Here is a 57,502-nt window from a genome sequence, read left to right as displayed (position 1 = left end):
TCACGGCGCCAGGCGGAATTGGCGAAGTGTTGCAAAGCCTGTTGCTGAGCGTGGTCGACAATCCGGTCAGTGCGCTGATGAACGCCAATTTCATCGGCATCCTGGCGTGGGCCATCGGCATGGGCATTGCCATCCGCCACGCCGGAAACACCACTCGCGAAGTGCTGGGCGATCTGTCCAATGGCGTGACCGTGATCGTGCGTCTGGTAATCCGCTTTGCCCCGCTGGGCATCTTCGGCCTGGTGGCCTCGACCCTCGCCACCTCTGGCTTCGGCGCCCTGATCGGCTACGCGCACCTGCTGGTCGTACTGCTGGGCTGCATGCTGTTCGTGGCACTGGTGATGAACCCGCTCATCGTATTCTGGAAACTGCGCCGCAACCCGTACCCGCTGGTGCTGACCTGCCTGCGCGAAAGCGGCATTACCGCATTCTTCACCCGCAGTTCGGCGGCGAACATTCCGGTCAACCTGGAATTGAGCAAGCGCCTGGGCCTGCACGAAGACACCTACTCGGTATCGATCCCGCTGGGCGCTACCATCAACATGGCGGGTGCTGCGATCACCATCACCGTGCTGACCCTGGCGGCCGTGCACACCCTGGGCATCACCGTGGACATTCCCACCGCGATCCTGCTGAGCGTGGTCGCGGCGATCTGCGCCTGCGGCGCTTCGGGTGTGGCCGGCGGTTCGCTGTTGCTGATTCCGCTGGCGTGCAGCCTGTTCGGCATCCCGAGCGAAATCGCCATGCAGGTGGTGGCGGTCGGTTTCATCATCGGCGTGTTGCAGGACTCGGCGGAAACCGCGCTGAACTCCTCCACCGATGTGCTGTTTACCGCGGCGGCTTGCCTGGGTGAAGAGCAGAAAGCCGAGCGTCTGGCCTGACCCCACCGCCCCATGTGGGAGCGGGCTTGCTCGCGAAGGCGGCATGGCAGGCAACATCAATTTTGAATGTGCCGGCCTCTTCGCGAGCAAGCCCGCTCCCACAGGATTTGTGGTGTAGCTGAAGAATGCGTGCACATGAAAAAGCCCCCGCAACCTGAGGTTGCGGGGGCTTTTTTGTACCTGGGCGGTTTAGAACGCGCCCATGTAGTCGCGCTTGCCCACTTCCACGCCGTTGTGGCGCAGCAGTGCATAAGTGGTGGTGACGTGGAAGAAGAACTGCGGCAGGCCGTAGGTCAGCAGATAGGACTGGCCGCTGAAGCGCTTCTCTTTCGGCGTGCCCGGACGGGTGACGATCTCGATGCCTTCCTTGCCGTTGATCTGCGCAGGCGTGAACTCGCCGATGTAAGCCAGAACTTTGCTCAGCAGCGCTTGCAGTTCGGCGAAAGTGGTTTCGGTGTCGTCGTACTTCGGCACTTCAACTTCAGCCAGACGGGAAGAAACGCCCTTGGCGAAATCAACGGCGATCTGTACCTGGCGCACCAGCGGGAACATGTCCGGGAACAGGCGCGCTTGCAGGAAGGCGTTAGGGTCGATGTTTTTTTCGGCGGCGTGCGCCTCGGCCTTTTTCAGTACATCGCTCAAGGCGTTGAGCATTTGCTGGAAAACAGGCACGGAAGCGTCGTACAGGGAAATGGTCATGGCAGGTCTCGTGTGGAGGAACGTGGGTCATGTGCATCTGTAGGAGCGAGCTTGCTCGCGATGGACGTTAACGAAAACGCGTCCTGTCTGGATGAACGCGTTGCACCTGAGTCCATCGCGAGCAAGCTCGCTCCTACAGGGGATCGGTTTTGGATCGTGGGCCGATTATAGCCATGCCGCCCTCCAGAGACCGGTCTTTTTCAGCTGCCGTACACTTTGGCCGCCGGGACCGCTTGCGTCAGCAGTTGCGCGACGGCATCGCCCATCTCGCCAACCGCCCAGCGGCCCTGGCGATCCAGTTGCGGGCCAGGGCGCCAGCCATCGGCGATCGACAACTTGCCGCCCTCGACTTCAAACATCTGTCCGGTCACCTCGGCGGACGCCTCGGAACCCAGCCACACCACCAGCGGCGCGACGTTTTCCGGGGCGAAGTAATCGAAGCCCGCTTCAGGCTTTTTCATGGTGTCGGCGAACACTTGCTCGGTCATCCCGGTACGCGCGGCCGGCGCCAGGGCGTTGGCGGTGATCCCGTAACGACGCAGTTCAGCCGCCTGCACCAGCGTCAGCGAGGCAATACCGCCCTTGGCCGCCGCATAGTTGGACTGTCCAATGGAACCCTGCAAACCGGCTCCGGAACTGGTGTTGATGATCCGCGCATCAACCTTGGCACCGCCCTTGGCCTGCTCACGCCAGTACTTCACGGCGTGGCTGGAAATGCAGAAGTGGCCCTTGAGGTGCACCGCCACCACGGCGTCCCAGTCGGATTCGCCGAGGCTGGCGAACATGCGGTCGCGGCAGATGCCGGCGTTGTTGACCACCACGTTCAGGTCGCCAAAGGTTTCGATGGCCTGGTGCATGATCAACCCCGCCGAGTCATAACGGGTAATGTCGTCACTGTTGGCCACGGCACTGCCGCCCTGGCCGAGGATGTCGCCGACCACGGCCAGGGCTGCTTCGCGGTTGATGTCGTTGACCAGCACTTTCGCGCCTTCGGCGGCGAAGGCCAGCGCATAGGCGCGGCCCAGACCGCCACCGGCGCCGGTGATGATCACCACGCGGTTTTCACAGATACTCATGCGGGTACTCCTTCAAATTCATCACTAATCGACACAATCCCCTGTGGGAGCGGCGTCACCCTTACTGACTGGTTAGAACGTACTGCCCGCACCCAGCGCCGAATTGCCGTCGAACAGCACCGCGCGAATCCGCCCTTTGTGATGGCCGCGATCGCCCCAGACCTTGTCCAGCGCCCAGGCGCGTTTCATTAACAGATGCAAGTCGACCTCCCAGGTGTAACCCATGGCGCCGTGGGCCTGGATGGTGTTCTTCGCGGCGAGCAGGGCCGCTTCCGCGGTTGCCAGTTTGGCGTGGGACACCAGCACGTCCTGCCCCGGTTGCTGCTCGGCCAGCGCATAAGCGGCGCGGTATAGCGGACCTTTGGCGAACTCAATCTGCACTGCGACGTTGGCCATCAAGTGCTTGACGGCCTGGAACGAGCCCACCTGTTTGCCGAACTGCTTGCGCTCAAAGGTGTAATCCACCGCCAGGTCGACCATGCGTTTGGCCAGCCCGAGCAATTGCGCGGCACTGGCGAGGGCACCACGATTGAAGGCGGCCGCCCACAGGCGTCGGCCCTGCTCACCGCTGGCAACGCAGGTAGCGGGGGTAGGCGTCCACTCGACCTGGAACAGTTGACGGCTCGGGTCGACCGACTCGTTGCGGGTCAGGCGTACGGCCTCACGCTCCAAGGCGTGCACTTCGTCGCCATTGGCCAGCAACAGCAGATCGGCGACATGGGCATCGCTGACCAGCGGATTACCTGGCTCGGAAACCGCGAGACGCGCGCGGCTCTCGGCAACTCGCGAGAGCCATTTTTGTTTGAGTGGCGCGTGTTGCTCATCGAGGGCGGCGAGCAACGGCACGCCGTTCAGTTGCAAGAAGCCAAGATCGAGCAGCAATTGCTGATCGGGGTGCAGTCACTGCGTAACCAATTGCTGGAACACGCACAGGCGAAGGTGACCCAGGAACAGGCGCGCAGCGCTGAGCGCGAACAACGTCTGGTGGAGCAATAACTCGCTGCGCAAGAGGAGCTGCGGGAACATGCTCCACTCCCACTTTTTCGCTACAGGCTTTATTAAGCCTTTGTCACTTACAAAAACATGCTTAATAAAACTTGAGGACGCCAATAAAATTGCTCACCACCTTCAGACTTATACATGCCTACACTGGCTAGCTAGACAATTCGCTTATCCACTCAATTTTGCAATTTTGCGTGAAAATTCAGCCTCAAGAGAAAAAAAACCAGAAAAAAGGAAATTACCCACTAAGGCATTGCTTCCCTTTATCCTCGGTCCAAATCCTAGTGAAAAGCCATGGTCATGGAAGGGGTCTGAGTGTGTCCCTAGCGCAAATTAAACCAGTTCGGCACGCTCGAACTCATCGCAACACAGCTCGCATACCGCTTGCAGGCCTTGGCGCTGGCCGACTCGGGCGGCACCGAAATCTGCACGATCAACACCAGCAAACACAGGATCAGCAAGGGAACGTAATAGGCAAGAAGACTTTTTATTTTCATTGTCAGTGCTCTCATGACCTTTGAATCGGGCTTGCGTGACTGCCAGTACATCCAGGGTGGCAGTGCCCTTGCGAACGGCGCCTTCGAGTGACCATTGCTGGTCTCTCGAAGGCACCCTGCTGCTCTATCAGCGCTCGTCGACCGTCACGAACTCGCGACGTTCGGCCATGAATGCAGGCACGTCGTCCTCATTGGTGAAGAACTGCTCGTACCACTCGCGCAGCTGGTAGACCGGGCCATCGGTTTCTGCCAGAACCGGCTTGTCGATACGGATCTTGTGCTTCCAGATCACCACGTCCTGGTAGAACGAGTCGCGGTTGCCCTGGACATAGGCCCTGGCCACTTCCTGGTTCTGCTCTTCGGTCCAGCCCGGCACGCGCTTGACCATGCAACCAAAACGCAGGTCGAAGCTGTTCGGCGTCACCGGCACATGGCTGTTGAGCAAAATGGCGTGGATGCGCACATCGCCGAACATCGAGCTGATGTGCGTGAAGTGAGTGGCCGGCCCGTAGTAGGCCGATGGCGCGATCAGGTCGCCGCCAAGGCGCTCGGAGTCGCCATGGAAAATCTGATGGCCGATGTGGCCTTCGAAGACGTTGGCGAAATATTTGGTCGGCGTACCGTGCACCGGCCCGAAGTGCTGGGCATCCACCAGGTTATCGACCAACTCCCGCGGGTTGGTTTCGATGTGCATGGTGTCGATGTTCCAGTCGTGTACCCAGTCCGGATCGTCCATCTCGGGCAGGTGCGGAATGACCACGCCCTCTTTTGGCGGACGGCCTTCGGGGTTGTTCCAGACAAACAGCAGGTTATTTTCCTCGCAGGTCAACCAGCTGCGGGTCTTGGCCTTGGGTGGGATGCGCTTGCAGTAGGGGATCTCCACGCACTTGCCGCCGGTGTCGTACTTCCAGTGGTGGAACGGGCACACCAGCCTGTCGTTCTCGATGGTGCCCTGGGACAGGTCGGCGCCCATGTGCGGGCAATAGGCGTCCAGAATGCTGATGGTGCCCTGGCTGTCGGCAAAGGCCACCAGACGGACGCCAAACACTTCCAGGGTATGGGGCTTGCCATCACGGTAATCGCTGGCATTGCCCAGGCAGTGCCAGCCGCGTGCGTAACGGTGGGTACGCTGGGCGTTCTCGATGTTGATTTCAGCGAGTTTGGTCATTGTTATTGTTCCTCGAATGCAGACTTCGGGGCAGGCCATGCCCCTAAGAAATACAGGGTGATCCCATGGCGAACATCATTGAGTAGTCGCGCAAGGAGAACATCCTTCAGTTGGACTAGATCAAATGCGACCGGCTCTCAATCGGCGCCCATGACACAACGGGCGCCGTGCTTGCCGGTTACTGGCCGAAGCGCCGGGCGGCTTCCGGGCCGAAGTCCCGGGGACTGAAACCGGGTTTGTTCAACAGGTAGCCGTTACGCTGCTCGTTGATCAGGTTGAACGCCAGGTAGCTGCCGGCATTGAGGTCGTAGTACAGGCCGACGCCCGCCTGCTGACGCTGGCTTTCGTAGGCGTAGAAGTAGTTGACCATCGAGGTGCGCCACAGCTCGCCACGGTTGTCGTAGTTGTCGGCGAGCATCGGGAACCAGGTGTCTTCGTCGACATACAACTTGCGTTTGCCATACAGGTGGCGATAGCCCGGCTTGAGGGTGCCTTCCAGCTCCCAGACGCGATGGAGCTCATAACGCATGGCCTCGGGATTGATGTGGCCAGGGGTCAACAGGTCGGCGTATTTGAGATTGGCCGCATGCAGGCGATAGGTGTTGTAGGGGATGTACATCTCGCGCTTGCCGACGATCTTCCAGTCGTAGCGCTGGCCGGAGCCGTTGAACAGGCGCACTTCGTCCACGGTGATCGATCCACCGCTGCCCGGGAAGGACATGTCGAAGCCATAGCCCGGGGATTGACGCACGCGGCGGGTGCCCGGATCGTAACGCCAGGCCTGGCGCGGTTCGGTCTTGTCGTTCCAGAACTCGGTGCCGGTATTGATCTCGCCCTTGTCTCGTTGCGGCAGCAGGGTTTCGTTGAGATAGAACGACGAGTTGCCGCTGGTTTCACCAATCTTGCCCGGCTCCAGTGATGGCGCCAGGTTGCGCGAATGCACGCGGCCCCAGTTGATGTTGCCGTCCTTGAGTACATAGGCGTTGTCGGAGACATACTCCTCGGTCCAGGCGCGCAAGGTAAAAGTCGAGGCGTTCTTCAACAGTTCCAGACCGCTGCGCGGCACCGGGAAAGGTGTGCCGCCGGTTTTGCCGACCACCCCTTCGCCGTCATCCACCAGACGCGCGACGCTGGCGTTCTCGCGAGTGGCCTGGCAGACCGCGTCGTTGTAACGGAAATCCCGATGCGAGGGATAGACTGGCATTTTGTAGGTGCCCGGGTACAGCTTGAACAGGGCTTTCTGGCCATCGGACAGGTAGGCGCTGTATTGCGCGATGTTCTGCCCGGTGATCACGAACAGCGGTTTTTCGTCCGGGTACGGATCCACCGGGTGGTTGCCTGTGCCCTTGAAATCAATGTGGGGCGGTGCCCCCAGCCACTTGCCGCTGAATGCTGGAATGCTGCCGTCGGCATTGCCGGCCTTTTCTGCGCCCAGGCACGTCAAGTCGTTGCCCAGTCGCGGGATGTCCTCCGGTGCGGCATCCACCGTGCCGATGGCACAGCATCCCAACAACAACATCAACGCCCAGCCAGGGGACTGATTACTGCCGGTCATTTTTATTCTCCTTGGATTCGACAACGGTTGCCCAGTATCGACAGGCCAGGAACCCGGCAGCATCGTCCGCACGGACTAACGCATTTTTGCGCAGACCCTCATCAAAGCCGGGCCCCCGCTGGCTGCGGCGCACCCAGCGCCACCACGCTGTTGAGCATGATCCGCACTAGTTCGGTCTGACGCCGCACGCCGGTCTTGGAAAAAATCGAACGCAGGTGTGCACGCGCGGTATTGCGCCGGATATTGAGCAGTTCCGAGGCTTCCTCCAGCGACAGGCCGTTGGCCAGTTCCAGGGCCAGCGCGGTTTCCGCCGGGGTCAGGTTGTACAGCTGCGAAGTCAGCACCGTGCTCACCAGCGACTTGCTCACCGCATCGCGCACATACACCACCACCGTGGGCTTGCCGTTACCTTCGAGCAAATCCCGGGAGGGAATCAACTCCACCACAACCCCCAGGCTGACCTGCCCTGAAGGACGGGAAATCGACGTCGCCTCGGCCACCTGCACACCCTTGCCGGCGCCCTGCCGGGCACGCTGGAAGGCATTGCGCACCAGACGCGTCAACTCGCGATTGTCACTGGGGTACGTCGCCTCCAGCCGACCGCCCACCACCTTGAGGCCGTCCTGACTGTCGAGAATCTCCCGGGCCACGGGATTGAGTTGCACCACGCTGCCGTTTTCATCGAGGACGATGGTCGCCACCGCGAGGCGGCTGATCGTCTGCGAATACAGGCTGCCGAGGGATTCGCTGCGGTCGAGCAGCGAATACATGTGCAGGGTCCGGCGCAAGTGCGGCAACAACATGGCGCACATGGCCCGCTCGGTGTCACTGAAACCTGGCTGACTCTGTGGTCGATTGATCCGAAAACGCACCGTGCCGCCATCCGGCATGCGGATATCGGCACCGAGCATGTGGTAACAATCGTAGGGTTGGCAGTACAGCAGGTAAAACGCCGAACTGGCCCATTCGGCATCGCTCATCAGCTCATCGATGGTGAACACGGTGTCGGTGGGCAAGCCGTCGAACAGGGTGGATTTGGCGTAGTAGGCGAAATGGTTGATCCCGCCCTGCCCCAGTTCGATATCACCGGCGACCACCATCGGTGACAACAGCGGTTCATCCTGGACCCGCAGGATCAAGGTCACGAAATTGGCCTTGAACAACGCGCGGATCTCGCGCAACGAGTCGCTCAGGCAGCGGGTGTTCATCGCCGCTTCGTAGATGTTGCCAATGATCCGTTCGTACTCGGCCAGCTCCAGGCCCATTTGCGCCAGGACCTGTGCATTGGGCATACAACTTTGCATAACCATTCCCCAGCAGCGGGCCCGACCTGCGGGCCCCCATGGATTGAATCGAGACAGCGGCAGCGCCCCGCTCGCCTCACGGCAGCTCGAACAGGCCGGCGGCGCCCATGCCACCTCCGATGCACATGGCAATCACCACATAGCGCACACCGCGCCGGCGACCTTCGAGCAAGGCGTGGCCGACCATCCGAGCGCCGGACATACCGAAGGGGTGACCGATGGCAATCGCCCCGCCATTGACGTTCAGGCGCTCGGCCGGGATCTGCAGCGCGTCGCGGCAATGCAACACCTGGCTGGCAAAGGCCTCGTTGATCTCCCACAGACCGATATCCGCCACCCCCAGGCCAAAGCGCTTGAGCAGCTTGGGAATGGCGATCACCGGGCCGATGCCCATTTCCTCGGGTGCGCATCCGCCCACGGCAATGCCGCGGTAGATGCCCAGCGGCGTCAACCCCCGGCGCTTGGCCTCGGCGCGACTCATCAGCAGGCTGGCCGCGGCACCGTCAGAGAACTGCGAGGCGTTGCCGGCGGTGACGAACTCGCCCTGCCCGATCCATTTGCCGTCCTTCCACACCGGCTTCAATCCCGCCAGGTCTTCCAGGCGCGTATTGGGCCGGTTGCACTCGTCACGCAGGACCTGCACGCGTTCATGGCCATTGGGCTGGCCATCGGCGGCGAACAACAGCTTGTCCACGCTCAAGCCGACGATTTCCTCATCGAACAGGCCGTCCCGTTGAGCGGCAGCGGTACGCAGCTGGCTTTGCAGCGAGTACTCATCCTGGGCGGCGCGACTGATGCCATAGCGGCGCGAGACGATCTCGGCGGTTTCAATCATCGGGACGTAGGCACTGGGCATCACCTGCAGCACCGCTTCGGACTGGGCGCGGAAGCTGTTCTTGTGTTTGGTCTGGGTCAGCGACAGGGACTCCACGCCGCCGCCGATGGCGATGCTCATCTCGCCCGTCATGATGCCCTTGGCCGCCACGCCGATACTCATCAGGCCCGAGGCGCACATCCGGTCCAGGGCCATGCCCGACACGCTGTCCGGCAAACCGCCGGTGTAGGCACAAAGCCGGCCGATGTTGTAGGCCTGGGTGCCCTGCTGGACCGCCGCGCCCATGATCACATCCTCGACGTCAGCCGGCTCGATGCCGGCGCGCTCGACCACCGCGCGCACCACATGTCCGCCCAGCACCGGGGCCTCGGTATCGTTGAACGATCCGCGAAACGACTTGGCCAGCGCGGTACGGGCGGTGGCGACGATGACGACTTCATTCAGGTCCATGGGGAACTCACTCGGAAATTGGGTTGAAGGTGTAGCGGCTGATGGTGTCGATCACGCAGCCCGGGCGCGCCTGGCCCTCGACTTCCACGGTGATGCGCACCACCAGTTGCACGGCGTCGCCCAGTGTTTCGGCGCGGATGATCTGGCCGCTGCCGCGCACCCGGGAATCGACCTTGACCGGCGCCGGGAAGCGCACCCGGTCGCTGCCGTAGTTGACGCCCATCGCCATGTTTGAAAGGGTCAACAACTGCGGCATGAACAGATTGGCCAGGGATTGGGTCAGGTAGCCGTGGGCAATGCAGGCACCGAAGGGACCGCTGGCGGCGCGCACCGGGTCAACATGAATCCACTGGTGATCACTGGTGGCTTCGGCGAACAGATCGATGCGTTGCTGATCGATGGTCAGCCATTCGGTGTGGCCCAGGTCCAGGCCTTCGGCCGCAAGCAAAGCCCGGGCACTGCTGAAAACGTGACTCATGTAGCAATCCTCAAGCTTGTTGGGAACTGACGGACAGCACTTCGCCGACCATGTAGGAGGCATAGTCACTGGCCAGGAACATCATCACGTTGGCCACTTCCCAGACCTCGGCGGCGCGACCGAACGCCTCGCGCCCGGCGAGGCTGGCAAGCAGCTCTTCGCTGGAGGCTTTCTTGAGGAAATCGTGCAGGGCAATCGAAGGTGATACCGCGTTGATGCGCACACCGAACTCGGCGGCTTCCAGGGCGCTGCAGCGGGTCAGCGCCATCACCCCGGCCTTGGCGGCGGCGTAATGGGCCTGTTCCTTCTGTGCCCGCCAACCGAGCACCGAGGCGTTATTGACGATGGCCCCCGCGCCACGGCGCTGCATGTGCGGCAACATCGCCCGGGTCATACGGAAGGTGCCGGTCAGGGTCACATCCAGTACCCGCAACCACTCTTCGTCGCTCATCTCCACCACGCGCTTCTGGCCACCCAGGCCCGCGTTGTTGATCAACACATCGACCCCGCCCAGCGCCTCTTCGGCCGCAGCCACCAGGGCCTGGACTTCGTCCTCGAGTGTGACATTGCACAGCTGGCCATAAATTGCCTGCAAACCGGTCTCGGCCTTGAGGCGCTCCACTGCGTCTTCCAGGCGCCGCGCATGCACGTCGGAAATCATCAGCGCGCGACAACCTTCCTCGGCACTGCGGCGGGCCGCCGAATAACCGATACCGGCACCGGCGGCGGCGGTAATCAACACCGACTTGCCGGCCAGCAATTGATGACCGGGAACATAAGGGGGGGCTTGTTTCACAGCGTCTACCTCCGAAGAAATCAATACGCTGCAGTTGTACGGAGCGGGCGATGCGGGCACATCGTCAAAATGGGGTATGAAGGCGAAGAACGATAAAACCGAGGCGTCTGGTTTTCTGTAGGAGCGAGGCTTGCCCGCGAAGAACGATGACGCGGTGCAACAGATACACCGCGACGCCTGGTTCGCGGGCAAGCCTCGCTCCTACAGGGCAACCCTTTCAACTCCCCCAGACTTTCTGTGCCTTTGGCGCTTCGGCAAGGATCGCGTCCACTGCCGCGCCGATTTCTTCAACCTGCCACAACGCGCCTTTGTCGCGGGTGACGCCGGTGCGCCAGCCGTCACCGAGGGAAATTCGCCCGCCCAGGCTTTCGAAAATCTGGCCGCTGACGTGGGCCGACGCCGGGCTCCCCAGCCACACCACCAGCGGCGCGACGTTTTCGGCGGCCCAAGCGTCGAAGCTGCCGTCTTCGGGTTTTTTCACCACGTCGGGCATGGCGCTCTCGGTCATCGAGGTGCGTGCAGCTGGCGCCAAGGCGTTGGCAGTGACGCCGTAGCGAGCCAATTCCGCCGCCTGCACCAGGGTCAGCGCGGCGATGCCGCCCTTGGCCGCCGAATAATTGGACTGCCCCACCGAACCTTGCAGGCCGGCGCCGGAGCTGGTGTTGATGATCCGCGCGTCGACCGGCGTGCCGGCCTTGGCCAGGTCGCGCCAGCGGCGGCCGAGGATGTTGGCCAGGCAGTAATGGCCCTTGAGGTGGACGCGCATGACCATGTCCCAGTCCTCTTCACTGAGGCTGATGAACATGCGGTCACGCAAGACCCCGGCGTTGTTGATCAGCACATGCACTTCACCGAATGCCGCCAACGCTGCATCGACGATGCGTTGCGCGGTGGCCAGGGTCGTTATGTCGTCACTGTTGGCAATCGCCTGACCACCGTTGGCGCGAATCTCCCCCGCCACATCTTCTGCGGCCTCGGCACGGATATCGTTGACCACGACACTGGCCCCTTGCGCGGCGAACGCCAAGGCGTAGGCGCGACCGAGTCCGCCGCCGGCCCCGGTGATGATCACGGTGCGGTCTGCACACATAGCCATGTTTGACTCCTCAAAATGTTGGGTGGCCGCGCGCGCGAAGCGGCGGCCCGCATAAAAAATTACAGGCGTTCGATGATGGTCACGTTGGCCTGGCCGCCGCCTTCGCACATGGTTTGCAGGCCGTAGCGGCCACCGCTGCATTCCAGTTCGTTGAGCAGCGTGGTCATCAGTCGTGCGCCGGTTGCGCCCAACGGGTGGCCGAGGGCAATCGCACCACCGTTGACGTTGGTACGCGCCGGGTCGTAATCCAGCTCCTTGGCCCAGGCCATGACCACCGAGGCAAACGCTTCGTTGATCTCGACGCGGTCGATGTCAGCCATGCTCAGGCCGCTTTTGGCCAGAGCCCGGCGGGTCGCGGCAATCGGTGCGGTGAGATGCCAGATCGGATCGTCACCAAGCACCGTCAGCTGATGAATCCGCGCCCGTGGCGTCAGGTCGTAGCGCTTGAGCGCCGCCTCGGACACCACCAGCAGCGCCGCCGAGGCGTCGCAGGTCTGGCTGGACACGGCAGCGGTGATCGACGGGAACTGTGGGTCCACCGGCTGCAATTCGGCCATCCTCGCCAGGCTGCTGTGGCGCGGGGTTTCATCCACCGCCAGGCCCTGGCAGCTGACGATTTCCCGGGCAAATCGGCCACTGGCGATGGCCGCCAGGGCGCGTTCGTGGCTTTGCAGGGCAAAGGCTTCCATTTGCTCGCGGCTGATTTGCCAGTGATCGGCAATCCGTTGTGCGGCGTAGAACTGGTTCACTGGTTGCTGGCCAAAGCGCGCACGCCAGCCAATGCTGCCCGAGAACGGATCGGCAAAGCCCAGGGGCTGGCCGGCGAGCATCGCCGAGGAAATCGGGATCTGGGTCATGGTCTGCACCCCGCCCACTGCGACCACATCCTGGGTGCCGCTCATCACCGCCTGCGCGGCGAAGTGCAACGCCTGTTGCGACGAACCGCACTGGCGATCGACCGTGGTGCCGGGCACGGTCAGCGGCAAACCGGCGGCAAGCCAACTGGTGCGGGCGATATCGCCGGCCTGGGAACCGATGGTGTCGACGCAACCGAATATCACGTCGTCGTAGTCTTCAGCGGGGATCACATTGCGTTCCACCAGCGCCTTGAGCACATGGGCGCCCAGATCAATCGCGTGGATCTCGCTCAATGCGCCCTTGCGCTTGCCGGTGGGACTGCGCAGTGCATCAACAATGTAGGCCTGTGCCATGACTCATTCCTCGAAAGTATGCCCCGGCCCCAGGCCGGTGGCGTCGGCGAACAGGTAGTCGCTGACACGGGTTTTGTGAAAGCCGCGGTCGCCCCAGGACGCATCGAGGGCCCAGGCGCGTTTCATGAACATCTGCAAATCCACTTCCCAGGTGTACCCCATCGCACCATGCACCTGGATGCCTTTGCGGGCGGCGATCCAGCTCGCCTCGTTCGCCGCCAGGCGCGCTTGCGAAACCCAGACACCGGCGTTGACGTCGCCCCGGGCCAGGGCGTGAGCGGCGCGGTACAGCACCGGCTTGGCCTGTTCGATGTGACGGGCGACATCGGCCAGGTGATGCTTGACCGCCTGGAAGCTGCCGATCGGCTTGCCGAATTGTTTGCGCTGGGCCACGTAGTCCACCGACAGGTCGAGCATGCGTTGCGCCAGCCCCAGCAGTTGCCCGGCCACCGACAGCGCGCCACGGTCGAGCAGGCGCTCCTGTAAGGCACGCCCCTGCTCGCCACTGGCCACGCAGGTCGCTGGCGAAGGCGTCCAGATCACCCGACCCAGGCGCCGCGAAGCATCGATGCTCGGATGGTTTTCCACGTCCACCTCAGAGCGCGGCAGCACATGGATGTCATCGCCGTCGGTGAGTATCAGCACTTCGGCCAGTTGCGCGTCGCTGACCAGGGCATTGACCGGATGACTGATCGCCATGCGCAAGCTGCCATCGGCGATCCGTGGCAACAGGTCGGCACGGGCCGGATGCTGGGCAGGCAGTCCGGCGAGCAAGCCGCTGGCGACATAGGCCGTGTCGGCCAATGAGTCGGGAATCGCGTAGTAACCCAGTTCCTGGGTCATCAGGGCCCAGGTCACATCGTCCATGCCCAGGCCGCCTTCGGCCTCGGGCACCGACAAGGCAGTGAGGCCCTGGCCGGCGATCTTGTTGCGCAGGTCCCGGGAGCGCCCGGCATCGGTCTCCCAGATTTCCCGGAGCATTTCCGGGGCGGCTTCGGTCATCAGGAAACGACTGATGGCTTCGTGGAACGCCAACTGGTCATCGTTAAAAGTGAAGTCCATGGCGGTTCCTTATTTCGGCAAGCCGAGCATGCGCTCGGCAATGATGTTGCGCTGGATTTCGTTGGTGCCGGCATAGATCGGCCCGGACTGGGCGAACAGGAAGCCCTCCAGCCAACCCGCCGCATCGCCCGCCTGCGCGCCCTTGTCCAGCAGTTCGCCGCGCGCGCCGAGAATGCGCATGGCGGTCTCGTGCATCTTCAGGTCCAGCTCCGACCAGATGATCTTGTTGATGCTCGACTCGGCGCCAATCTGCTCGCCCCGGCTCAAGCGCCCCACGGTGTGATAGGCCGACAGCGCATAGGCTTCGGCACCCATCCAGGTCTCCAATACCGCATCGCGCAGGCCCGGGTCGCGGTCGGCGCTGGCGCGGTGCGCCTTGTACAGCTCGACCAGCTTGCGGGCCGTGGCCTGGAAGCGCGCCGGTGAACGCAGCAGCAGGCCGCGCTCGAAACCGGCGGTGGCCATCGCCACATGCCAGCCCTGCCCCTGGTCACCGATGCGATTGGCCACCGGCACCCGCACGTCGTCGAAAAACACTTCGGCGAAAGCGTCTTTGCCATTGAGCGCCTTGATCGGGCGAATGCTCACCCCCGGCGTGTCCAGCGGCACCATGATGAACGACAGGCCGTGGTGCCGAGTCGATCCCGGTTCGCTGCGGAACAGGCCGAACAGCCAGTCGGCGTAGATCGCCCGGGTCGACCAGGTTTTCTGCCCGTTGATCACGTAATGGTCGCCGTCGAGCAGCGCCTTGCTGGTGATCGCCGCCATGTCGGAACCGGCGTTGGGCTCCGACCAGCCTTGCGCCCACATGTCCAGGCTTTCGGCCATGCGCGGCAGGAAGCGCTGCTTCTGCTCCGGGGTGCCAAATTCCATCAGGGTCGGCCCCAGCAACAGCTGGCCGTTCTGGTTGACGCGCATCGGTGCGCCGGCGCCGTAATACTCTTCCTCGAAAATCAGCCACTCGATCAAGTCGCTACCGCGACCGCCCAGTTCGGCCGGCCACATCACCATCGACCAGCGGCTCTCGAACAGCTTGGCTTCCCAGGCGCGGTGCTGCTCAAAGCCTTCGCGGGTGTCGTAACTGGCCAGGGGTTCGCGTGGAAGGTTGGCCGCCAGCCAGGCACGGACTTCGGCGCGGAAGGCATTTTGCTTAGGGGTATAAGTCAGGTCCATGGAGTTATCTCAGAACTTGGCGTCGCGTTTTTCGACGAAAGCCCGGCGCGTTTCCGCGGAGTCCGGGCTGCTGTAGGCCTGCATGGTGAAGCCCTGTTCCCAGCGATATTTATCTTCCAGGTTGCCGTCTTCGATGCCGTTCAGAGCTTCCTTGGCGATGCGGATCATGCCCGGGCTTTTTTCAGCGATTTTCGCCGCGATGCCCAGGGCGGTTTCGCGCAACTGGTCCTTGCTGACGATCCGCTCGATAAAGCCGTATTGCAGGGCTTCGGGGGCGCTGATGCTGTCGCCGGTAAAGAACAGGTAGCGGACCTTTTGCACCGGGAACAGGCGTTGCAGATGCGCACCGCCACCCATGGCGCCGCGGTCGACTTCCGGCAGGGCGAAGGTCGCGCATTCGGAGGCGACGACGATGTCCGCCGCCCCGGTGATGCCAATGCCGCCGCCCAGGACAAAACCATGCACCGCGACAATCACCGGCACCGGGTTGCGGTGCACGGCCTTGAAGGTGGCGTAGTTACCGGCATTGACCTCGACGATCCGCTCCGGGTGCTTGTCCAGTTCCTTGATGTCGACACCGGCGCAAAAGCCCCGGCCTTCGGCGCGGATCACGATCACCCGCACGTCGGGATTGGCCCCAAGGGCTTCGATTTGTCGCGCCAGGGCTTGCCACTCCTGGCTGTCGAGGGCGTTGACCGGTGGTTTGGCGATCACCAGCTCGGCGATCCCCTGATTGAGTTGTGTCGTGAATGCCGGGTTCATAGGGGTTCTCCAATGCTGGCTGGATGATTCGAGGGGCGGGTCTGGCTGCGCGCCAGGAGCGCGTCCAGGCATTGCTGGGCCTCGCTGGCGATGCCTTCGATGACTTCACGGCAACTGAGTAACTCACCGATGGCGGCCGCGACCTGGCCACTGGGCAGGATGCCCTCGTCCGGGGCGCCATCGACCATCGAGCGCTGCAACAGCACCGGCTGGTTGGCGGCCATCACCACTTGCGACAACGCCGAAGGGTCTTCGCGCAACGCCCGGATAAAAACTGAAGCCATGTGGCCCAGGCTCATGCCGGTCTGCTGCTTCCACTGCCAGGCGCTGCCCAGGGCAATGCGCAGGCGACCGAAGGAGCCCGCCTGCTCCAAGTGATTGATGAAGCGGTTTTCGATCATGCGGTGGCGCATGCCATCGACTGCGGTGGTCACGCGCACCTGCTGCGGATCGTTGACCTTCAGGTAGCGTTCGAGGGTCGCGGCCGGGGTCGGCGATTCTCGGGTCATGAGAAACCGCGTGCCCATGGCGATGCCGGCGCCACCGGCGGCCAGCACCGAGGCCAGGCCACGGCCGGTGGCAAATCCGCCGGCTGCAATCACCGGCACCTTGACCGCCGCCAGCACCTGGGGCAGCAGGATCGAACTGGGCACGCCGCCGGTATGGCCGCCGCCCTCGCCGCCCTGGATGGTGATCAGGTCAGCGCCCAGTTCCACCGCCTTCAGTGCATGTTTCAAAGCGCCGACGGTAGGAATGCATAGCACGTTCGCCGCCTTGAAGCGCGCGATGGTCTGTTTGTCCGGGCCGCGCCCGTAGCTCACGGCGCGCAAGCGGTACTTGATCGCCAGGTCGACGCACTGTGCAGCGTTGTCCTGGAACATATGGAAATTGAGCCCGAAGTTGCTGCCACCGGTGGTGTCGATCACCTTGCGGATTTCGCCTTCCAGTTCATCGGCCGCGATGGTCGCCCCGGCCAGGAAACCGAAACCCCCGGCCTGGGTCGTGGCGGTCACCAGGTTGGCGTCGGCAACCCAGCCCATGGCGGTTTGCACAATCGGGTAACGGCAACCGAGGGCCTCGGTCAGCGGCGTATCCAGCCAGCGGTTCATTGGCTTTTGTCCTCGGCCTGCTTATTGGCCCGGGCCATGCCCTTGGCGTCAAAGCCGCCCAGTTTGTCGCCGGACAACAGCTCGTTATGGGCATGGGCAAAGTGGTGCCAGGCGAACACGGCATCCATCGCCGTGCGCTTGCCTTGCAGGTCTTCGACGTGGTTGATCGCCTGCTTGGTCAGGGCCAGGCCCATGCGCGGCTGGCGGGCGATGCCGGCGGCCAGGGCATAAGTGGCCGACTCCAGTTCTTCACGCGGCACCAGGCGGTTGACCATGCCCACCTGCCAGGCCCGGCTCGCGCTCATGCGGTCGCCGGTGAAGAGGAACTCCTTGGCGATGCGTGGGTTCATTTCGTAGGGATGGGCAAAATACTCCACCCCCGGAATGCCCATGCGCACCACTGGATCCTGAAAGAACGCGTCGTCGCTGGCGACGATCAGATCGCAGACCCAGGCCAGCATCAGCCCGCCCGCCACACACGCACCATGGACCATGGCGATGGTCGGCTTGGGCAGCTCACGCCAGCGCCGGCACATGCCCAGGTACACCTCCTGCTCGCGGGCATACAGCTGCTCGCCACCGGGTTTGTTGGTGTGATCCCACCACAGGTGCGCGCGTTCGAACGGCTTGTCGATATCGCGCCCGGGGGTGCCGATATCGTGGCCCGCCGAGAAGTGCTTGCCGTTGCCCCGCAGGACAATAACCTTGACGCTGTCATCGTTCACCGCCTGACGAAAGAAGGCATCCAGGGCGTAGGTCATCTGCGAGTTTTGCGCGTTGTTGAAGGTCGGCCGGTTCAGCGTCAGCGTGGCGATACCCTCGACCACGCTGTACAGCACCGGGGTGTCCGTCTCGTAGACGGCGTTGTCCTGGCGGACGATAAATTCACTGTCGCTGCTGTGCATGCTCGCCTCCTTGTCTCAGGCCGTACGGATGCCGGGCGGGTTGCCCTTGATCGCGGTGGCGCGGTAATCGTGGGGGTCGAGTCGGCGGATCAGGGCCAACTGCTCAGGAGTGGGATGCGCGGTTTCGTGCAACTGCGCGGACTTGAGCAAAGGGAAGCCGGTGTTCTCCTGGACCTGCTCGAAACTCACGCCAGGGTGCAGCGAACGCACCTGCACCGCACGGTCCGGGCCATTGAAATCCAGGACGCACAGGTCGCTGACCACGCAATGGATGTCCATCAAGTCACGGCGTGCACCTTCGGGCCAGCGCTCGGCCTTGAAGCCGACACCGGAGACCATGTCCACTTCGCCGCTGACAAACACCCGGGTGTTATGGCTGGGCACGAAGAACGAGTTGAGGTGGTTGATGCTGTTGCCGGGCAAGCCGCGCACGCCAAGGATCGCGGTCTTGGGCTTTTGATAGTCGCCGACACAGGACAGGTTGGTCTGGCCCCAGCGGTCGATCTGGGTCGGACCGATCATCGCGTGGCGGCGTCCGCCCCACACGCATTCGAAGACCCGCTCGAACGACATGTAACCCGAGTAACGCGGCACGTAGTCACCACGTGGGCCCAGCGGGATCGGTTCTTCTACCAGGAACGCCTCGCTGTCGGTCATCAATAGTTCCGGGCTGTGGGTCAGTTTGGCCAGGCTGGCGCCCAGGCGCGGGATCACGCCCAGGCCCGAGGCGATCATCTCGCCATTGCCGCGCCAGGCCTCGGAGGCGGCAACGATCATCAGTTCAGCGAGGGTGAAATCACAGGTTGCAGACATAGTCGCTAATCCTCAGAACACGGGAAGGGGCAAGACGCCCATGGAATCGGCACCGCCGTTCTGTGCCTGATAGGCCTGCTCGCCGCTGGCGATGTAGGTCTGCACATAGTCCTGCCAGCCGTTTTCCGCCTGGCTGCTGGTGACATAGTTTTTCAGGTGCTTGAGGTCCCAGCCGTAGTCGGGGGCGCAGAGCGTCGGGTGCGCACCGAGGGGTGCATGCACCACACCGCTCACCAGATAGCGCTCGAAGGTATTGAAGCGGGCCTGATCGGCGCTCAGTTCCAGGCGCTCTTCAAGGCGCTCGCACGAGACAAAGCACTGCTTGGCGGCGCGGGCGAACAGGTGGTCGAAATACGGGTCCGGCCCGGTCACCAGGCAATTGCCCAGGCGGTCGGCGACGTTGACATGCAGGAACGCCACGTCGAGGTTGAGCGCCGGCATCGCCAGCAGCACCTCGCCATCGGCATAGGGCGACTGGATGGTCTTGAGTTCCGGGTTGAGGCGCGTCACATCGGTGGCCAGGCCGCAACGGGTCGGCAGGAACGGCAAGCGCATGCCGGCGGCGCGCAAGCCCCACTGGAACATGCCTTCATCCAGCTCCATCAACTCCAGTTCACCGGCCTCGCGGGCCTTGCGATAGTAGGGTTCCAGTGGAATGGCATCGAGGGTGGCGAAGCCGAACACCAGTTTCTTGACCTTGCCGGCAGCACACAGCATGCCCACTTCCGGGCCGCCATAGGCGACCACGGTCAGGTCCTTGACCGGTGAGCGCAGGATCTCGCGCACGATGGCCATCGGCTTGCGTCGCGGGCCCCAGCCACCGAAACCGATGGTCATGCCATCGCGCAATTGAGCGACCGCATCGGCCGCTGTCAGTTGTTTGTTCATTTTGATCATTCCTTACTGTTGGCCGACCGAAAAGTCATGCCCCCAAATGCTTACGCGGGTGAACTCGAACGCCGAGTGCTCGGCCCAGTCGACTTGCAATCCGCCAAAGCCGTACTCCAGATCGAACCCGGACGGCGTCTTCATGTAGAAACTGGTCATGCGGTCGTTCAGGTGCTGGCCGAGGGTGGCCGACAAGCTCACCTCGTGGGCGCGCAGACGGTCGTGGGCACGGCCGACTTCGGTCATCGAATCGACCTCGACCATCACGTGCACGCATCCCGACGGCACCGGGTACTCGGCCAGTGCCAGGCTGTGATGGCGGGCGTTCTGGCAATGCAGGAAGTGAATACGGATCGGCGGCACCGACGGGTCGGGACGGAAGTTGAAAATGTCCGACAGCTTGAAGCCCAGCACATCCTTGGCGAACGCCAGGGTGGCGTCGAAGTTCGGCGCCGGCAGCACGGTGTGGCCCAGGCCCATGTCGCCGGTAATGAAGCGCGGCACGCCTTGAGGCGAAACGAACGGCAGGCAATCGGAGCGATGGCCCCAGCTCAGCTCATGGATGTTGCCCGACGGGTCGCTGACCTTGACCAGCGCCTGCACGCCGCGCTGCTCGACCTCGGCGGCAGAGCCAGGCTGCCATTCGATGCCGGCAGCGCTCAGGTGCTCAAGTGCGGCCTGAAATGCCGGCTCGTTGGCCAGCTCCCAGCCGGAAGCCAGATAACGCGCCTCGCTGCCTTCGACGATCAGCATGCGAAACGGGCGCTCGTCCATTTTTACGTACAAGCCACCGCCCGGCGCTGGCTGTACCTGCATGCCCAGCACGTCTTCGGCGTAACGCTGCCAATGGCTGAGGTTTTCGATCTGCGAGACGAAATAGCTCAAACCGCGAATGTCGATCATGCCTAAGTCCTCGTTGGCTGAATGGCTTACGTGGCGAGCATTGTGCAAAGCGCCGCCCGCCGCTTCATCGTCCGTTGAGACTAAGCACCTGTGGGAGCGAGCCTGCTCCGGGCGGCGTTCCGACGAAGAGGCAATCACATCCAGCGTTGATGTTGACTGACACGCCGCCTTCGCGAGCACCAGAAATGCCCTAGTCCGTTTTAATGATTCGAACACCACCGCCATCCCCCCAGACTGGCGCATCCATCCGCATTGCAGAGACCGCCTCCATGGAGTTCGCTTTTACCGAAGAACACCTGATGATTCGCGACAGCGCCGAGCGCTTTCTCGCCCAGGCCAGCGACTCGCATGCTGTGCGCGCCGCGATGAGCCGCCCGGACGCGCATGACCCCGAAGTCTGGCGGCGGATCGGACAGGAGCTGTACTGGCCGGCGCTGATGGTGCCCGAGCGCTTTGGCGGCATGGGCCTGGGATTTGTCGAACTGGCGATCCTGCTGGAACAAAGCGGTCGCTACCTGCTGGGTTCGCCGCTGTTCGCCACGGCGTGCCTGGCCACTCCGGCCCTGTTGCTGGGTCACAACAAGAGCGTGCAGGAACATTGGCTGGGGGCGATTGCCGCCGGTGAGACTCGCGCTACCCTGGCCTTCGCCAGTGTTCCAGGGCTGGAAGCTTGCAGCGTGCAAGCCGTGGCCGAGCCCTGCCCGGGAGGCTGGACCCTTGACGGCCAGTACGCACAAGTCATCGATGGCGCCTCGGCCGACCTGCTGATCGTCGCCGCCCGCGCTCCCGGCACCCAGGACAAACAGGGTATCGGTCTGTTCGTCTTGCCTGGCGATACGCCGGGCGTAATCCGCACTCCCCTGGCAACTCTGGACCAGACCCGTCGCCTGACACGCATTGAGCTGCATCAGGTGCAAGTCAGCGAAGCACAGCTACTGTGCGGCCCCGAACAAGGCTGGGCGGTGCTGCGCGACACCCTGCTGATCGCCGCTATCGGGCTTGCCGCCGAGCAGACCGGCGGCGCGCAACAGGCCCTGGACCTGACCCTGGCGTACATCGCTGAACGCCGGCAATTCAAACGCACCATTGCCAGTTTCCAGGCGATCAAGCACCGCTGCGCTGACATGATGCTGCAAGTCGAATGCGCCCGGTCAGCGGCCTACTACGCCGCCTGCGTGGCCCAGGAACGCCTCGACCCGAATGGCGATGCCGCGGTGGTCCAGGAACTTGAGCAAGCCGCTGCCACCGCGAAGATCCATGCCAGCGAGGCGTTTTTCCACTGCGCCGCCGAGTCGATCCAGCTGCATGGCGGCGTCGGTTTTACCTGGGAATACGATCCACACCTGTACTTCAAACGTGCCCGCGCCAGCGAGCATCTGCTGGGCAGCCCGGCACTGCATCGTGAGCGTCTGGCTGCGCATCTTTTGGGAGAGCAAGCATGAAAATCGGTTTCAGTCGTGCCGACGAAGCGTTCCGCGAAGAGGTCGCCCAATGGCTGGCCGAGCACCTGAACGGCGAATTTGCGCCTTTGCGTTTTCGCGGTGGACCGGGGGATGAACACAGCTTTCCCCAAGAACGCAAAGCCTGGGAACGCGAGCTGGCCGCAGGTGCCTGGATCGGTGTCGGCTGGTCAAAGGAACACGGCGGACGCGGACTGTCGATCAGCCAGCAGGTGATCTTCCACGAGGAATATGCCCGCGCCGGTGGCCCCGGACGCATGGGCCATATCGGCGAAGGCCTGGTCGGCCCGACACTCGCCGCCTTCGGCACTTCGGCCCAACAGCAACGCCTGTTGCCCGGCATCCTCGACGGCAGCCAGTTCTGGTGCCAGGGCTATTCGGAACCGGGCGCCGGTTCGGACCTGGCGAACGTGCAGACCCGGGCGAAACTGGATGCCACGGGCGAGCACTGGCTGATCAGCGGGCAGAAGGTCTGGACCTCCCTGGCACACGAGGCCGACTGGTGTTTCGTGCTGGCGCGTACCGAGCCTGGTAGCCAGGGACATCACGGCTTGTCGTTCCTGCTGGTGCCGATGGCCCAGGACAGCATCCGCGTGCAACCGATCCAGCAACTGACCGGCACCAGTGAATTCAACGAAGTGTTCTTCGACCACGCCGTCACCCATGCCGACAACCTGATCGGCCAACCGGGCGATGGCTGGAGGATCGCCATGGCGCTGCTGGGTTTTGAGCGCGGCGTATCGACGCTGGGTCAGCAGATGCAGTTCCACAACGAACTCGACGAAATCATCCGCATCGCCCGCGCCAACGGCGCCGCGCGCGATCCATTGCTGCGCCAGCGCATCGCCCAGGCCTGGGCCGGTCTCAAGGTGTTGCGCTACAACTCGCTACGTATGCTTTCAGGTCCGCAAGACGGCAACCTGGGCCGCGAAGCGATGATCTACAAACTGGCCTGGTCCACCTGGCACAGCGACCTGGGCAAACTGGCCATGGACGTGCTGGGCGACGCCGGGGAAATTCTCGACGCCGCGCCTTACCAGCTCAGCCGCCTGCAGTCGCTGTTCCTGTTCACCCGCTCTGACACCATTTACGGCGGCAGTAACGAAATCCAGCGTAACGTCATTGCCGAACGGGCGCTGGGCATGCCGCGGGAACCACGAGTCACGAATTAAACGAAAAGTCCTTTGTAGGAACTAATGCTGTTCACTTAAGGCGTGGTGGGATGGTGTACATATCCATTGCTACGGTAACGGCCGTTTATGGTTCCGCTCTTCCAGCGGGTCACTTTGAAAAGCGCAAAGTAACCAAGCGCTTTTGCCCCTGTTGTTCGGTGCCTCGCTGTGGCTCCGCATGCCCTTGTAAGTTTGTCAGTGCCTGCTCCGTGGGCCCGCCGCGATCGGCCATCCATGGCCGTGCGCGGCGTCTCGAGGGGGCAAGAAAATCAAAAGCATTCGAGGCAGCCCACCGACCGGCCTGGTCGCCAGCCCCCCCTGCAGGAGCTGTCGAGTGCAACGAGGCTGCGATCTTTTGACGGGATACATCCGCGAAACCTGGTCGACTGCCAGGCCGCCTTCGCGAGCAAGCCCGCTCCCACAAAGGATCGTGTACAGCCACGAGATTCTGGTTAGCTGGAAGATCCCTATGTGCGCCTGAAGCACCAAATCCTGAGTGAACAGCATTACTTTGTGGGAGCGGGCTTGCTCGCGAAAGTGGTGTGTCAGGCGCCATTGATGACGACTGATACTCTGCCTTCGCGAGCAAGCCCGCTCCCACATTCGTCAGGTGTGAACCTTAGGCGGCATACCTTGCACGGGCCGCCCTGATTGCTCAACGCACGCGAATCTTCGGGTCATCCGCCCCTCGGCGCAAGGTATTGAGAAAACCTTCCAGCGGGGCTGGTTCGGCGATCTGCGGCAAGGCGTCCTTGTCCGGGCGTTGTGCCCAGAAGGCATCCCAGGACGGAAACAACTCATGGAAGGTGCCGGCGTACGGCTCGCGCCCTGGCCAGCGCATTTTCAGGCCGCCAATCGGTGGTTTGTTCAGGTCGGTCGCGTACCAGTAGCACGGCAAGCGGCGACGGAAGCACCAGCGCCCGTCGATTCGCTCATAGTCGTCCCAGTACAGCATCTGCATGATCACCCACTCCGGCCCGGTCTCATGTTCGTTCTTCGAATAGACCACGCCGGTGGCGTGATCGGCATCGCTGAACTCGATGATGTGTTGCCCCAGGTGATGGGAGGTGCCGTGAAACTGCTTGCGCATGGTTTCGTCCAGCCACGCCTTGAGGTGCGCGCGACCGCTCTTGTCGCGGCCCACGCGCACGTCCGGGGCGAAGCAGTTGGCCATGGCATCCATGTCACGCATATCCAGCGCCAGGGCGTACTTGCCGGCCAGTTGGCGGATCGCGTCCAGCGACTCCAGGCGGTCGATGCGCGCCAACAACGGGTTCGTGTCCAGGTTCATCAGTCGAGCACCGTGTACAGGTCCGAACCGCGTCCGCCGTCCACCGCCAGGCTGGCGCCGGTGACATACGAAGCCTCTTCGCTGGCCAGGAACAGTATGGCGTTGGCCAGTTCCACCGGCAGGCCGACCCGTTTCATCGGGATCACCTTTTCAGTGTTGCTGCGGGTCTTGGCGTCGCCCAGCATGCCGGCGGTGGCCGGGGTGTCGACCACGCCCGGGATGATCACGTTGCAGCGGATGTTGTGCGGTGCGCCTTCGCTGGCCGCCGCCCGGCTGAAGTTGATCACCGCCGCCTTGGCCGCCGAGTAACCGGCCATCCACGCCGTGCCGAACAGGCCGCAGATCGAAGCGATGTTGACGATCGAACCGCCGCCCTGCTCTTTCATCAACTGCATCGCGGTGCGGGTGCCCCAGAAGGTGCCGTCCACGGTGGTGGCGAAGTTGGCGTGCCAGTCGGCGGTGGTCATGGCGTCGATGCCGCCCCAGGTGTAGGCCATCGCATTGTTGACTAGGATGTCCAGGCGCCCGTGACGTTGCGCGGTGGCTTGCAGCGCACCGACATAGGCCTGTTCATCGCTGACATCGGCCACGGCGATCTCGGCCTGACCGCCCTGGGCCTGGATTTTTTCCTGCACGCCTTGCAGCGGCTCGATGCGTCGCCCGCACAGCACCACCGTCGCACCCTCTTCGGCAAATCGCAGGGCGGTGGCTTCGCCGATGCCGGAACCGGCGCCGGTGACGAAGGCGATTTTTCCTTGTAAACGCTTGCTCATAGGTGACTCCCTGATTAGATAAAGGCCATGCCGCCGTTGACTGCAATGTTCTGCCCGGTCATGAAACTGGCGTCTTCGCTCGCCAGGAACACTGCGACCCGAGCGATCTCGTCGGTCTCGCACATGCGCCCCAAGGGCACGTTCTTCAGCAGTGCCTCCATGTATTCATCAGGAATGCCGGCCATCATCGGCGTGTTGGTCGGCCCCGGTACCAGTGTGTTGACGCGTATGCCGCTGGCCGCCAGTTCGCGGGCTATCGAACGGGTCAGGCCCATCACCCCGGCTTTCGAGGCGCAATAGTGGCTTGGGCCTTCGCCGGTCAGCGCGGCAGTGCTGGAGAGGTTGATAATCGCGCCCTTGCGGCCACCCTTGACCATCAACTTGGCGCCTTCACGGCAGCACAGGAAGGTGCCGCCCAGGTTCACCCCGATCACCCGTGCCCAGCTCTCGTCCGGGGTGTCGAGGAAGCTGTCCAGCCCGCCCACGCCGGCGTTGTTGACCAGGATGTCGAGACCGCCGAAGTGCTGCTCGGCCTGGCCCATGGCATCGGCCACGGAGGCGCCGTCACCGACGTTGCAGGCCAGGGCCAGCACCTTGTCGCCCAGGTCTGCCAGGCTCTCGGCGAGAGCCGCCTGATTCAGATCGACAGCCACTACCTTAGCGCCTTCGGCGACAAAACCACGCACGATGGCCTGCCCCATGCCCTGCCCGGCGCCGGTCACAAAGGCGACTTTATTGAGTAACTTCATCAGCAATCTCCGAATGTGCAAATACGCTGCAGCCCGCTGCCCTTGCAGTGGAGCCGTCGCCTGCATGATTAGCGGCAAGTGCCTTGGCCCACATCGTCCGATGGGACTATCGCCGCGTGGTCTGAACGGACGATGTGGATAACCCCATCAGAGCCCAGCATTCGCAGGGCGCGCACCTCGCCAGGAGCTGCATTCCCCTTCAACTCGCTGCATTCAATCCGCTGCAGCGCCTGGCGCGGCTGTGCTTCATGAATCCGCCGTCAATGGAGAACCCCATGAACCAACCCGTAGATCTGCCCCTGCCCGTAGGCCATTACGCGAGCCTGCCAAACGGCCTGCGCCTGCACTATCTGGATGAGGGCGCAGGCCCCGTGGTGCTGTGGCTGCACGGCAGCGGGCCGGGCGCCAGTGGTTTCAGCAACTTCAAGGGCAACTACCCGCAACTCGTCGCCGCGGGCTATCGCAACATCGTGCTCGACCTCCCGGGTTTCGGCCGCTCGGACAAACCCGAGGACGTGCAATACAACCTGGATTTCTTCGTCGACTGCGTGGCGGCGTTCCTCGAGGCCATTGGTGTGCGGCGTTGCACGCTGCTGGGTAACTCGCTGGGCGGCGCGATCGCCCTGGGTCTGGCCCTGCGTCTGCCGCAACTGCCCCAGAGCCTGATCCTGCTGGCACCGGGCGGTGTCGAGGAGCGGGAAACCTACTTCCAGATGGAAGGCATCGTGCGCATGGTCAGCCTGTTCAGCGCAGGCCCCATCGGCATGGAAGAGATGCGCAGCATGATGCGCTTGCAGCTCTTCGATGATTCGATCCTGCCGGAAAGCCTGCTGCAGGAACGCGTGGCGGTCGCCGTGACCCAGCCCAAGAATTTGTTCAGCACGATGATGGTGCCGAACATGGAAGCGCGCCTGGGTGAGATCCAGTGCCCGATCCTCGGCTTCTGGGGAACCAACGATCACTTCAACCCGATCAGTGGCGCGCAGCGCATCATCGACGGCGCGCCAAACGCCCGGTTCATCGTGCTCAACCGTTGCGGGCATTGGGTCCAGGTGGAACACCGCGAACTGTTCAACCGCAGCTGCATCGACTTCCTGCAGAACGGTTGATCAGCCGCACCGCTCCTCCCTTGGAGGAGCGAACTTGCTCGCGAAGGACTCAAGGGCAACGCGTTTATCCAGCAGACACGCGTTATCGTTAACGACCTTCGCGAGCAATCTAGTGTCGACCGGCTGCTCCTACATGTACAAGATTAGCGATCTGCCGCCTTCTGGCTGTTCAACACGGCATCGCCGGGCTGGCCCAGTACGCAGGAGGTGCCGCCGGGGGTGTACATCATGGCCACGCAGCGGTTGCAGGCAGTGCAGATCGAGTCGCGGCTGGCGCCACTGGCGAGCTTGTTGACGTAGTCATTCTCGGCCAGCAACACCCGGCCCATGGCGACCAGATCGAAACCCTCGGCCATGATTTTTTCGATGCTCGCCAGGCTTTTGGCGCCGCCCAGATAAGCCAATGGCATTTTCACCGCAGCGCGCACCTTGCGCGCATGTTCCAGCAAATACAGCTCACGGAATTCCACGGTCGGCTCTTTACGGCGCTGGATGGCCATGGCCAGGGCGATGATCCGGTTCTTCTGCTGCACGCGGTTTTCCTTGGGAAAGGAAGAGCCGAACATGGTGGTGATCGACTCGGCGTTCATCCCGGCACTGAGCACCAGCAGGTGCGCGCCCTCTTCTTCCAGCATGCGGGCAATATTCGCCCCGTCTTCGGCACTGTTACCGGCGCGCACGCCTTCAGTCACGCTGTATTTGCAGATCACCGCCATCTCCTGGCCGACCGCATCGAGCACCGCACGCAGCACCCGGCGCGGAAAGCGCAGGCGGTTCTCCAGGCTGCCGCCGTACTGGTCGCGGCGCTTGTTGTACATCGGCGAAATGAACTGGCTCAGCAAGTAGCCGTGGCCCATGTGGATTTCCACGGCATCGAAACCCGCCTGGCGTGCCAGGCGCGCGCCTTGGGCGAAATCGCGCACCACTTGCTGCATGTCGTCTTCGTTCATCGCCTGTTTGAGGAACATGCCGCTCATCAAGCCGATCTTGTTGAAACCGCCACTGGCCGACAGCGGACGTTTGGTCGAGCGCTCGCGAATAAAGGTAAAGCAGCCACCGTGGGTGATCTGCGCGCTGGCCAGGCCACCGGCCTGGTGCACCCCGTCGGTCAGGGCCTTGAAATGCGGCACGCTGGATTGGGTAAGGGTCAACTGGTTGGGCAACGTGCGGCCATCGTTGCTCACCGCGCAATAGGCCACGGTGGTCATGGCGGTGCCGCCAGCGACCAGGGCCGAATGCAGCTTGACCAATTGTTTGGAAGGCACGCCCTGGGCACTCATGCCCTCATTGGTTGCGGACTTGATAAAGCGGTTTTTCAGGGTCAGTGGGCCAATCGTAATAGGGCTGAAAGGTGACGGGGTCGGACGAGGATTCATGACAGGCCTCTCTTTATTGTTATCAGGCTACAAAGGGTGACTGCGTCGCCAGATCGCGACGCAGCCATGATCATCAGAAGGTGTACTTGGCGTTGAGCGACAGGTAGTCGCGGTCAGCCAGCAATCGGCCCTGGGCGACGTCCGGCGAACTCAGGTAGGCGACGTAGGTCATGCCGATCTGGAAGTTACCCAGGTACTTGAAATCGCCACCCACGGTCAGACGTTTCTCGTCACGACCCAGGCCCTGATAGGCGCTGCCGTCGACGTTCTGCGTCCATACCACCTTGGTGCTCAGGTCCAGGCCCGTGGCAATGGACGGGTAGTCCATGTAGGCGCCAATGCCCAGCAGGGTCGAACCGCGGGTCTGGGTCTTGGACTCGAATTTATCGAAGGTGCCATCCACGCCGGCGCCGCCGCCGGTGATCGTCAGGCTGTCCACCCCGTCGATGTGTTGATGCACCACTTCACCCATGAAGGTGGTCTGCTGGGCAAGCAGGCTTGGGCCCAGGATGTACATGGCGTTGAGGTTGCCTTGCCAGATCTGCCCGGTGGTCGGCGCGCCGTTGTTCAGGTAGACCGAGGCGCCATCGCGGTAGCTCAGGTCACCGGCGTACTGCACCGAGTCGCCGACCTTGGAGCTGAAACTGATGCCCGTCAGCTTGACGTCTTCGAAATAGCCCAGGCGATAGGACGGCGCGGTGCCATCATGACCGATGCTCTTGAGCGACGAGTATTGGGTGGTGCCGGTGAAGTCGAAGAACAACGAGCCGATACGCTCGTTATAGCGGTAATGGAACAGCCCCACTTCAGTGTTCTCGGTGATCCGGTAGCGCACGCCCAGACCCCATTGGCCGCTGTCGCTGGCGTCTTTCGCACCGCCATAACCGACCGCCAGGCCGTTGGGCAGGTGGTCGACCTGACCGCTGCCCAGACGAAAGAACTCGGCGCCGGGACCGAACGTATCGCTGCCAAAATAGTCCCCCACAGGGTTGAGCTGGGTCTTTTCCCACTCGTACTGGTAGTAGCCCACCAGCGCCAGGTTTTCATTCAGCGACCACGACCCGGACACCTGCCCTACCGGCAGGTATGAGTCCTTGGCCTCGGTACCCGGCACGTTGAACTTGGTCGCGTCCACCGGAGCCTGGCCCTGGCTGATGTTAGGCCAGAACAGACTCTCGCCCCAGGCCACCAGATGCCGCCCGGCCTTGAGCGACAGGTACTGGGTCTCGCCGACTTCAAAGTTGCCATACACATAGGCATCGAGCAGTCGCGCCATGCTGCCACTGAGCCTGCGGGTTTCGTCACTGAAGCCATCGTTGTGCCCGACCTTGTTCACCGTCTGCGGCGAGTCGTTGGCGTTTTTCTGGTTGTAGACATCGTCGTAGAACTGACTGCCGCGCAGCACCGCACCGAGGTTGTCGTGCCTGAGCTGCAACTCGCCAAACAGGCTCAGGCGGTTGTTGATCAACGAGCCGCGCTTGAAGTTGCGCGTGCCGTCGTCGTTGTTCGGGTCGTTGAGGTATTGACTGGCCTGTTTGGCGGTACGCATGGATGCGGTGTAGTTGACCGTCAGCGACGAATCCAGGGTGGTGTCTTCCCCCAGTTCGAGGGTCGGCGCAGCGCTGGCCGTCGCACTGACGAAGGTAATGGCCGTTGCCAACAGGCAGCGACCATTGATCGGGCTCCCCGGACGGCGCGTAACCAGGTTTCGGGTGAACATGCTCCTCTCCTTCTTGTTGTTTGCGGGTGTCGCCGCAGCATGAAAAAAACCGCTCCCCTGCACATCGTCCGTTTGGTGAGTGGCGTACGCTTCATGCCTGAGCGCTGTTGGCCACCACCGCGCGCAGTTCGTTCTTCGCCACCTTGCTCGACGGATTCAATGGCAAGGCGTTGAAGAAGCGCACCTGGCGCGGCACCTTGTAATTGGCCATCTGCTCTCGGCTCCAGGCGATCAGTTGCGCCTCGTCGAGTTCTCTACCTTCGCGCAGGACCACGCAGGCACACCCGACCTCGCCCATGCGCTCATCGGCGATGCCAATCACTGCCACCTGGGCAATTGCCGGGTGTCTGATCAGCGCGGCTTCGATCTCTGCCGGGTAACAGTTGAAACCGCCGACGATGAACATGTCCTTCAGGCGGTCGGTGATGATCAGGTTGCCCGCCTCGTCCAGGCGCCCGACATCGCCCGTGTGCAACCAGCCTTCGGCGTCGATGGCTTCGCGGGTCGCTTCGGGGTTCTGGAAATAGCCCTGCATGATGTGAAAGCCACGCAGGCAGATCTCGCCGGTAAGCCCGGCGTCCAGCGCCTGGTTGTGCGGGTCGCGGATGCTCACTTCAGTGCCGGCAATCGGCCGTCCGCTGGTGCCGGCGATCACCTGCGCCGAGTCTTGTGGATCGCAGATCGTCGCCAGTCCGCCGCACTCGGTCAGGCCATAGGCGGTGGTCACCACGGCAAACCCCAACTCATTGCGCATGCGCTCGATCAGGCTCGGCGGGATGCTCGCCGAACCGGTCACCGCGATACGCAGGCTCGACAGGTCGGTCTGCTTGAGCTGCGGATGGGCCAGCAGCGACAGGTACAGCGTCGGTGCGCCGGGCAGGACGCTGATACGCTCACGGGCGATGCGCTGGAACACCTGTTCTGCGTCGAACACCGCATGGGGCAGGATGGTCGCCCCGCCGATCAGGCAGGTCAGCCAACCGGCCTTGTAGCCAAAGGCATGAAAGAACGGGTTAACGATCAGGTAACGGTCGCCCGGCACCAGGCCGATGATCTTGACGTATTCGCTGAAGGCTCGCAGGTTCTGCCCATGGCCGCTCATCACGCCCTTGGGTTTGCCGGTGGTGCCGGAGGTGAACAGCAGGTCGCACATGGCCTCGGGGCCAACAGCCAATGCACGGTGCCTGGCGCTGTCGGCATCGATGGCCGCCGCGCCGCGCAGGAACTGTGCAAGTGTCAGGTCCACAGTCAGCCTGGGCGTGTCGCCATCGACAATCACCAGGTGTTCGAGGCTGGCCGGTCGATGGGGCGCGAGCAGCGCCGGGTAGTCGACGTCGAGAAACCGCTGCTGGACAAACAACAGCCGGCAGCCGCTGCGTTCCAGCACATCGGCGGCCTCAAGGCCCTTCATGCGCGTGTTGATCGGCACCAGCACCGCACCGGCGCACTGGATGCCCAGCGCCGCGAGGATCCAGTCACCACTGTTCGGCGCCCAGATACCGACCCGGTCACCGGCCTGGATCCCCAGGGCCATCAAGCCCCGGGCAAAGCCCATGACGCGCTCGGGCAGGTCCGCGTAGTCGATGCATTGGCCGTTTTCCTCGATGGCCGTGCGCCCGGCAAAACGTTCGGCGCTGCTAAAGACCAACTGGGCAAGGGTGACAGGGGCTGCGCTCAGGGGCGCGGCAAGGTTCAGGCTCTGATTCATCGTGGGCTCGGGCTCATCAATCGGGAAAGCGGATACGCAGTTGCGCGCTGGTGGGCACGGCCTGACAGGCCAGAATCCAGCCTTCGGCCAGGTCGCCCGCATCCAGTGCATCGTTGTGCAGCAGTTCGACTTCGCCGCTTTCCAGGGTGCACATGCACGAGGCGCAGCCACCGACACGACAGGCGCTGGGCGGGTTGAGGCCGGCACGCTCCATGGCGGCCAGCACGGTCTCGCCGCTGTCGCAGGCCAGCTGGTGGTCCTCGCCATCCAGGCGCACCGCCAATTGCGCGGCCACGGCGGCCTCGCTGCTGGCCACCAGCGGCAGCTCACCTTCACCGGGCAGCGAGACGAAGCGCTCGACATGCACCCGACGATCCGGCATGCCCAAGCCCTTGAGCGCGCTGACGGCCGCGTCCATGAACGGGCCCGGACCACAAATGAATGCCTGGGCATCGATAAACGACCGCGCCAGTTCGGCCAGTTGCCCGACGCTCGGGATGCCCTGCACCGAATCCAGCCAGTGGACGATTTGCAGGCGTTGCGGATGAGCGCTGGCCAGGTGCCTGAGTTCATCCTTGAATATCACCGAGGACTCATCGCGGTTGGCATAGATCAGCAGGACCCGGCCTGTTCCCGCGAGTAACGCCGAACGCAGGATCGACAGCACCGGGGTCACGCCACTGCCACCGCCGAACAGCAGCAAGTCGCCGTCGAGGCTGCGCGGCACGAACACCCCGGCCGGTGGCAGAACCTCCACGGTCTGGCCGGCCTGCAACTCGCCGCACAGCCAGTTCGAGGCGCGTCCCTCGTGCACGCGCTTGACCGTTACCCGCAACGGCTCATCCAGCAACGGCGTGCTGGACAATGAATAACAACGGGGCAGCCAGCCGTCCTCGAAGGGCACGCGCAAGGTCAGGAACTGGCCGGGTTGATAGCGAAAACGTTCGCCCAGATGCTCCGGCACGTCGAACACCAGGGAGCGCGCATCGGCGGTTTCCTCGATCACTCGCGCCACGCGCAGGGCAAGATAATTGTTCATAGGTCAGGTACTCATGACCACCTGGCCGTGCAGCACGGACAGGTGTAAACCCAGGGGTGTCGAAACGGGCGCCGTGGCCTCAGACATAAGGGTCCGGGTTGGGCAGGCCGAGCATCACCGCGCCGTAGCTGCGGCCGTAGGCCATGTAGTTATTGGCGATGTGCCCGCGCGCCTGGTGCAGGTCGCGGAACAGCCGCGCTACCGGATTGGTGTTGTACAAGCCCGAGGCCGCCATGCTGCGCAGCAGGTCGTTGGCCCGCTCGGCACAGATGTTGGTCACGTAGGCCGACTGGTAGCGATACAGCAGGCGGGTCTCGGTGTCCGGGTACTCGCCGGCACGGGCCAGGCTCATCAGATGCTCGTAGTTACGCTCCAACACCAGGCGCAGCCCGTCGACGGTGATCATCGCTTCGGCAACGGCGGTTTGTGCCACCGGATCGTCAGCAGTACGGGCGCCGTGCTTGCCGATGTGCTTGGCGGCGTTATCGCGGAACTCGTTGATCGCACCCTGCAGGGCGCCGATGGCCGAGGTCGAGACGGCGCGGGAGAACACCTGGGCGAACGGGATCGCGTAGATCGGGTTGGTGTTGACCAGGCGCCCAGGCGTCGCTTCGAGAGTCCAGTTATTGGTGCGTTGCACGCGATGGGCCGGGACGAATACATCCTCGACCACGATGTCATGGCTGCCGGTGCCGCGCAGGCCCAGCACGTCCCAGTTGCGTTCGATCTGATAGTCGCGACGTGGCAGCAAGAAGGTGCCGTGCTCGGCGGCCAGTTCGCCATCGGGTGGCAGGATACCCCCCAGGAACACCCACTGGCAGTGCTCGCTGCCGCTGGAGAAACCCCAGCGTCCGCTGATGCGGTAACCACCCTCGACCACCGTGACCTTGGCCGCCGGCATGTAGGTCGAACAGATCAAGGTGCTGTGGTCATCGGCCCAGACTTCACGCTGCGCTTCGATCGGATAGCGCGCCAACTGCCAGGGGTGAACCCCCATCACGCCGTAGATCCAGGCCGTGGACATGCAACCCTCGGCGAGGATGGTCTGGATTTCGAAGAAGGTGCGCGGGTCCACTTCATAACCACCAAAGACCTTTGGCTGCAAGGCTCGCAGCAAGCCGGCGGCCTGCAACTCGACGATGCTCTCCACTGGCACTTTCAAGTCCTTGTCGGCCTGCGCCGTGCGTGCCTTGAGTGCCGGCACCAGGCTACGTGCACGTTCAAGCAGATCACGTTCGTCCTGGTTCTTTTCTCGCATGCTGTGCATCACTCAATTCTCCCGATCTCACTGCGCCACTGCGCGAGTTGTGATGGATCATCGGATCGAGCGAGCAATCATTCATCGTCAATGCGGACTAGGGGTGAGCGTGATTTTTCGGGCTGGGTGTATATCCGTTGCTGCGGTAACGGCGACTTAAGGTTCCGCTTTTACAGCGGGTCACTTTTGAAAGAGCCCAAAAGCAACCAAAAATTCTCTTGCCCCACCACTCGGTGCCGAGCACTAGCGAGGCACCGAACGAAAGGGGCAAGAGCCCTTGGTTACTTGGGGCCGGGCGGCGTTCCGCTTTTCCAAGTAACTCGCCGTAAGGGCGAAACCATAAGTCGCCGTTACCGAAGAAACGGATATGTACTCCCCCCGCTAGTCCGTTGAGACGATGCCCAATCCAACCACGAAAGCGATAGTAAACCCATCCATAGTCGACCCCACGGAGCAAGGTCCCATGAGTATTTTGCAGCGTTTCCAACTGGACGGCAGCGTCGCCATTGTCACCGGCGCCGGCCGCGGCATTGGTCGGGCGATTGCCCTGGCATATGCCGAAGCCGGTGCCGATGTGGTGTGTTCGGCACGTTCGCTGGACGAAGTAGAGGCAGTGGCCGAGGAAGTGCGCGGCCTGGGCCGGCGCGCCCTGGCCATCGCCTGTGACGTCAACGATGCCGGACAACGCCAGGCGCTGGTGCGTCAAAGCGTTGAGCAAATGGGCCGGATCACTCATCTGGTCAACAACGTCGGCGGCGGCGGGCCCAACGATCCACTGGCGATGACGCCCGAGCAGTTCGCCCAGGTGCTGACCTTCAACGTCGCCACCAGCTACGCCTTCTGCCAGTTGTGTGTGCCTCTGATGCGTGAGGCCGGTGGCGGCAACATCATCAACATCAGCTCGGTGGCGGCGCGCTATTCCCAGCGCCATTTCAGCGCCTACGGCACCGCCAAGGCCGCCCTCAGCCATCTGACCCGCCTGCTGGCCCAGGACTTCGCTCCGCAGGTCCGGGTCAACGCCGTAGCCCCCGGCCCGACCCTGACCGAAGCGCTGAACAGCGTGATGCCCGCCGCCATGCGCGAGGTCATGGAGGCCAACACCCCGCTCAAATGCCTGGGCACCCCGCAAGACATCGCCGCCGCCGCGCTGTACCTGGCCAGCCCCGCTTCGGCCTGGGTGACCGGCAAGATCATCGATGTCGATGGTGGTGCCGACTCGTCGGTCTGGCCCGGCTGACCGACTCCTTTGGACCCGCCCCTGATGACATTGGGGTGGGCCTTTTTTATCTCCCCCCATCTGGAGCCCTCGCCATGGACGCCCATTTGATCAACGCCCTCGGTGACGAACTGTTCAACGCCTTGCGCAGCCGCCAGACCCTGGCTCCCCTGACCCGGCGCTATCCGCAGATCACCCTGGAGCAGGCCTACCGGATTTCCCTGCACTTCCTGCAACGCCGCGAAGCCCTCGGCGAGCAAGTGATCGGCAAGAAAATCGGAGTCACCAGCCGTGCCGTGCAAGAAATGCTCGACGTCCACCAACCGGACTTCGGCTTCCTCACCGATGCCATGCAGGTCGAGGATGGCAGCGATGTCAGCCTGGCCCGCTATAACCTGATCCAGCCACGGGCCGAAGGCGAAATCGCCTTTATCCTCGGCGAAGACTTGCAAGGCCCGGGCATCAGCGCCGAGGACGTGCTGACCGCCAGCCAGTGGGTCGTGCCGTGCTTCGAAATCGTCGATTCGCGGATCGACGACTGGCAGATTCGCATCCAGGACACCGTGGCCGACAACGCCTCCTGCGGTGTGTTCGCCCTCGGCACCCAGCGGATCGACCCGCGCTCGCTGGACCTGGCCGCGGTGCACATGCAAATGCTCAAAAACGGCCAGCCGGCAGGCTCGGGCCTGGGTTCGGCGGTGCAAGGCCATCCCTGCGCGGCAGTGGCCTGGCTGGCCAATACCCTGGGCGAGCTGGGCATCCCGTTCCGCCGTGGCGAAATCATTCTCTCCGGTGCCCTGGCGCCGCTGGTGCCAGTGGTCGCCGGTGACAGCATCAGCCTGTCCATGAGCGGGCTCGGCGAAACCAGCCTGCGCTTTGTCCCGTGAATCGCCCTTCCCTCTTCAGGAGCCAAAAAACCATGAGCAAAAAGATCAAATGCGCGCTGATCGGGCCGGGCAACATCGGCACCGATCTGCTGTACAAACTGATGCGCAGTGAAGTGCTGGAACCGGTGTGGATGGTCGGCATCGACGCGACTTCCGAAGGCCTGGCTCGGGCTCGCGAGCTGGGCCTGAAGACCACCGCCGATGGTGTCGACGGCCTGTTGCCGCATGTCCTCGAAGACCAGATCCAGATTGCCTTCGATGCTACTTCGGCCTACGTGCACGCGCAGAACTCGCGCAAGCTCAATGCCCTGGGCGTGTTGATGATCGACCTGACCCCGGCGGCCATCGGCCCGTATTGCGTGCCACCGGTCAACCTCAAGGCGCAACTGGGCCTGGGCGTGATGAACGTCAACATGGTCACCTGCGGCGGCCAGGCCACCATTCCGCTGGTGGCGGCGGTGTCCAGCGTACAGCCGGTGGAGTACGCCGAAATCATCGCCACCGCTGCTTCGAAATCGGTCGGCCCCGGCACCCGGAAAAACATCGACGAGTTCACCCGCACCACTTCCAGCGCAGTGGAAAAGGTCGGCGGCGCGAAGAAGGGCAAAGCGATCATCATCATCAACCCCGCCGAGCCACCGCTGATCATGCGCGACACCGTGCATTGCCTGACCGCCAGCGAACCCGACCAGCCGGCAATCACCGCCGCCATCGAGGCGATGATCAAGCAAGTGCAGCGCTACGTGCCCGGCTACAAGCTGGTCAACGGACCGGTGTTCGACGGCAATCGGGTGTCAATCTTTATGGAAGTCGAAGGCCTGGGCGACTACCTGCCCAAGTACGCCGGCAACCTCGACATCATGACCGCCGCCGCGGCGCGCACTGCCGAGATGTTCGCCGAGGAGATCCTCAAGGGCGAGCTTGTGCTGAACGCTACCGTCCAAACCGCCCACGCATAAGGAGCCGACCATGGATCTTCGCGGCAAAAGCATCACCGTTCACGACATGTGCCTGCGCGACGGCATGCACCCCAAGCGTCACCAGATCAGCCTGCAACAGATGAAAGACATTGCCTGCGGCCTCGACGCGGCCGGCGTGCCGCTGATCGAAGTCACCCACGGCGACGGCCTCGGCGGTAGCTCGGTGAACTATGGCTTCCCGGCCCACACCGACGAGGAGTATCTGTCGGCAGTGATCCCGCTGATGAAAAAGGCCAAGGTTTCGGCCCTGCTGCTGCCGGGCATCGGCACCGTCGATCACCTGAAAATGGCCCATGAACTGGGGGTCAACACCATTCGCGTCGCCACTCATTGCAGCGAGGCCGATGTCAGCGAACAGCACATCTCCCACGCCCGCGGCTTGGGCATGGACACCGTTGGCTTCCTGATGATGGCCCACATGAACAGCCCCGAAGGCCTGGTCAAGCAAGGCTTGCTGATGGAAAGCTACGGCGCCAACTGCATCTACCTGACCGACTCGGCGGGCTACCTGCTGCCCCACGACGTCAGCGCCCGCGTGGCAGCGATGCGCGCGGCCCTCAAGCCGGAAACCGAAATCGGCTTCCATGGCCACCACAACCTGTCGATGGGCGTGTCCAACTCCATCGCCGCGATTGCCGCCGGGGCCAACCGGATCGACGCCGCCTGCGCGGGCCTCGGTGCCGGAGCGGGCAACACGCCGATGGAAGTGCTGGTGGCGGTGTGTGACCGCATGGGCATCGACACCGGCGTCAGCGTGTTTGGTATCCAGGACGTCGCCGAGGATTTAGTGGTGCCAATCATGGATTTCCCGATCCGCAGCGACCGCGATGCCCTGACCATGGGCTACGCCGGGGTCTACGGTTCGTTCCTGTTGTTCGCCAAGCGTGCAGAGAAAAAATACGGCGTTTCGGCGCGGGAAATCCTCGTTGAAATGGGCCGTCGCGGCATGGTCGGCGGTCAGGAGGACATGATCGAAGACACTGCCATGACCCTCGCCCGTCAGCGTCGACAGGCGTAAGGCGAGATGATCGTTCCCACGCTGTGGGAGCGATCAACACAACACCTGTAGGAGCAAGGCTTGCCCGCGAAGAACGATGACGTGGTATGACAGATACACCACGGCGTCTGGTTCGCGGGCAAGCCTCACTCCTACGGATCATTGGATCATCGGGTTAACGCCAATCCGCCACAATCCCGTGCTCCAGCGCAAACGGCTGCGCCGCAATGGTCCGGCGTTGAAACGCCGGTGCCTGTTCGGCGGTAGCCAGCCACAGCATCACGGCCGCCGGTACATGGGGTGGAGCGCTGCCGGCGCGCAGGGCGATCAAGCCTTTGTCGCCGATGGTGGCCTTGAGCGCTTCAGTGGTGACTACGCCCGGATTGAGGGTATAGGCGCGCACACCGGCCTCACCCAATTCCGTGCTCAGCACCCCGGACAATCGCGACACCGCCGCCTTGCCCGCGCCGTAGGCATAACCCCAGCCACCCTTGCCCGCCGCTACCGGTGGGTCGCTTTCGCCGGCGCCGGAGGTGACGTTGATCACTACCCCGCCGCCGCGCGTCACCATGTGTTCAGCCACCGCCTTGGTCAACAGGAACGGGGTAAGGATGTAACCATGGAACATCCGCTCCAGGGTCTGCGCCTGCAGGTCCATGAATCCGGCGTTGAGATCGCTGCCCTGGTAGATCGCGTTGTTGATCAGTACGTCGATGCGCCCGTACTCGGCCAGTACCGCCTGGCAGGCGTTCAGGGCCGAGGCGTTGTCGAGCAGGTCCATCGGCACCACGAGCACCCGGCAACCGAGCTCGCGCAACACCTGCGCAGTGCCGTTGAGGCTGCCGGCCAGCGGCGCCCCGGCGGTATCGCGCAAGGCATGTTCATGTTGTTCGCCCTCATTGAGAGTGCGGGCGCTGATTGCCAGGTCGAAACCGGCGCGGGCGAAGGCCAACGCCGCCTCGCGGCCGATACCCCGGCTGGCGCCAGTGATGAATGCCACTTTGTTCATGGGAGTTCCTTTTAGAAGCGCGAGGCGCGGACCATGGCATCCATGCCGCCATCGACAAACAGCACGCTGCCATGGATAAACGAAGCCTGTGGCGATTGCAGGAACGCGACCGCCGCGGCGATTTCCGCAGGTTGCCCGGCGCGACCCAGGGGTGCAACGAATTCTCGGGTCGACTTGCCGAAGCGTGCATCGTCCAGCGAGGCCTGGTGCAGTGGGGTTTCTACCGCACCCGGTGCCACCACGTTCAAGCGCATGCCCTGTTTGCCCCAGCTCACAGCCAGGCTGCGGACATGCTGACTGATGGCGTATTTGGAGGCGGCATAGGCGACGTGAGGCTGGCCGAAGCTGTTGGCCAATTCCAGCGCCCGGGCCTCATCGCCCGCAATCATCGCTTCAATCATCGGCTGGCCCTCGGGCCCCGAATGAGTCGCCGCCACCGAGCCGATCACCAGCGCTGCCGGTTGTTGACCCCTGGCCAACGCCCCCTGCAGGCCATCGAGCAACTGGCTGACGCCAAAGTAGTTGACCGCAAGGACCAGACCGCAGCTTGGCGCCGTGACACCGACCCCGGCGCAGCAGATCAACCCGTCGAGGACCCCGCCGCTGAGTTCAAGCACTTGCCCGATGGCGGCGTCACGTCCCTGAGCAGTGGACAGGTCGGCGATCACTTCGGCGTTGTTGCGATCGATACCGATGACCTGGTGCCCGGCGGCGCGCATGGCGGCGGATACGGCAGCCCCGATTCCCGAGGCACTGCCGGTGATGGCTGTAATTGGCATGGTGGTTCTCCGTGATAGGTCCGCCCAGTATCGACAGGGCGATCACGGGACGGCATCGTCCGTGCGGACTAAAAAATGCGCTGCGTCAATGACCGCGCCGCCGGGCAGCGGATGGCCCGGCGGCGGGTCTGCAGGATCAGGCCTGACGATAGATCGGCACGGCCAGTTGCAGCGGCGGCACCTTGATCTTCTCGGCCACTTTCAACGCCAGTTGCGGCTTGCCCAGAGCCACCACGCTGTTGAGCATGATGCGCACCAGTTCGGTCTGGCGCCGCACACCGGTCTTGGAGAAGATCGAGCGCAGGTGCGCCCGCGCGGTGTTGCGCCGGATATTCAGGACCTCGGCAGCTTCCTCCAGGGACAAGCCGTTGGCCAGTTCCATGGCCAGGGCGGTTTCGGCCTTGGTCAGGTTGAACAGCTGCTTGGTCACCACCTCGCTGGCCAGGGATTTGCTCGATGCATCGCGGATGTATACCAGCGCCGCCGGCTGGCCCTTCTCCTCGGCCCAGTCCAGGGACGGAATCGATTCGACCACCACCCCGAGGTTGACCAGCCCTGAAGGCCGCGTCACCGACATGGCCTCGGCGCTTTTTGGCGCATCCGGGCAGAACGCGCCGCGAATCAGGCGTTGCAGCTCACGGTTGTCGCTGGGATACGTTGCCTCCAGGCGCCCGCCCACCAGTTTCAGGCCATCGGAACGGGCGAGGATTTCCTGGGCCACCGGATTGATCTGCAGCACGCTGCCGCTCTCGTCGAGCACCAGGGTCGCCACCGATAACCGGCTGATGGCCTGGGAGTACAACTCGCTCAGCGATTCGCTGCGATCCAGCAGGTTATGCAACTGGGAGGCGCGCCGCAGGTGTGGCAGGAAACTGGCGCACACCGCCCGGTCATGGGCAGAGAAGTTGGTGGCCCGCTTAGGGCGGGTGATGCGAAAGCGCAGTTTGCCGCCGTCCGGGGTGGAAATGTCCGCGCACATCACGTGATACACATCATTGGGACCGCAGAACGCCTTGAAGTAGGCGCTGTGTTCCCATTCTGTGGAGCTCATGATGTCATCGACCGTGAACACACTGTCCAGCGGCTGGTTGGAGAAAGGCGAATTGGTTTGCGGGTAGGTCATGTAGCAGACATCACCGGCACCCTCGATGTCGCCGACGATGATCATCACGCCCGTATCGGGTTGATCCGGTACCCGCAGGATCAGGGTGACAAAGTTGGCATCGTAGAGCTTGAGAAAGCTTCTGAGGGCGTGGGCCATCAGTTTCGGATCGAGGGCGCCTTCGTAGATTTCGCCCACCAGCTGGTTGTAGCGCGTGAGGTCGAGGCCAAGGCTGGCCAGGGCTTCATAGGTCAAGACAGCATTTTGCATAGTCTTATCTCGCTCGGGTAAGGACTGCGCCCTTCCCTTGTTATTTTTATAATTTCGGCCGGGGGAACCCAGGGCTCCCCCCCTCTCGACGGCTACTTGCCTGCCAGTTTCCCTATCGCCTGCGGACTCCACAATAGGCCCGGCAGGATTATTTTTCGCTAGCGGTATCACGCGCAGCCGGACTGTTTTTCAGGCGGAACTGCCCTCGTGCTGGCGCAGGTGTACGTTCCCGATAGGTAACCAACGGTCGCCCGCGATTGAACCAGGCGGCCAATGCCGGCAGGAGGAAAATCGCCCCCAGTACGTTGACCAGAAACATGAACGACAGCAACACACCCATGTCAGCCTGGAACTTCAGCGGTGCGAACGCCCAGGTGCAGACGCCAATGGACATGGTCACGGCAGTGAACACCGCAGCGGTGCCGCGTTGGCACATAGCCTGGTAGAACGCCTCGCGCAAGTCGGATCCGCGCAGCATTTCATGCTGGATACGCTCGTACAGGTAAATGCCGTAGTCGACACCCACGCCCACCCCCAGCGCCATCACCGGCAAGGTCGCGACCTTCAGGCCGATCCCGAGCATGGTCATCAAGGCGTTACAGAGGATCGCGACAATCGCCAGCGGCACCAGAATGCACAGCACCGCGCGGATCGACAAGAAGGTCAGCCAGCAAAACAATGCCACCGATCCGAATAGTGCCCCGAGCATGATCACTTCGGCGCGCTTGACCGCCTCATTGGAGGCCGCCATCACCCCGACGTTGCCACCGGCCAGGAGAAACTCGACTTGCGGCGAGCTGACTTCGGCAATGATCCGCCTGGCTTGCGCGATCGCATGGCTGACGGTGCTGCCTTCGTGATCGGCCAGGAACACCAGGATCTGCATCTGCTGGCAGCCGTCGGTGACCAGTCCGTCATCCGGAATATAAGCCCGCGCGCCCTGACTCAGGCCGCGGGGCGAACCCGGAATCGCCGCCCAGCGCGGATTGCCTTCGTTATTGCCGGCGATCACCCGCTTGCCCATGTCCGCCACGCTCTGTATCGACTGTACACCGGAGACCGTGCGCATGCGGAAATCGAAGGCTTCCACCGCACGCATCACCGCAGGCGACAGGCAACCTTCATCGACGCCCTTGACCTGGACGAACACCGACATCACATCGAGCCCGATGGAGTAGCTGCCGATGATCTTGCTGTTGTCCTGGTTGTAGCGCGAATCGGCCCGCAGCTCCGGCGCGCCCGCGCCGATATCGCCCACCGCCAGGTCGCGAGCCTTGTAGGCCCCGGCCAACAGCAACAGCAGACTGACGGCGAACACTCCGAGGGCCGGCCCCGGTTCGGCCAACGCCGACAGGCGCCACCACAGGCGGTGCCTGCCCGCCGGCCGTGATTGCGCCCGACGCAATAGCGCGGGTTCCAGCCGCAGGTAGGAAATGATTACCGGCAACATCAGTTTGTTGGTGATGATCATCAACATCACGCCGATGCAGGCTGTCACCCCCAGTTCGTGGACGATGGGAATGTCGATCAGCATGATTACCGCGAACCCCAGGGCATTCATCAGCAAGGCCAGGGAACCGGGGATGAAGATCTTGCAGAACGCCGAGCGCGCCGCTTCCTTCGACGTACTACCGGCCAGCACGTCTTGCTTCCAGGCGTTGGTCATCTGCACCGCATGGGACACGCCGATAGAGAAGATCAGGAACGGCACCAGAATCGACATCGGATCAATGCCCAGGCCCAGCAGCGGCAACAGGCCCAGCAACCAGACGACCGGCAGCAACGCTACCACCAGCGCCACCACTGTCAGGCGCAGGGACCGGGAATACAGCCACAGCAGCAACCCGGTGATCACGAAGGCCGCGACAAAGAAGCCGATCACCGTGTTCAACCCTTCGACCACATCCCCCACCAGCTTGGCGAAGCCGACGATGTTGATCTCGATATCGGCGCTGTTGTACTTGGCGCGGATTTCTTCGAGGCGCTTGGCGATGTCGACATAGGACACCGGCTGGCCAGTCTTGGGGTCGGTGTCCTGCAGGTCGGCGCGGACCATGGCCGACTTCAGGTCGTTGGCCACCAGGCGACCGACCTGCCCGGAGGCCGCCGTGTTGCTGCGCACCTGCGCCAGGTCCTCGGCTGTGCCGCTGAAGCGCGGTGGCACCACCACGTCGCCAAAGAAACCTTCCTCGGTAATTTCGATGTAGCGCACGTTGGCGGTAAACAGCGACGTCACGCTGGGGCGGTTGACCCCGGAGATGAAAAACACGTCGTCGGTGACTTTGCGCAGGGTCTCGAGGTACTCGGCGTTATAAATGTCACCCTCGCCTTTCCAGTGCACGCTGACCAGGAAGCGGTTGGCGCCGGTGAAGTAGCGGCTGAACTTGAGAAAATTGATCATGTATTCATGACGCACCGGGATCTGTTTGTTAAAACCCGGATCCAGTTGCGTGTGGGTGGCGCTGTAGCCCAGGCCCAGCGTCACCAGGACAAACAGCGCCAGCAGTCCCTTGCGCCAAGCCATCAGATGGTCCGCGCACGTTTCGACGCATCGAGTCACCCAGTGTTTACCTTGATTCATTGCCTGCCTCTCATTTACTGGGTGGCCTGTGTGGCCATTAGGGCAGCGACACTGCCACCTGAACCCTGCAATACCCCGCGTTCGCCACCCACCAGCAGCCGCGGGCCAACCATCGTCGCCGAGGTCAACGTACCGAGCCCGGCCAGGCGTCCGACACCGACCAGTGCACCCTTTGCATCCAGGCGCACCACCGAGCTGCCGGCACCGACGATCACCAGCCCCGAGTGATCGGGCAGCAACACATGGCCGTACAAAGGCAGCTGGTTACCGACGTTGATCTGGGCCCAGCTGTCGCCGAAGTCATGGCTGACGAACACATGCCCACGCATGCCGTAGGTCACCCAGTTGTCCGCGCTCAGGCGCACGATGCCGAACAGCGAGCCACTGTAGAACGCCGGCAAGATCTGCCAGTGCTGGCCGCTGTCGGTGGTACGCAACACCAGGCCCTGCTCGCCCACCAGCATGCGCCGGCCATCGTCGCCACCGGCCATGCTGTTGAGGTGCGCGTTGTCGATCGCCAGCGATTGTGGGGTCCAGGTCTGCCCGGCATCCAGGGATTGATAGAACTTGCCGAAGCTGCCGAACGCCACGACGCTTTCGCCACCGCCGGTCCAGATGCCCAGCAGCGGCTCGCCCAGATCGCTGTCGTGGCGCATTTCCTGCCAGGTGCTGCCTGCATCCTGTGAACGCAGGATCCAGCCGTCATGACCGACGGCCAGCAAGCGCTTGTCATCCAGCGCCACCACGGCAGTCAGGGTCGCATTGCGTTGCGTGGCGACGCTGGCTGGCTGCCAGCTGACGCCCTGGTCATCGCTGAGCAGGATGCTGCCACGCTCACCCACGGCGACCACCCGCGCGCCAAGATTGAGCAGGCCGTTGATCTGCACCCGGTCCGGGCGCGTGGTCAACAGTTCTTGTTGCGGTAGGGATTTGGGGGAAAAGGTGTAGCCAATGGTCAAGGCGACCACCAGGCAAACCGCGTAGCCGATCACCGAACGCATGAGCAACGCTCCTGTTCGGGATAGGCGTGGATAGGGCAAGTCATAGGGCCGATCCTCTTGTTTTTGTCACGCACCAGAGCATGCGAGGCAATCGAGATGGGCGTTGCCTCTGGGGGGAATAGTCGGTGCAAGGACTGGGTGACACATCGTCCAAATGGCTTATGCAATGGCGTGAATGACGTGAGGCGGGGAACATCGCTGTACAGCGTTCGGTTTTGGAGCGTAATTGGCAAACCACCGCAGCTACCGGTGATCTGTGACGCTCGATCTTCGGATACGGCGCAGGACTATTGTGGGAGCGAGCCTGCTCGCGATGAGGCCATGCCAGTCGCCATCCAGGTCGACTGATCTACCGCTATCGCGAGCAGGCTCGCTCCCACAGGAATTCACCTGCTCAGTGGCCCGGGTAGCGATCAGGCGATGTACAGGATCACCAGGTCGTTGATCACCGACGGTCGGTCCTGGCCCACCACATGGGTGTTGAGTTCCAGGGTCAGCTGGGTGCCACGGGCCAGGATTTCGACTTTTTTCACCCGGGCCCGCGAATGGATGCGCGAGCCGGCCGGTACTGGCGCCGGGAAGCGCAGGCGATCGGAGCCGTAGTTGATCTGAGTGGTGAAACCGCTGATTTCAAAGCCCAGCGCCAGTTTCATCCGCGACTGCAGCACTTGCACCAGCGCACCGTGAGCAATGGTGCCGCCAAACGGACTTTGCAGGCGCGCCCGCTCCGGATCGGTATGGATCCAGTAATCGTCACCCGACAACCGGGCAAATTCGTCGATCAACGTCTGGTCGACCACCACGACATTGCTCCAGTCGCTGAACTGCTCGCTGACCAGTGCCTGCAAGGCCGGCCCATCGTTGAGGTCGATCTGCCGCGCGATCGGTTGCTCCGTCGCCGCAGGTGCCGGTTCGCTGTCCTGCGCCGGCAGCGACTCAAGGCTCGCCGCATCCTTGTCCACCCCGGTGAAGCGCAGCAGGCGGGTGCCCTTGGCGTCGACTTCGGCGAACACCGGCTGCAAGGACATGCCGATCTCGACTTCGTTTTCCTCGAGACCTACCAGGTTGGTGTTGATGCGCACCCCTTCGGCCAGCTCGACCACCGCCAGTTTCTGCGGCATTTCATCAATGAAGTCGGGCAAGGTCGCAATGCGCGTCACGGTGTAGCTGTACAGCGTCGCGGCGCCGTTGACTTCGCGCCAGGCCAGGTCATGTTCCAGGCACACTGGGCAATGCCGGCGCGGGTAGAAGTTCCAGTGCGCACAGGCGTTGCATTGCTGGATCAACAGGCGGCGAGCCTTCAGGCCCTCCCAGAAGGGTGCGGAGATTTGCGTCGCGACCGGCATCGGTTTGTTGTTGGACATGTGCTTATGCTCCCTGAAGTATCAATGCGCCCTGCTCACTCATCACGCCACCGGTGCCGGAGACGTAGACGCTGTCGCAGCGGCCCAGTTGGCGTTCACCGGCGGTGCCGGCGATCTGCGTCACCGCCTCGATCACCTGGCTCATGCCACCGGCCGAGGCCGACTGGCCGAAACTCAGTTGCCCGCCATGGGTGTTCATCGGGAAGTCGCCACGCCAGGTCAGGTCGTGTTCGCGCACGAACGCCATGCCCTCGCCCTTGCCACAGAAACCGGCATCTTCCAGGGTGAGCAAGGTGGTGATGGTGTAGCAGTCGTAGATCTGCGCGGCATCGACGTCTTTTGGCTTCAGCCCGGCCATGGCAAAGGCTCGCTGGGAGGCCGGACCAATCGGCGTGTGCAGCATGTCCTCGGCATAGGACGGCGACTTGAATGCCAGGTGTTCGCCAAACCCGGTAATGAACGCCGGACGTTTGCGGGCCCGCGCCGCCACTTCCTTGTTGGTGATAATCATCGCGGCGCCACCGGTCACGGGCATGACGATTTCCAGGACATGCAACGGGTCGGCGACCATTTTGCTGGCCAGCACCTGTTCGATGGTCAACGGCTGGCCATAGAACATCGCTTGCGGGTTGGCCAGGGCGTTGGTGCGCTGGTCGACGGCTATCTTGGCCATCGCCCGCTGGTCGTAGTCGTACTGTGCGGCATAACGCTGGGCAATCATCGCGTAGCCGGTGTTCTGGCCCATGTGCCCGTAAGGCAGGTCGAACTCGGCCTCGGGCGCGCCAAAGGCCGTGCTGTGCCCACCGAAACGCATGGACCGAGCCATCCAGCCGGGGTCCTCGTCGGGACCCAACGGCGCCATGCGCGCGGGGATGACGCACAGGACCGCCTGGCATAACCCCAGTTCGATCGCGGCGGCAGCGCGCCAGACCATGCCCACCGATGTGCAGCCACCCAGGTCGACCACTTCGGCGAAGTTCAGGCGCAGGCCCAGGTATTCGGCGGCCATCGCCGGTACGAACACCGAGGCTTCATGAAAATGCGGGCCGTTGATCACCAGCCCGTCGAGGTCAGAGGCCTTGAGCCCGGCATCGCGCAGGGCCTGGGCCGCCAGGTCGGCGACTTGCTCAAGGTGAAACATCTTGGGCGCGGTCGAATACTTCTCCGGTTTGTACTGTGCGGTGCCAACAATGGCCGCATGCCCTTTGAGTCCCATAGTGCCTCCATGCCGAAGCGTAACGCTGCGGCCATTTCCAGGTTGTAGTTCAGGTCCGGGCGCAGCAAAGCGACCCGGATCTTGAGTGGTCGATCAGAAGGTGTATTTCATCGAGAACGTGGCGTAGTCGCGGTCGGCGAACGGACGATGGACCGGGTCGGCTTCACCCAGGTAGGCGATGTATTTCAAACCGAGTTCCAGGTTGCCCAGGTACTTGAAAGTCGTGCCCGCGCTCAGGCGTCGGTCACCTTGCACGCCGGAGATGCTGCCGGCCATGGGCGTGGAGCCGCTGAAGACGTTGGAGAAGCTGAAGGGGACGTCCAGATCCCAGCCTTGGAAAACTCCCGGATAACTGAACGATGCGCCCACGGTGTAGGCGCTGGAAGACTTGGTGCGAAAACCGGCGGCTGTGCTGTAGGTATAGTCATTGGAAGACGCCACTAGAGGTTTCAGGGAGGGCAACAGGTTTACGCCTTGCAGGTTGGGCGCCGCCGAAGTGGATTCGACGCTGTCGACCTGCACGCGGATGATTTCGGCAGTCAGGGCGGTCTGGCTGGCCCAGGGACGGTCCCCCAGGATACGGATCGCCGACAACTGCATTTGCTGGCCCTTGCCCCTGGCCGGCACCGCGCCAAGGCCGGTATTGACCATCACCGGCGCACCGTCGCGGTACGACCATTCACCGCCGACCTGGGTGTCGCCGATCTTGGTCGAGGCGCTGATGCCGGTCAGCTTGATGTCTTCGAAGTACTTGATCCGGTAACCATTGCTGACGAAGGCGTTGAGGCCACCGCCCACTGGGAGCGGGTCGTAGCCGACCAGGGCGGTGGCCGGGTTCTTGTCGTGGTAGTTGACGTGGAACAGCGACAGCTCAATGGCCGGTACCGGGCGGTAGCGCACCTGCACGCCCCACTGGCCGCCATCGCGCGGTTCGTCGGTGCCGCGGTAAGCGATCTTCTGACCGTTGGCGTAGATGAACTCGCGACCGGGCCCAACCACGTCAGTGCTCGACAGGTAACTGCCCACCGGCGGCAGTTCGGTGCCCTTCCATTCGTATTGCACGTATGCACCGAAAGTCAGCTGGGGGTTCAGGCGAAACGAGCCGGAGAACTGGCCCACCGGCAAGAGGATTTCCTTGACTTCAACACCTGGCTGGGACGCTTTTACCGCGTCGGAAGGGTTCTGTACGCCGTTCACACCCGGGTAGAACAAACTCTCGCCCCAGGATTCGATGTGCCGCCCGGCCTTGACGTCCAGCATGGTGTCGTTGTCAAAGCGCCAGCCGCTGAACACATAGGCATCCAGCAGTTTGCTGCGACCGCCGCTGTAGTAGCGGGTGTCACTGGTGAACTCATCGTTGCTGCCGCTTTTGTTCACGGTGGCGGGCGAATCGTTATCGTTCTTGCGGTGGTAGACGTCATCGTAGAAGGTACTGCCGCGTACCACGGCGCCGTAGTTGTCCTTGCGCAGGATCATTTCGCCCAGCGCGCCCACGCGGTTGGTGGTGAGGCTGCCACTATCGAAGTTGCGGTTGGCATCGTCGGCGTTGACCGTCAGCAAGCGATCGCTTTGACTGCCAGTGCGCACACCAATGCCGTAGCTGGTGGTCACCGACCAATCCATGGTCGCGCCGTTGTCGAACTCGAACGTATCACCGGCCCACACCGGTGTGGACACCAGCGCAATGGCTGCCGCCAGGCTGCTGACCTGTAATGCGCTCGAACCGATGACCGTAGAGTTATTGTTGTTTTTGTTGATCACACTGATTCTCCTCAATGACAACCGGCTGGCTGCCTGGAATGTTCAACACTGCTGCCGTGCCGCCCGCTCAAAACACCTTGAGCGGGGTAACAGCGCACGCTCCCCTTACAGCACGCCGGTAGCGATATCGCCCCCGGTCCTCTTCCCGCTCCAGTGACCCTTCGGCCACCAGGTAGTTGGCATGGGCCAACGTTTCGCCAAGTGCCATCAGCTCGTCGAAACGACCCGACAGCTTGGGAAACAACACAGCCACCAGTTCGAGCACGGTGCGCGGCTCGTCACAGTTGGCCAGCATCAACGCCAGATGCCCGTGGTGATGGGCCTGGAGCTGGTCCAGGCGCTGATGCAAATTGAAGAACGGCCGCTCGTGCGCCGGCAGCACCAGCACGCTGTCGGGCAAGCTGCGCAAATGCTCGATGGAGTCGAGCCAGTCGCGCAGCGGGTTGGCCAATGGCTCCGTGGCATGCACGCCGACAGTGGAGGTGATGCGCGGCAGCACCTGGTCGCCGGAGATCAGCAAGCCGTCATCGGCGGCGTACAGACAGGCATGTTCAGGCGAGTGGCCGCGGCCGATAACCACCTGCCAGGTGCGGCCACCGATATTCAGCAGGCTGCCCTCGTGCAAACGGCGGTAATGGTTCAGCGGCGCCGGCAGAAAATGGGCGTTACTCATCACCGCGAACATCTCGCTACTTTGTTCGTCAGCCACGCCGGCCTTGCGGTAGAAATCGAGGAAGTCCCAGCCCGGTGGTTGAGCGGCGGGAAACCTCACGTGCAGCGACTGGAACTCACTGGCAGTCATGTACACCGGGCAGTGGAAGCGCTCCGAAAGCCATGCGGCCACCCCGGCATGGTCGGAGTGAAAGTGGGTACAGACCACCGCCAGCAGCGGCAGCCCGTCACACACTTCACTCAGCACCCGGTCCCAGACCTCGCGGGTCTGTTCGGTGTTCATACCGGTGTCCACCACGACCCAGCCGTCGGTGTGGCGCAGCAAATAGAGGTTGATGTGGTCCAGGCGAAACGGCAACGGCATACGCAGCCACCACACGCCCGGTGCCACTTCACGCACTTGCCCGGAATCGGGCGCCTGCGGCCAGGGATAGCGCAGGCCGCTGCGCAGTTCGTGACCATTGGCGTCGAGATCAGCCATGGTCGGCCACCGCGAATGGCGTCAGGCCGGCCCGGGTCAGTGCCTCTGCCGAATAAGGCACATAGGTGCGGGCCTGTTCGTCGCGGATGAACAGCGGATCGTTGCAACGGGTCGGGCAGTAGCCCTGGCGCTGTAGATCGACCTTGCGCAGCTTGAAGCTGGCCGTCAGGTCTGCCGACTGGGTAACCCGTACGAACACCGGGGCCGCATAGCGCGGCAGGCGCGCTTCGGTCAGGGCGTACAGGGCCGCAGGATCAAACGTCTGGTCGGTCTGCATCAGCACCGCGGCCATGCCGGCGCGGCCTTCATGGCCCGGCACCTGAACGCCGTAGATATTGATCAGTTCCAGGCCCGCCAGATCGCCCAGGGCGTCCGCCACTTCCAGGGTCGAAACGTTCTCGCTCTTCCAGCGATAGGTATCGCCGATGCGGTCGACGAAGTAGCAGTAACCGTCGGCGTCCTCGCGCAACAAGTCGCCGGAACTCCAGTAAGCATCGCCCTCGCGAAACACATTGCGACGGATTTTGCTCTCGGTCGCTTCGCTTGAGGTGTAACCCTCGAAACGCCCGCCACCAATTTCAGGGTGATCGACGATAAAGCCCATGGCCTCGCCAACCTCGCCCACTTTGCAGATTTGATAGAAACCGTTTTCGTCCCGCGGATGGCAGTCGTTTTCGATGTCGTAACGCACCAGCCGCAGGTTGGTTTTGTTCCAGTCCGGCACGCGTCCGCAGGAACCGAAATAGTTGTCGACGTTGATCACCGCCGCATTGGCTTCGGTGGCACCCCAGCCCTCGAACACCTGGATCGGGCCGAAGCGCTCCAGCCAGCGCTGCCAGGAGTCCGGCGACAGCCCGGCACCGAGCATGCAGCGCAGGCTGTGCTCGCGCTCGCCCGCTCGCACCGGCTGATTGAGCAGATAGCGGCAGATTTCACCGATGTACTGGAAGATGCTGATCTGATGCCGTGCCACATCCTTCCAGAACTCGCGCACGCTGAACTTGCGGCGCACCACGATGGCAGCACCGGCGCGCAGCGCGGTAGAAGTCACCGACGTGGCTGCGGCGCCGTGGTACAGCGGCAGGCAGCAATAGAACACATCCTCGCAAGTGGCTTGCAGGGTGGTTTCCATCACATCGCCCGACGACATCCAGCGCATGTGGCTGTAGCGCGCCGCTTTGGGCAAGCCGGTGGTGCCCGAGGTAAAGATCAGCAGGGTCGGAGTCTGCGCATCGATGCGCGCGCGGATGTCGCGGGGAAACGGCGTGCGCGGGGCTTTTTCCAGACGCGCAGCGAAATGCCCGTCGACGCCCTTGGGCAGCGCGCCCGTCCAGGGATTTTCCGCGTCGCGCAGCAGCCAGCACGGCAGGTCCGGAAAGCCTTCGGTGGCCTGCACATTGGCCAGGCACTCTTCGCCGATCACCAACGCCTTGGCCTCGGTGACTTGCAACGCATGCAGCAGCGGGCGGCCACTGACCTGAGTGTTGATGAACGCCACCACCACCCCGAGCTTGACCAGGCCGAACCAGGTGCAGAAAAACGCCGGGCGGTTCTCCATGGCCAGGGCGCAGACATCGCCGGCGCGCAGGCCATTGGCATAAAACGTGTGGGCCATCTGGTTGGCCCGCGCATCGACCTCGAAGTAGCTCAGGGTCTGCTCGCCATAGATCAGGAACGTGCGCTCACCCTGCTTGCTCGCCTGTTGCTCCAGCCGGTCGGCGAGGGTGTAGAGGTCGCCCGGTTTGATCAGCCCGGCGGCGGCCGAGCGCTGGTCGAGCAGCGCCTGGGTCCGCTCCCGTGGCACTGGGTGGGTCGGCAGGACGTGGCTCAAGTCGTTGAGGTTCATTGCGCCACCTCCTGGGCAATCGCTTGATGGGCGCGGTAATCCGAGTAGCCCGACGGGCCCGGCGTATACAGGGTCTTGCGGTCGAAGCCACTCAGCGGCAGGCCACGCTGCAAGCGCGCCACCAGATCAGGGTTGGCAATAAAGTGACGGCCGAACGACACAGCAGCCCCCTCGCCCGACGCGAGCGCGGCACTGGCCGAAGGACCGTCGAAACCATCATTGAGAATCAACGCATGGGGGCTGTGCCGACGCGCCAGGGCGAAGGCATCAAGGTCTTTCAATGGCGAGCGCATGATGTGCAGGTAAGCCAGGCCCAACGGCGCCACGGCTTCACACAAGGCCGCCGCCGTGGCCGCTGGATCGCGGTCGTCGATGTCGTTGTAGGGGTTGCCGGGGCACAGGCGAAAGCCGACGCGTCCAGCGCCAATCGCACTGACCATGGCCTCGATCACTTCCTTGGCAAAACGCACCCGCCCGGTCACATCGCCGCCATAGGCATCGCTGCGCTGGTTGCTGCCGGATGCCATGAATTGCATCGGCAGATAACCGCTGGTGCAGTGCAGTTCGACACCGTCGAAGCCGGCCTGACGCGCATTCAATGCAGCCTGGCGATAGTCTTCGATGACCTCGCCAATGCCTTGCAAGGTCAGCGCCTGTGGCTCGTCAGTGTCCACCAGGCCGGCAGCGTCGCTGAACACCTGTGTGCGTGCGCGCAATGCCGAAGGTGCCACGGTAACCGCCCCCGCCGGTTTGTTGTGCCGGCTGGCGGCGCGGCCGACATGCATCAGCTGCAGGACAATGCGCCCGCCCTCGGCATGCACTGCCTCGGTGACCCGCTGCCAGCCGACAATCTGTTCGTCGCTGTAGATGGCCGGGGTGCGACAATAGCCCAGGCCGCTGGCCGAGGGCGCGGTGCCTTCGGCCACGATCAACCCGGCACTGGCACGCTGGCGGTAGTATTCGACCATATCGCCGCCGGGGACCGCATCGGCAAGGGCGCGGCTGCGAGTCATGGGAGCCATGACGATGCGGTTGGCCAGTTGCAGTTCGCCCAGGGCGACCGGTTCGAACAAGACGCTCATTTCAATTCCTCAGCTTCTTATTGTTTTTTGCTGTCGCAGGGCTTGCCATCACTTGGGCAAGCGCTGACATGGCAGCGGATACGGGCTGAATGATTGACGTTGAGCGCAAGCGAAACATCGTCCGACAAGACTAGGTTGGCGATCGTGCAGGGCGGCTTGCCTGCAAACCCAAAGATGGTCTGAACGGACGATGAGAAAAAACCGCGGCAAGCCGAACATCGCGACCACCAGAACAAAACCGGGAGCACCCGCAGTGAACCAATCCACCCCCGTGACATGGCGAACGCACTACGCGCTGTTCGTGCTCGCCAGCATCTATGTGTTCAACTACATCGACCGCCAATTGATGGCGATCCTGATCGAGCCGGTGAAACTCGAATTCGGCATTTCCGATACCGGCATCGGTCTGCTGTCGGGGGTGACCTTTGCAGTGTTCTACACCGTGTTCGGCTTCCCGCTGGGGCGCCTGTCAGACCGCATCGGGCGCAAGCCGGTGATCGCCTTCAGCTGCATCGCCTGGAGCCTGATGACCATGCTCTGCGGCATGGCCGGCAACTTTCTGACCCTGGTGCTGGCGCGAATCGGCGTGGCCGTGGGTGAGGCCGGCGGCACGGCGCCGTCGGTGGCGATGGTCTCGGATTTGTACCCGGCAAACCGCCGATCCACTGCTCTGTCGGTGCTGATGCTCGGTTCCAGTCTGGGGGCGATTGTCGGCCTCGGCCTGGGCGGCTGGATCGCCCAGCACCATGGCTGGCGCTACGCTTTCCTGCTGATCGGCGCCCCCGGTATTTTCCTCGGCCTGCTTCTGCTGCTGACCGTGCGGGTGCCCAAGCGCGTAGCACCGCTGGGTAACGTCGCGGCGCAACAGGATGGCTGGCTCAAGACCCTGGTCGAGCTGTTTCGAATGCCCTCTTTTCTGTGGCTGGTACTTACCGGCGGCGCGGCGGCGATTGCCGGCTACGCCATCGGCACCTGGAGCCCGAGCTTCCTGATCCGCTCCCACGGCCTCAATTTGCAAGAAGCCGGATTCCTGGTGGGCGTGGTGGGCGGCACCGGGTCGACCATCGGCACCCTGGTCTGCGGCATGCTCACCGACCGCATGGCGCGGCGTGATGTCGGCTGGCAAATCGGCGTGCCACTGCTGGGAACGCTGATCAGCATCCCCTTCGCCCTGGCGTATTTCCTCTGGCCACAGGGCACGGCGTTCCATATCGGCAGCATCGCCGTGCCGCAAGCGTTCCTGTTCTACAGCGCCTTCGGCTTCTTTGGCGTGTGGTGGGCAACGCCGTGCCTGAGCGCCATCACCCACCTGTTCCCGGCCACGCGACTGGCCCAGGCCACGGCGATTTTCGTCATGTCCATGACCCTGCTGGGCGTCGGTGTCGGGCCGCTGTTTGTAGGCATGCTCAGCGACTTCTTCGTGCCGACCCTGGGCAGTGAATCCCTGCGCTATGCCCTTGCTTCGTCCGTGTCGTTGCTGGTGCTGGCCAGCGTGTTCCTGACCCTGGCGCTGCCACGTTACCGGCAACAGATGAAGCACCCCGCCCCGAACCTCACAGCGGTCCAGGCGGTTACTGCCTGACCTCCTTCGCACACCACCGCGCCGCTGCAACCCTGCCAGGTTCCAGCGGCTTTTTAATGAGGATTGCCATGAGCGCCGTTCAGATCAGCAACCTGCTTTACCGTTACGCCGAATGCCTGGACAGCGGCCGACTGGTCGAGGCTGCCGAGCTGTTTCGTCATGCCCGGATCAAGGTACAAAGCCACGATTCCCTCGATCACATCGCCCTTCTGGGCATCTGGCAACAACGAATCAAGCTCTACCCCTGCGGCACACCCCGTACCCGACACATCATCAGCAACCTGATCATCGACATCGACGAAACCGCGAACACCGCGACGGTTCGCTCGTGCTACACCGTGCTTCAGGCCACCGACACCCTACCCCTGCAACCCATCGCCGCCGGGCGCTACCTCGACGAGTTCGAGCGTGTCGACGGGGTCTGGCGATTCAGCTTTCGTGATTATTCGCACCTGGACATGGTGGGGGGACTTGACCGCGCACCTGTCGATGTAAGTGCCAAACCAAAAAGGGCCTGCCTCCATTCCCGGAAGCAGGTCCGTGCGCAAGTGTGTGGGGTCTATAGCCCGTGGGCGTAGAAATGCGGGTTGTCCAGGCCAGGCTTGCCATAACGCAACGCATCGCCGGCAAGGGTGCGGATCTGTCCACCGGCAGCGACAAGCACCGCATGACCCGCGGCGATATCCCACTCCATGGTGCGCCCCAGGCGCGGATAAAGGTCTGCCTCGCCAGCAGCCACCAGGCAAATTTTTAGCGATGAGCCGGCGCTTTTCAGTGATCGCACCTGGCGCCCGTCGAGGAATTTTTCAAGCGCCTCGGCATCGCCATGGGAGCGGCTGGCGACCACGTCCAGGCCCTCTTGCGTCACTGCACGGCAGTGGATGGGCTGGCGCTGCCCGGCCTGTTCGATAAAGGCACCACAACCACGGGCACCGGCAAACAGCCGCTCCAGCGCGGGCGCGAGAACCACCCCTAGCACTGGCTCACCGTTATCGATCAGGGCGATATTGACGGTGAACTCGCCATTGCGATTGATGAACTCTTTGGTGCCATCCAGCGGGTCCACCAGCCAGAAACGCTGGCCCACCTCGGGCACCTGGCCGGCAGCGGCGGCCTCTTCCGAAATCACCGGAATCTGCGGCGTACGCGCGGCCAAGGCCTGCAGAATCAAGATCTCGGCGCGCTCGTCAGCTTCGGTCACCGGGGAGGCATCGACTTTCCCACGCACCTCGAAATCCGAGCGATACACCTCCAACACCCGTTCGCCAGCTGCGCGAACAATACCGATGACATCTTCAAGCAGAACAGCCATTGACTCGTTCATGGGATCTCTCCTGTTTTTATTCTTCGTTTAGTCCATACAGCCTATGCGCCGTTTTTCGGATCCGGGAACAGTACAGACGTCCACACCACCGCTAATCAGCAATTGGATGTTTAACAGGAGTTCCTGTGTCCCACGGCAATCAGTTATCCGTTGCACAGATCAACCAGCTTCGTCTGCGCGCCGTGCAGTTGCGCATCGCCGGCAGCACGCTCAAAGCCATCAGCCAGGACACAGGACTCTCATCGCCGACGATCATCTCTGCCTACAAGGCGTGGCAAGCCGGTGGCTGGAATGCCGTGCCCGTACGCGAACGCGGGCGCAAGCAAGGTGAAGGTCGCACCCTCTCTGCCGAGCAGGAACAGAACATCTACAGATTGCTGGTCAGCACGCCACCGGAACGGCATCAGTTACCGTTCCAGCTCTGGCAACTGGAAGCGATGCAGGCACTGGTCAAGCGTCTGCACGATATCGATTTGCCGGAACGCACCGCCGCCCATTATTTGCAACGCTGGCAGCTCAATGCCGAGCGCCCGGCAAAGCGCGTCGCGAATGCTTCGCTGGCGGTGCAACGCTGGTACCGCAGCACCTATCGGGACATCGTCGAGCAGGCGCGCGTGCAGAACGGCGAGATCCACTGGATCGACGACTACGGTGCGCGCAGCGACCAGGGCAAGCTCAGTTACGGGGTTCTGCGCGCGGTCAGCAATCGCGGCAAGGTGCTCTGGCTGCCTTACGAAGACGGGTTGCGCGCCCCCCACCTGGAAGCGTTCTTCGACCGCCTGCATCAATCGACCGAACGCACAGTGTTCGCCCTGCTCTCGGGCATGCACTGGCAACGCGCCGCGACCTTCATCACCTGGGCGGGAGAACACGCCGAACGCCTGCATCTGTTTCATCTGCCCGAAGCCAGCGCAATGCTCAGCGGCGCCCGCGAACTGGCGACCCAGATCAGTCAGCAAGCCGCACCTGTCAGCCCTGACAATGTGCCAGGCAACGCGCCAGCCAAGGTCACCCCGCCCCTGCCCCCCGCCCCC

The 57,502-nt window shown here is 63.0% G+C and carries 51 protein-coding genes and 1 pseudogene (1 of these 52 cut by a window edge); 12 read left to right on the top strand and 40 right to left on the bottom strand.

The features are described from left to right. Positions 1-881, top strand: the 3' portion of a protein-coding gene (gene sstT, locus AC3WN7_RS22990) for a serine/threonine transporter SstT (protein ID WP_095967391.1). 352 nt of this gene lie to the left of the window's left edge; 881 of the gene's 1,233 nt are visible here — the last part of the coding sequence; its start codon lies beyond the left edge, outside the window; the stop codon is at positions 879-881. A gap of 189 nt (positions 882-1,070) precedes the next feature. Here sstT and AC3WN7_RS22985 read toward each other — a convergent pair whose 3' ends face one another. The 3 genes and pseudogenes from AC3WN7_RS22985 to AC3WN7_RS22975 all read right to left on the bottom strand — a co-directional run. Beyond that, complete coding sequence (locus AC3WN7_RS22985; protein WP_102675107.1) at positions 1,071-1,580, bottom strand: DUF1993 domain-containing protein; 510 nt, start codon at positions 1,578-1,580, stop codon at positions 1,071-1,073. Between the two features lie 200 nt (positions 1,581-1,780). Next, positions 1,781-2,656 (bottom strand): SDR family oxidoreductase, encoded by an 876-nt coding sequence (locus AC3WN7_RS22980; protein WP_102675108.1) that lies wholly within the window; start codon positions 2,654-2,656, stop codon positions 1,781-1,783. 72 nt (positions 2,657-2,728) lie between these two features. Next, a pseudogene (locus AC3WN7_RS22975) lies at positions 2,729-3,511 on the bottom strand (acyl-CoA dehydrogenase family protein); the annotation flags it as partial. Here AC3WN7_RS22975 and AC3WN7_RS22970 point away from each other — a divergent pair. Continuing rightward, positions 3,512-3,652 (top strand): hypothetical protein, encoded by a 141-nt coding sequence (locus AC3WN7_RS22970; protein WP_158247851.1) that lies wholly within the window; start codon positions 3,512-3,514, stop codon positions 3,650-3,652. Positions 3,653-3,981: 329 nt separating this feature from the next. On the opposite strand, the gene AC3WN7_RS22965 is transcribed toward AC3WN7_RS22970, so the two are convergent. The 17 genes from AC3WN7_RS22965 to AC3WN7_RS22885 form a co-directional block, all read right to left on the bottom strand. After that, complete coding sequence (locus tag AC3WN7_RS22965; protein ID WP_173862137.1) at positions 3,982-4,155, bottom strand: hypothetical protein; 174 nt, start codon at positions 4,153-4,155, stop codon at positions 3,982-3,984. 127 nt (positions 4,156-4,282) lie between these two features. Further along, positions 4,283-5,323: a 3-ketosteroid-9-alpha-monooxygenase, oxygenase component gene (locus AC3WN7_RS22960; RefSeq protein WP_102675109.1), complete on the bottom strand. Its 1,041-nt coding sequence runs from the start codon at positions 5,321-5,323 to the stop codon at positions 4,283-4,285. A gap of 178 nt (positions 5,324-5,501) precedes the next feature. Then, positions 5,502-6,878, bottom strand: coding sequence for a DUF1329 domain-containing protein (locus tag AC3WN7_RS22955; RefSeq protein ID WP_102675110.1), 1,377 nt, complete (start codon positions 6,876-6,878; stop codon positions 5,502-5,504). A gap of 101 nt (positions 6,879-6,979) precedes the next feature. Further along, complete coding sequence (locus tag AC3WN7_RS22950; RefSeq protein WP_102675111.1) at positions 6,980-8,182, bottom strand: helix-turn-helix transcriptional regulator; 1,203 nt, start codon at positions 8,180-8,182, stop codon at positions 6,980-6,982. 76 nt (positions 8,183-8,258) lie between these two features. Beyond that, positions 8,259-9,467: an acetyl-CoA C-acyltransferase gene (locus AC3WN7_RS22945; RefSeq protein ID WP_102675112.1), complete on the bottom strand. Its 1,209-nt coding sequence runs from the start codon at positions 9,465-9,467 to the stop codon at positions 8,259-8,261. Between the two features lie 7 nt (positions 9,468-9,474). Beyond that, entirely contained in the window at positions 9,475-9,945 is a 471-nt protein-coding gene (locus AC3WN7_RS22940; protein ID WP_102675113.1) for a MaoC family dehydratase, read from the bottom strand. A 10-nt stretch (positions 9,946-9,955) separates the two neighbouring features. Next, entirely contained in the window at positions 9,956-10,741 is a 786-nt protein-coding gene (locus tag AC3WN7_RS22935) for an SDR family oxidoreductase (protein ID WP_102675114.1), read from the bottom strand. Positions 10,742-10,958: 217 nt separating this feature from the next. Next, positions 10,959-11,837 carry an SDR family oxidoreductase gene (locus tag AC3WN7_RS22930; protein WP_102675115.1) on the bottom strand — a complete coding sequence of 293 codons (879 nt, stop codon included), beginning with the start codon at positions 11,835-11,837 and terminating at the stop codon, positions 10,959-10,961. Positions 11,838-11,896: 59 nt separating this feature from the next. After that, complete coding sequence (locus AC3WN7_RS22925) at positions 11,897-13,048, bottom strand: acetyl-CoA C-acetyltransferase (protein WP_102675116.1); 1,152 nt, start codon at positions 13,046-13,048, stop codon at positions 11,897-11,899. 3 nt (positions 13,049-13,051) lie between these two features. Continuing rightward, positions 13,052-14,110 carry an acyl-CoA dehydrogenase family protein gene (locus tag AC3WN7_RS22920; RefSeq protein WP_102675117.1) on the bottom strand — a complete coding sequence of 353 codons (1,059 nt, stop codon included), beginning with the start codon at positions 14,108-14,110 and terminating at the stop codon, positions 13,052-13,054. 9 nt (positions 14,111-14,119) lie between these two features. Continuing rightward, positions 14,120-15,283 carry an acyl-CoA dehydrogenase family protein gene (locus AC3WN7_RS22915; protein WP_102675118.1) on the bottom strand — a complete coding sequence of 388 codons (1,164 nt, stop codon included), beginning with the start codon at positions 15,281-15,283 and terminating at the stop codon, positions 14,120-14,122. Positions 15,284-15,292: 9 nt separating this feature from the next. Beyond that, complete coding sequence (locus tag AC3WN7_RS22910) at positions 15,293-16,045, bottom strand: enoyl-CoA hydratase family protein (protein WP_102675119.1); 753 nt, start codon at positions 16,043-16,045, stop codon at positions 15,293-15,295. Beyond that, positions 16,042-17,154: an NAD(P)H-dependent flavin oxidoreductase gene (locus tag AC3WN7_RS22905; RefSeq protein WP_102675120.1), complete on the bottom strand. Its 1,113-nt coding sequence runs from the start codon at positions 17,152-17,154 to the stop codon at positions 16,042-16,044. The genes AC3WN7_RS22910 and AC3WN7_RS22905 overlap by 4 nt, the downstream gene beginning before the upstream one ends. After that, positions 17,151-18,059, bottom strand: coding sequence for an enoyl-CoA hydratase (locus AC3WN7_RS22900; protein ID WP_102675121.1), 909 nt, complete (start codon positions 18,057-18,059; stop codon positions 17,151-17,153). The genes AC3WN7_RS22905 and AC3WN7_RS22900 overlap by 4 nt, the downstream gene beginning before the upstream one ends. A 15-nt stretch (positions 18,060-18,074) precedes the next feature. After that, on the bottom strand, positions 18,075-18,872 hold the full coding sequence (locus AC3WN7_RS22895) for a CoA-transferase subunit beta (protein ID WP_102675122.1): 798 nt from the start codon (positions 18,870-18,872) through the stop codon (positions 18,075-18,077). Between the two features lie 12 nt (positions 18,873-18,884). Beyond that, on the bottom strand, positions 18,885-19,760 hold the full coding sequence (locus AC3WN7_RS22890; protein WP_102675123.1) for a CoA transferase subunit A: 876 nt from the start codon (positions 19,758-19,760) through the stop codon (positions 18,885-18,887). 12 nt (positions 19,761-19,772) lie between these two features. Continuing rightward, a complete protein-coding gene (locus AC3WN7_RS22885) occupies positions 19,773-20,663 on the bottom strand; it encodes a VOC family protein (RefSeq protein WP_102675124.1) in 891 nt (296 codons plus the stop codon). 269 nt (positions 20,664-20,932) lie between these two features. Between AC3WN7_RS22885 and AC3WN7_RS22880 the strand changes: the two genes are divergently transcribed. Further along, positions 20,933-22,105, top strand: coding sequence for an acyl-CoA dehydrogenase family protein (locus AC3WN7_RS22880; protein ID WP_102675125.1), 1,173 nt, complete (start codon positions 20,933-20,935; stop codon positions 22,103-22,105). Beyond that, a complete protein-coding gene (locus AC3WN7_RS22875; protein WP_102675126.1) occupies positions 22,102-23,295 on the top strand; it encodes an acyl-CoA dehydrogenase family protein in 1,194 nt (397 codons plus the stop codon). The genes AC3WN7_RS22880 and AC3WN7_RS22875 overlap by 4 nt, the downstream gene beginning before the upstream one ends. Before the next feature lie 655 nt (positions 23,296-23,950). On the opposite strand, the gene AC3WN7_RS22870 is transcribed toward AC3WN7_RS22875, so the two are convergent. Genes AC3WN7_RS22870 through AC3WN7_RS22860 form a run of 3 tightly spaced genes read right to left on the bottom strand, consistent with a single transcriptional unit; the run spans position 23,951 to position 26,108 of the window. Next, a complete protein-coding gene (locus tag AC3WN7_RS22870) occupies positions 23,951-24,580 on the bottom strand; it encodes a nuclear transport factor 2 family protein (RefSeq protein WP_207258394.1) in 630 nt (209 codons plus the stop codon). Between the two features lie 5 nt (positions 24,581-24,585). After that, positions 24,586-25,359: an SDR family NAD(P)-dependent oxidoreductase gene (locus AC3WN7_RS22865; RefSeq protein WP_102675129.1), complete on the bottom strand. Its 774-nt coding sequence runs from the start codon at positions 25,357-25,359 to the stop codon at positions 24,586-24,588. Positions 25,360-25,373: 14 nt separating this feature from the next. After that, positions 25,374-26,108: an SDR family NAD(P)-dependent oxidoreductase gene (locus tag AC3WN7_RS22860; protein ID WP_102675130.1), complete on the bottom strand. Its 735-nt coding sequence runs from the start codon at positions 26,106-26,108 to the stop codon at positions 25,374-25,376. Between the two features lie 275 nt (positions 26,109-26,383). Here AC3WN7_RS22860 and AC3WN7_RS22855 point away from each other — a divergent pair, with 275 nt between their 5' ends. Continuing rightward, positions 26,384-27,217, top strand: a complete 834-nt coding sequence (locus AC3WN7_RS22855) for an alpha/beta fold hydrolase (protein WP_102675131.1) — start codon at positions 26,384-26,386, stop codon at positions 27,215-27,217. Between the two features lie 143 nt (positions 27,218-27,360). On the opposite strand, the gene AC3WN7_RS22850 is transcribed toward AC3WN7_RS22855, so the two are convergent. The 5 genes from AC3WN7_RS22850 to AC3WN7_RS22830 form a co-directional block, all read right to left on the bottom strand. Further along, positions 27,361-28,593, bottom strand: a complete 1,233-nt coding sequence (locus AC3WN7_RS22850; RefSeq protein WP_102675132.1) for an NADH:flavin oxidoreductase — start codon at positions 28,591-28,593, stop codon at positions 27,361-27,363. A 73-nt stretch (positions 28,594-28,666) separates the two neighbouring features. Further along, a complete protein-coding gene (locus AC3WN7_RS22845; RefSeq protein WP_102675133.1) occupies positions 28,667-30,313 on the bottom strand; it encodes a DUF1302 domain-containing protein in 1,647 nt (548 codons plus the stop codon). A 91-nt stretch (positions 30,314-30,404) separates the two neighbouring features. Then, entirely contained in the window at positions 30,405-32,021 is a 1,617-nt protein-coding gene (locus AC3WN7_RS22840; protein WP_102675134.1) for a FadD3 family acyl-CoA ligase, read from the bottom strand. Positions 32,022-32,037: 16 nt separating this feature from the next. Next, positions 32,038-33,060 carry a ferredoxin--NADP reductase gene (locus tag AC3WN7_RS22835; RefSeq protein WP_102675135.1) on the bottom strand — a complete coding sequence of 341 codons (1,023 nt, stop codon included), beginning with the start codon at positions 33,058-33,060 and terminating at the stop codon, positions 32,038-32,040. Between the two features lie 79 nt (positions 33,061-33,139). Further along, positions 33,140-34,327: an acyl-CoA dehydrogenase family protein gene (locus AC3WN7_RS22830; protein WP_102675136.1), complete on the bottom strand. Its 1,188-nt coding sequence runs from the start codon at positions 34,325-34,327 to the stop codon at positions 33,140-33,142. Between the two features lie 454 nt (positions 34,328-34,781). On the opposite strand from AC3WN7_RS22830, the gene AC3WN7_RS22825 reads away from it, so the two are divergent. From AC3WN7_RS22825 to dmpG, 4 genes are all read left to right on the top strand, one after another. Continuing rightward, positions 34,782-35,555, top strand: a complete 774-nt coding sequence (locus AC3WN7_RS22825; RefSeq protein ID WP_102675138.1) for a glucose 1-dehydrogenase — start codon at positions 34,782-34,784, stop codon at positions 35,553-35,555. Positions 35,556-35,629: 74 nt separating this feature from the next. Further along, positions 35,630-36,421, top strand: a complete 792-nt coding sequence (locus tag AC3WN7_RS22820; protein WP_102675139.1) for a fumarylacetoacetate hydrolase family protein — start codon at positions 35,630-35,632, stop codon at positions 36,419-36,421. A gap of 32 nt (positions 36,422-36,453) precedes the next feature. Continuing rightward, positions 36,454-37,380, top strand: coding sequence for an acetaldehyde dehydrogenase (acetylating) (locus AC3WN7_RS22815; protein ID WP_102675140.1), 927 nt, complete (start codon positions 36,454-36,456; stop codon positions 37,378-37,380). Between the two features lie 10 nt (positions 37,381-37,390). Then, a complete protein-coding gene (gene dmpG / locus AC3WN7_RS22810; protein ID WP_102675141.1) occupies positions 37,391-38,419 on the top strand; it encodes a 4-hydroxy-2-oxovalerate aldolase in 1,029 nt (342 codons plus the stop codon). A 154-nt stretch (positions 38,420-38,573) separates the two neighbouring features. Here dmpG and AC3WN7_RS22805 read toward each other — a convergent pair whose 3' ends face one another. The 11 genes from AC3WN7_RS22805 to AC3WN7_RS22755 form a co-directional block, all read right to left on the bottom strand. After that, positions 38,574-39,407: an SDR family NAD(P)-dependent oxidoreductase gene (locus tag AC3WN7_RS22805; protein WP_102675142.1), complete on the bottom strand. Its 834-nt coding sequence runs from the start codon at positions 39,405-39,407 to the stop codon at positions 38,574-38,576. An 11-nt stretch (positions 39,408-39,418) separates the two neighbouring features. Further along, positions 39,419-40,186, bottom strand: a complete 768-nt coding sequence (locus AC3WN7_RS22800; protein WP_102675143.1) for an SDR family oxidoreductase — start codon at positions 40,184-40,186, stop codon at positions 39,419-39,421. Positions 40,187-40,322: 136 nt separating this feature from the next. Next, complete coding sequence (locus AC3WN7_RS22795; protein WP_102675144.1) at positions 40,323-41,558, bottom strand: helix-turn-helix transcriptional regulator; 1,236 nt, start codon at positions 41,556-41,558, stop codon at positions 40,323-40,325. A gap of 148 nt (positions 41,559-41,706) precedes the next feature. Continuing rightward, positions 41,707-44,139: an efflux RND transporter permease subunit gene (locus tag AC3WN7_RS22790; RefSeq protein ID WP_102675145.1), complete on the bottom strand. Its 2,433-nt coding sequence runs from the start codon at positions 44,137-44,139 to the stop codon at positions 41,707-41,709. A gap of 14 nt (positions 44,140-44,153) precedes the next feature. Then, positions 44,154-45,140 carry a WD40/YVTN/BNR-like repeat-containing protein gene (locus tag AC3WN7_RS22785; protein ID WP_102675146.1) on the bottom strand — a complete coding sequence of 329 codons (987 nt, stop codon included), beginning with the start codon at positions 45,138-45,140 and terminating at the stop codon, positions 44,154-44,156. A gap of 413 nt (positions 45,141-45,553) precedes the next feature. Next, the gene (locus AC3WN7_RS22780) at positions 45,554-46,504 is read right to left on the bottom strand and encodes a bifunctional OB-fold nucleic acid binding domain-containing protein/MaoC family dehydratase (protein WP_102675147.1); all 951 of its coding nucleotides are present in this window, start codon (positions 46,502-46,504) and stop codon (positions 45,554-45,556) included. 4 nt (positions 46,505-46,508) lie between these two features. Then, positions 46,509-47,720: a thiolase family protein gene (locus AC3WN7_RS22775; protein WP_102675148.1), complete on the bottom strand. Its 1,212-nt coding sequence runs from the start codon at positions 47,718-47,720 to the stop codon at positions 46,509-46,511. Between the two features lie 93 nt (positions 47,721-47,813). Next, entirely contained in the window at positions 47,814-49,481 is a 1,668-nt protein-coding gene (locus AC3WN7_RS22770; RefSeq protein ID WP_102675149.1) for a DUF1302 domain-containing protein, read from the bottom strand. Positions 49,482-49,548: 67 nt separating this feature from the next. Next, complete coding sequence (locus AC3WN7_RS22765) at positions 49,549-50,634, bottom strand: MBL fold metallo-hydrolase (RefSeq protein WP_102675150.1); 1,086 nt, start codon at positions 50,632-50,634, stop codon at positions 49,549-49,551. After that, a complete protein-coding gene (locus tag AC3WN7_RS22760; protein ID WP_102675151.1) occupies positions 50,627-52,480 on the bottom strand; it encodes a long-chain-acyl-CoA synthetase in 1,854 nt (617 codons plus the stop codon). Before AC3WN7_RS22760 ends, AC3WN7_RS22765 begins: the two co-directional genes overlap by 8 nt. Beyond that, entirely contained in the window at positions 52,477-53,562 is a 1,086-nt protein-coding gene (locus tag AC3WN7_RS22755) for an alkene reductase (RefSeq protein WP_102675152.1), read from the bottom strand. The genes AC3WN7_RS22760 and AC3WN7_RS22755 overlap by 4 nt, the downstream gene beginning before the upstream one ends. A 253-nt stretch (positions 53,563-53,815) precedes the next feature. Here AC3WN7_RS22755 and AC3WN7_RS22750 point away from each other — a divergent pair, with 253 nt between their 5' ends. Further along, positions 53,816-55,144 carry a spinster family MFS transporter gene (locus AC3WN7_RS22750; RefSeq protein ID WP_102675153.1) on the top strand — a complete coding sequence of 443 codons (1,329 nt, stop codon included), beginning with the start codon at positions 53,816-53,818 and terminating at the stop codon, positions 55,142-55,144. Positions 55,145-55,212: 68 nt separating this feature from the next. After that, positions 55,213-55,722 (top strand): nuclear transport factor 2 family protein, encoded by a 510-nt coding sequence (locus tag AC3WN7_RS22745; RefSeq protein ID WP_256585732.1) that lies wholly within the window; start codon positions 55,213-55,215, stop codon positions 55,720-55,722. On the opposite strand, the gene cysQ is transcribed toward AC3WN7_RS22745, so the two are convergent. Then, positions 55,704-56,468 carry a 3'(2'),5'-bisphosphate nucleotidase CysQ gene (cysQ, locus tag AC3WN7_RS22740; protein WP_102675154.1) on the bottom strand — a complete coding sequence of 255 codons (765 nt, stop codon included), beginning with the start codon at positions 56,466-56,468 and terminating at the stop codon, positions 55,704-55,706. The two genes, AC3WN7_RS22745 and cysQ, sit on opposite strands and share 19 nt — an antisense overlap. Before the next feature lie 125 nt (positions 56,469-56,593). Here cysQ and AC3WN7_RS22735 point away from each other — a divergent pair. Then, positions 56,594-57,502, top strand: a 909-nt coding sequence (locus AC3WN7_RS22735; RefSeq protein WP_492575380.1) for a transposase, incomplete at its 3' end; no start/stop codon positions are given.

The organism is Pseudomonas sp. FW305-70 (assembly GCF_058783925.1).
This window is presented reverse-complemented; position numbering and strand designations above follow the sequence as displayed.

What these genes read in the sequence shown, in the direction of transcription:
- AC3WN7_RS22775 (WP_102675148.1), bottom strand. Translation starts at nt 47,720, where the DNA reads ATGGGACTCAAAGGGCATGCGGCCATTGTTGGCACCGCACAGTACAAA.
- AC3WN7_RS22875 (WP_102675126.1), top strand. Translation starts at nt 22,102, where the DNA reads ATGAAAATCGGTTTCAGTCGTGCCGACGAAGCGTTCCGCGAAGAGGTC.
- AC3WN7_RS22890 (WP_102675123.1), bottom strand. Translation starts at nt 19,760, where the DNA reads ATGAACAAACAACTGACAGCGGCCGATGCGGTCGCTCAATTGCGCGAT.
- AC3WN7_RS22815 (WP_102675140.1), top strand. Translation starts at nt 36,454, where the DNA reads ATGAGCAAAAAGATCAAATGCGCGCTGATCGGGCCGGGCAACATCGGC.
- AC3WN7_RS22780 (WP_102675147.1), bottom strand. Translation starts at nt 46,504, where the DNA reads ATGTCCAACAACAAACCGATGCCGGTCGCGACGCAAATCTCCGCACCC.
- AC3WN7_RS22785 (WP_102675146.1), bottom strand. Translation starts at nt 45,140, where the DNA reads ATGCGTTCGGTGATCGGCTACGCGGTTTGCCTGGTGGTCGCCTTGACC.
- AC3WN7_RS22965 (WP_173862137.1), bottom strand. Translation starts at nt 4,155, where the DNA reads ATGAAAATAAAAAGTCTTCTTGCCTATTACGTTCCCTTGCTGATCCTG.
- AC3WN7_RS22945 (WP_102675112.1), bottom strand. Translation starts at nt 9,467, where the DNA reads ATGGACCTGAATGAAGTCGTCATCGTCGCCACCGCCCGTACCGCGCTG.
- AC3WN7_RS22805 (WP_102675142.1), bottom strand. Translation starts at nt 39,407, where the DNA reads ATGAACAAAGTGGCATTCATCACTGGCGCCAGCCGGGGTATCGGCCGC.
- AC3WN7_RS22955 (WP_102675110.1), bottom strand. Translation starts at nt 6,878, where the DNA reads ATGACCGGCAGTAATCAGTCCCCTGGCTGGGCGTTGATGTTGTTGTTG.
- AC3WN7_RS22820 (WP_102675139.1), top strand. Translation starts at nt 35,630, where the DNA reads ATGGACGCCCATTTGATCAACGCCCTCGGTGACGAACTGTTCAACGCC.
- AC3WN7_RS22895 (WP_102675122.1), bottom strand. Translation starts at nt 18,872, where the DNA reads ATGTCTGCAACCTGTGATTTCACCCTCGCTGAACTGATGATCGTTGCC.
- AC3WN7_RS22790 (WP_102675145.1), bottom strand. Translation starts at nt 44,139, where the DNA reads ATGAATCAAGGTAAACACTGGGTGACTCGATGCGTCGAAACGTGCGCG.
- AC3WN7_RS22855 (WP_102675131.1), top strand. Translation starts at nt 26,384, where the DNA reads ATGAACCAACCCGTAGATCTGCCCCTGCCCGTAGGCCATTACGCGAGC.
- AC3WN7_RS22800 (WP_102675143.1), bottom strand. Translation starts at nt 40,186, where the DNA reads ATGCCAATTACAGCCATCACCGGCAGTGCCTCGGGAATCGGGGCTGCC.
- AC3WN7_RS22980 (WP_102675108.1), bottom strand. Translation starts at nt 2,656, where the DNA reads ATGAGTATCTGTGAAAACCGCGTGGTGATCATCACCGGCGCCGGTGGC.
- AC3WN7_RS22760 (WP_102675151.1), bottom strand. Translation starts at nt 52,480, where the DNA reads ATGAACCTCAACGACTTGAGCCACGTCCTGCCGACCCACCCAGTGCCA.
- AC3WN7_RS22915 (WP_102675118.1), bottom strand. Translation starts at nt 15,283, where the DNA reads ATGGACCTGACTTATACCCCTAAGCAAAATGCCTTCCGCGCCGAAGTC.
- AC3WN7_RS22825 (WP_102675138.1), top strand. Translation starts at nt 34,782, where the DNA reads ATGAGTATTTTGCAGCGTTTCCAACTGGACGGCAGCGTCGCCATTGTC.
- AC3WN7_RS22765 (WP_102675150.1), bottom strand. Translation starts at nt 50,634, where the DNA reads ATGGCTGATCTCGACGCCAATGGTCACGAACTGCGCAGCGGCCTGCGC.
- AC3WN7_RS22745 (WP_256585732.1), top strand. Translation starts at nt 55,213, where the DNA reads ATGAGCGCCGTTCAGATCAGCAACCTGCTTTACCGTTACGCCGAATGC.
- AC3WN7_RS22865 (WP_102675129.1), bottom strand. Translation starts at nt 25,359, where the DNA reads ATGAGCAAGCGTTTACAAGGAAAAATCGCCTTCGTCACCGGCGCCGGT.
- AC3WN7_RS22840 (WP_102675134.1), bottom strand. Translation starts at nt 32,021, where the DNA reads ATGAATCAGAGCCTGAACCTTGCCGCGCCCCTGAGCGCAGCCCCTGTC.
- AC3WN7_RS22910 (WP_102675119.1), bottom strand. Translation starts at nt 16,045, where the DNA reads ATGAACCCGGCATTCACGACACAACTCAATCAGGGGATCGCCGAGCTG.
- AC3WN7_RS22845 (WP_102675133.1), bottom strand. Translation starts at nt 30,313, where the DNA reads ATGTTCACCCGAAACCTGGTTACGCGCCGTCCGGGGAGCCCGATCAAT.
- AC3WN7_RS22860 (WP_102675130.1), bottom strand. Translation starts at nt 26,108, where the DNA reads ATGAAGTTACTCAATAAAGTCGCCTTTGTGACCGGCGCCGGGCAGGGC.
- AC3WN7_RS22930 (WP_102675115.1), bottom strand. Translation starts at nt 11,837, where the DNA reads ATGGCTATGTGTGCAGACCGCACCGTGATCATCACCGGGGCCGGCGGC.
- AC3WN7_RS22925 (WP_102675116.1), bottom strand. Translation starts at nt 13,048, where the DNA reads ATGGCACAGGCCTACATTGTTGATGCACTGCGCAGTCCCACCGGCAAG.
- cysQ (WP_102675154.1), bottom strand. Translation starts at nt 56,468, where the DNA reads ATGAACGAGTCAATGGCTGTTCTGCTTGAAGATGTCATCGGTATTGTT.
- AC3WN7_RS22900 (WP_102675121.1), bottom strand. Translation starts at nt 18,059, where the DNA reads ATGCACAGCAGCGACAGTGAATTTATCGTCCGCCAGGACAACGCCGTC.
- AC3WN7_RS22950 (WP_102675111.1), bottom strand. Translation starts at nt 8,182, where the DNA reads ATGCAAAGTTGTATGCCCAATGCACAGGTCCTGGCGCAAATGGGCCTG.
- AC3WN7_RS22885 (WP_102675124.1), bottom strand. Translation starts at nt 20,663, where the DNA reads ATGATCGACATTCGCGGTTTGAGCTATTTCGTCTCGCAGATCGAAAAC.
- AC3WN7_RS22880 (WP_102675125.1), top strand. Translation starts at nt 20,933, where the DNA reads ATGGAGTTCGCTTTTACCGAAGAACACCTGATGATTCGCGACAGCGCC.
- AC3WN7_RS22905 (WP_102675120.1), bottom strand. Translation starts at nt 17,154, where the DNA reads ATGAACCGCTGGCTGGATACGCCGCTGACCGAGGCCCTCGGTTGCCGT.
- AC3WN7_RS22795 (WP_102675144.1), bottom strand. Translation starts at nt 41,558, where the DNA reads ATGCAAAATGCTGTCTTGACCTATGAAGCCCTGGCCAGCCTTGGCCTC.
- AC3WN7_RS22850 (WP_102675132.1), bottom strand. Translation starts at nt 28,593, where the DNA reads ATGAATCCTCGTCCGACCCCGTCACCTTTCAGCCCTATTACGATTGGC.
- AC3WN7_RS22830 (WP_102675136.1), bottom strand. Translation starts at nt 34,327, where the DNA reads ATGCACAGCATGCGAGAAAAGAACCAGGACGAACGTGATCTGCTTGAA.
- AC3WN7_RS22835 (WP_102675135.1), bottom strand. Translation starts at nt 33,060, where the DNA reads ATGAACAATTATCTTGCCCTGCGCGTGGCGCGAGTGATCGAGGAAACC.
- AC3WN7_RS22960 (WP_102675109.1), bottom strand. Translation starts at nt 5,323, where the DNA reads ATGACCAAACTCGCTGAAATCAACATCGAGAACGCCCAGCGTACCCAC.
- AC3WN7_RS22755 (WP_102675152.1), bottom strand. Translation starts at nt 53,562, where the DNA reads ATGAGCGTCTTGTTCGAACCGGTCGCCCTGGGCGAACTGCAACTGGCC.
- AC3WN7_RS22985 (WP_102675107.1), bottom strand. Translation starts at nt 1,580, where the DNA reads ATGACCATTTCCCTGTACGACGCTTCCGTGCCTGTTTTCCAGCAAATG.
- AC3WN7_RS22940 (WP_102675113.1), bottom strand. Translation starts at nt 9,945, where the DNA reads ATGAGTCACGTTTTCAGCAGTGCCCGGGCTTTGCTTGCGGCCGAAGGC.
- dmpG (WP_102675141.1), top strand. Translation starts at nt 37,391, where the DNA reads ATGGATCTTCGCGGCAAAAGCATCACCGTTCACGACATGTGCCTGCGC.
- AC3WN7_RS22920 (WP_102675117.1), bottom strand. Translation starts at nt 14,110, where the DNA reads ATGGACTTCACTTTTAACGATGACCAGTTGGCGTTCCACGAAGCCATC.